Here is a 57,671-nt window from a genome sequence, read left to right as displayed (position 1 = left end):
TTATCTAATGACTTTATTCTAACATGAAAGTAAAAATTTTACACACCCAGCACTTGTAAGCGCTGACGGTGTTATTATTTTTCAGTTATGGTAAAATTAATGAGAGGTGTAATATATTGAAAGAATTGATTCATAATGATTGGCAGCAAGTTTTAGCGCCAGTGTTCGAATCGGAAAACTATGCCAAACTGCATAACTTTTTAAAATATGAATATGGTCATTACGCGATCCATCCAGATATGTACCACATCTTCGAGGCCTTTGAATGGACACCTTTTTCACAAGTCAAAGTGGTGATCTTAGGCCAAGATCCGTATCATGGCCCCGATCAAGCTCATGGTTTGAGTTTCTCAGTTTTACCTGGAGTCAAAGTCCCACCGTCACTGCAAAATATCTATAAAGAATTGCAAAGTGACTTAGGGATCGCACCGGTAAACCATGGTTATCTCGAAAAGTGGGCTAAGCAAGGTGTATTATTGCTCAATTCGGTCTTGACTGTCCGAGATGGGCAAGCATTTTCTCATCGTGGTCAAGGCTGGGAAGCTTTAACAGATCTAGCCATCCAGGAATTGTCCAAGCGACCTATGCCAGTTGTGTTTGTCTTGTGGGGAAAAGCAGCACAAAATAAGCTGGCTTTGATCGATCAGAGTAAAAATGTAGTCATCATGTCATCACATCCGAGTCCGTTATCGGCAAGTCGGGGATTTTTTGGTTCAAAACCATTTTCAAAAACGAATGCAGCCTTAGAGGCAATGGGGGAAACACCGATCGACTGGCAATTGCCACAGACCGTAAATGTGTCACAAAAAGGAGGATTTTAAATGGAGATCTTAGAAACATTAAAGCAAAAAGTAAGTAAGCAAACACTGACGTTGGTCTTCCCAGAAGGAAATGACAGTCGGGTCGTCAATGCAGCGGTTCGTCTAGCCAAAGAAGAATTATTGACGCCGATCGTGTTAGGCTCTAGAGAACAAGTTCAAGCGCATAGCCGTGAGCCTTTACCACAAAATTTACAAGCTTTAGATCCAGAAACTTATCCTAAAGAAGAATTTGATAAGTTAGTGGCTGCTTTTGTGGAGCGCCGGAAGGGCAAAAATACGCCCGAGCAAGCTGCCGAGATGTTAAAGGACGTAAACTATTTTGGGACGATGCTGGTTTATTTAGGTCAAGCCGATGGAATGGTCTCGGGGGCGATCCACTCAACTGGGGCCACAGTTCGACCAGCATTACAGATCATCAAGACAAAACCAAATGTCAGACGGACAAGTGGGGCTTTCTTGATGCTACGAGGCGATGAAAAATACATTTTTTCAGATTGTGCGATCAATATCGATCCCGATGCCCAAGATCTAGCTGAGATCGCGGTCGAAAGTGCTAAAACAGCACGCTTATTTGATATTGAACCCCGGATCGCTTTGATGAGTTTTTCGACTAAGGGTTCTGCTAAATCACCATTAGTTGAAAAAGTGATCGAAGCAACTAAGATCGCTCAAAAATTAGCACCCGAAGAAGAGATCGATGGTGAATTACAATTTGACGCTGCTTTTGTACCCGGAGTTGCTGCTAAAAAAACACCCGAATCACCGGTAGCTGGAAAAGCCAATGTCTTTGTCTTTCCGGAATTACAATCAGGTAATATCGGATATAAGATCGCCCAACGTTTAGGCGGCTTTGAAGCGGTCGGTCCGATCTTACAAGGCTTGAATCAACCAGTTTCAGACTTGTCACGGGGATGTGACGAAGAAGAAGTCTACAAAGTATCATTGATCACAGCCGCACAGGCAGCAGATGGGAAGTAACATGGAATTTCAAGTAAGTAATGCAGAAGAAACACAAGCGCTCGCTCAAAAATTGGCGTCATATTTAAAGCCCCAAGATCTTATCTTATTAGATGGTGATCTTGGAGCGGGAAAGACGACTTTTACAAAGGGCTTAGCTAAGGGACTTGGGATCAAAAAAAATGTTAAAAGTCCGACTTTTACTTTGATCCGTGAGTACCATGAAGGTCGTTTGCCTTTGTATCATATGGACGTTTATCGTTTAGAAGATACTGGTGGAGCTGATCTAGGGTTAGAAGAATATTTTAATGGTGAAGGTGTCAGTGTGGTCGAGTGGTCACAATTTGTTGCTGATGAACTTCCAGCGCAATATTTGGTCGTCAAGCTGTTAAAAGACGAAACAGACGATGACAAGCGGACACTAGTCTTTGAACCACATGGAGCTCACTATGAACAATTGATAGCCAACTTATAGCGGGTAAAATTCAATACAACAAGGGACCTAGTACGATGTAAATTCATGCTAGGTCCCTTGTTGTTTATACGGTATTGAACGTTTTTACTATTTATTGTATTGACGCACAAAAGGCTTTAACTTTGTTGTCCCAAATTCCTTAGCTTGGTGCAATAAGATCTCAGCACAAGCATGACTGTCAAAAAGCGCATTGTGGTGATGTTTTAAGTCGATACCTAGGCTATCACAGACGGTGTTTAGCTTATGGTTGGGGAGATCTTGATAAAATTTCTTGCTGGTTTTGACTGTATCTAGGACCATGAAGCTCGGGGTCGCTAGATCATAAGCTGCTAGGGTCCTGTTTAAGACGCTACAGTCAAATGGAGCATTATGGGCTACCACTAATTGATCGGGAGTAAAAAAGTCACTGATATGGGGCCAGAGCTCCACAAACGTTGGGGCATTGGCGACGTCTTTGGCGGTAATACCGTGGATCTTAGTGTTAAAACTCGAAAAATAAGTCTGGGGATCGATCAAAGAATAAAGCTCATCAACGATTTGACCATCGCGAACAACAGAAAGGGCTAATGAACAGGCACTACTGCGTTTAGCATTAGCAGTTTCGAAATCAAAAGCAATAAAATTCATTGATAACTTCCTTTCATAGTATGATAAATTTAATTTAGTTCATTGGTCTCTAGCATTACGGGGCAGTGATCAGAACCTAAGATCTCAGGTAGGATCTGACTGTCCTTTACTTGGGGGAGTAGAGCATTGGAGCAGATGAAATAATCGATCCGCCAACCAGCATTGCGTGCTCTAGCATTGAACCGGTAGCTCCACCACGAGTAAGCGCCAGTTTTATCAGGGTAAATGTGTCTGAAAGTGTCGGTGAAGCCCCGTGCTAATAAGGCGGTCATCGCTTGGCGTTCTTGGATACTAAACCCGGCATTTTTTTGATTTGGTTTAGGATTTTTGAGGTCGATCTCATTATGAGCCACATTTAGGTCGCCGCATAAGATAACGGGCTTTTTGGTTGCTAAGTTGGTTAGATGATCGCTAAAAGCTGCTTCCCATTGAAGGCGAAAATCCAAGCGCTTTAATTTATCTTGCGAATTAGGGGTATAACAATTTACGAGATAAAAATCTTCATATTCTAACGTTAAAACCCGACCTTCTTGATCGAATTCAGCAAGTCCGAGCCCTTTAGTTACAGCCAGTGGCTTTTTCTTGGTGAAGATAGCTGTTCCGGAATAGCCCTTTTTTTGCGCATAATTCCAATATTGATAGTAATCAGGTAGATCTAGGTCAACTTGACCTGCTTGGAGTTTAGTTTCTTGTAAGCAGAAGAAGTCAGCATCTAAGTCGGTAAAAACTTCTAAAAAATTTTTCTTTAAAACAGCTCGCAAGCCATTCACATTCCACGAAATAAATTTCATCAGCACGCCTCACTATTAAATAAACTTATTTACCTAAGGATAAGGTAAGGACTATCGCAAGTCAAAATAAAAAATGGTAAAATTAAGAAGATAAAAGAGATTTAAAGGTGTAAAACATGACAATGACAATAAATGAAAAAATCATAAATGAATTTCCAGAGATCAAGATCCGTTTAGCTGAACCGTTATCTTTGTACACCAACACAAAAACCGGTGGGCCAGCGGATATCGTAGCATTTCCCACAACGGGCAAACAAGCCCAAGCTTTAGTTGTATTTGCTAAGGAAAATGATCTGCCTTTGACCGTGATCGGCAATGCTAGCAATTTGATCGTCCAAGATGGTGGCATCCGTGGATTAGTGATGATCTTGACCGAATTAAATGAGATCTGGTGTGATGGAAACAAAGTTCACGCGACTGCTGGGGCTTCTTTGATCGAAACGACTGAAGTGGCATATCAACACGGTTTGACCGGTTTGGAATTTGCCGCGGGGATCCCCGGTTCGATCGGTGGCGCGGTCTTTATGAACGCTGGTGCTTACGGGGGCGAGATCAAGGATGTCTTAGCCCAAGTTACCGTGGTGACACCTCAAGGCGAGCTAAAAACTTACACTAACGAAGAATTAAGATTTGGTTATCGGATGAGCCGTTTACAAGCCGAAGACGATATCGTATTAGAAGCCGCCTTTGAATTGGCAACAGGTGATAAGCAACAGATCCGGCAACGGATGGATGAACTCAATTTCTTGCGGGCATCTAAACAACCACTGGAGTATCCGTCATGTGGGAGCGTCTTTAAGCGTCCAGTTGGCCATTTTACGGGGAAATTGATCCACGATGCAGGACTTCAAGGTTTTACGATCGGTGGGGCGCAAGTATCTAAAAAACATGCTGGCTTTATCGTGAATATCGGTGGAGCAACAGCGACAGATTATTTGGCTGTGATCAAGCATATTCAAGCTGTGATCTTAAAAGAATTCGATGTTCGATTGGAGACTGAGGTCCGGATCATCGGTGAAGAAAAATAAAATAAGAATGTAGTAAAAGACCCAGCATGATTTGTACCATACTGGGTCTTTTGCTAACCATTTATGTTAGAGAAGCTTATTTTGACTGTCATATTGGTTGATCAACTGGCGACCAATGGCGATCGCAGCCCAAATGATGAGTTGAATGATCGTCATAAAGATCACAAAGATCAACATGCGTGGGTTCCACATCGCAATGAGTTGCTTGATGACGGCATCAGGCTCGATAAAAAGATAAGCTGTGTGAAGGCGTAAGAAACGCCCCACATAGATCCCGATCGAAGCGGCTAAAGTCAAGATCAAAGCAAGCGATGTGCGCGGGATCCAGCCTCGTAATTTGAAACGGGCTTGCAGCGTCTGGGCAACATGCTCCAAACTCCACATCCCCATCAGTGCACAACCAAAGGCGCTGGCAACTAGATTGGTAAAGTTGAGCCACATATGAAGATCAAAGCTCATTAATCCGTTGGTGGGATTATACGGATCCATCCGCGCTAAGTGAAAAAGATCGGTGATCACATAAGGGGCATTGGGATAGAATAAAAGCCATAGTAAAAATAACCCCCAGTAGATCAGTTTAGGTTGTGTTTTGTGCATATGCATAGCGATCTCGATCGGAATATAGCCGAGGAATGTATTGAGCAAAAGAAAGCTGTAAAACGATCCTTGCCGATAAACGGTCAAGTAAACATAGAGTATATATAGCCAAAACGTGACCCTAACGATCCAAGTCAATTTTTTTGTCATAAAAATCACCTGCCATTATTGCCCTCTATTGTAGCAAAAATCAGGGACGATGAGTAATCTTTGACTCGATTTAGCGAAATCTTAAATTATTGGGTGAGTAAGTATTCCCTGCCCCAAAGTTTGTGATCCATGCTATAATACAAATTGTTGAAATGTAGCAGAGGGGGGAAATTATGTCTTTTGATTGGAGCAATCTATTTTCATGGCAGAATCTAGTTAGCTTACTAGATGTTCTGGTCGTTTGGTATGTGATCTACATGCTGATGATGCTCTTACGCGGAACCAAAGCGGTCCAACTTTTTCGTGGGATCGTAGTTATTATCTTGATCAAGTTGGTGAGTTGGTATATCGGACTTGAGACTGTTTCTTGGATCATGGACCAAGTGATCAATTGGGGGATCATCGCGATCATCGTGATCTTCCAGCCCGAGATCAGGCGCGGGTTAGAGCATCTAGGTCGTGGGTCGTTATTTGCTAACTATAATAAGAAAGAAAATGAAGCCGAGATAAAATTGGTCGATGCCCTTGATCAAGCGATCCAATATATGTCAAAAAGGCGGATCGGTGCCTTGATCACGGTTCAAATGAATACAGGGCTAGATGATTATATCGAAACCGGGATCCCACTGGATGCGGATGTCAGCGGGGCATTATTGATCAATATCTTTATCCCTAATACTCCGTTACACGATGGGGCTGTTATCATTAAAGATAATCGGATCGCCGTTGCTGCGGCTTACTTACCTTTATCTGAAAGTAATTTGATCCCAAAGGAATTAGGTACGCGCCACCGAGCAGCTGTTGGGATCAGCGAAGTGACTGATGCTTTGACGATCGTTGTATCCGAAGAGACTGGTGGTGTGACGATCACTAAAAATAATGAATTGATCCGTGATCTAACGCAACAAGATTATCGTAAACTCTTGTATAATGAATTAGTACCAACACAAGAAGAAAAGACGAATGCCGTTGCGCGCTTTTTTACTGAGATCTTTGGTAAGAGGGGGCAAAAACATTGAAATTTGACAAAATTTTAGGTACTAAAAATATGTATCGGTTACTCTCACTGTTTTTTGCACTGCTCTTATTTTTCTATGTTAGCTATCAAAGGCTAGGAACGACGCGGATCTCGGATAAAGAAGTTGCTAATTCGAAATTGACGACGACTAAGACGTTATCACTTAAAGTGCCGTTGACCTTAAATGTTGACAATAGTAAGTATTACGTTACGGGTTATCCTGAACAAGTCAAAGTTGATATTTCAGGACCTAGTGCGCTGGTCACGGCCTTGGACAATACCCGGAATTTTGAAGTCTATGCCGATCTATCAGATCTAAAGTCAGGTACACACACCGTTAAGTTAAAGACGAGCGGTTTCAATAAAGAATTGAGTGTAGCTTTATCGCCTGAAAAGATCAAAGTCAAGATCGCGCCTAAAAAGACGGTCAAGATGCCGATCCAGGTCAGATATGATACCAGCTTGATCCAAAATGGTTATGTGGCGGGCAGTCCGTCACTAAGTACCCAAACAGTCGATGTGACCGGGGCTAAAGTCGATATCAATAAGTTGGATAGTGTGGTAGCTAACCTCAATTTACCTGAAAATAGTCACGGCGATTATGGTCGGACCGTTTTATTGCAGGCGTTAGATAAAGAAGGGCATCCTTTGCCCGTCAGCTTATCGCCAGAAACGGTCAAGGTCAATTTACCGATCAGCCAAGCCACCGCAACTAAGGAAGTCAAATTAGAATTAGTGACCGAGAATAACGGCGTTCCTGGTAAAACGTATCAGCTTTCAACGGAAACTAAGTCGATCAAATTGCGAGGGACTAAGAGTGCTTTAAATAAGATAAATAGCTTGCGGGTCCCAGTCTCAGTTACTGGGGTCAATGAATCAACGACTAAGACGGTCAGCTTGAGTCCGACCCAAGCGGGAGTAGCCAGTGTTACGCCAGCTTCGGTCGTTGTGCAAATAACAGTTGGCGATGAGCAAGCTGATGCTCCGCTCGAACGCTCACTACCAACGAGTTCGAGTTCAAGTAAAGCGGCGGAAAGCACAAGTTCAAGTCAGCCAAGTTCAACGGATGAGTCAAAAAAAGATACGACTGAAACTTCCAGTGCAACAAGTAGTTCAGAAGTTTCAAGCGATCAAACTACTAATTGAAAATGAGTATATAAAGAAATGAGGATTTAAGATGAAATATTTTGGGACTGATGGTGTCAGAGGGATTGCAAATCAAACATTAACACCAGAATTAGCATTTAAGTTAGGACGCTGTGGGGGCTATGTTTTGACGCAACACGCTAAAAATAGCGAACAACCACCACGGGTCTTAGTCGCACGTGATACCCGGATCTCGGGCCAAATGTTAGAACAGGCGTTGATCGCAGGTCTACTTTCAGTCGGGATCGAAGTTTTTTCACTTGGTGTGATCACAACTCCAGGTGTTGCTTACTTAGTTCGTTTACAAGCCGCTGATGCAGGGGTCATGATCTCAGCTTCGCATAATCCAGTTCAAGATAATGGGATCAAGTTCTTTGGGGGCGATGGTTACAAATTATCCGACGATCAAGAAGAAGAGATCGAAGCATTACTTGAAAAAGATGAAGATATCTTACCGCGTCCAGCAGCTGAAGGCTTAGGAACTTTGAATAATTATCGTGAAGGTGCCTTAAAGTATACGCAATTCTTGGAACAAACGATCCCAGATGATCTCAGTGGAATGCGGATCGCAGTTGACGGGGCTAATGGTGCAACTAGTGCTTTAGTTTCACGGTTGTTTGCTGATCTGGGGGCTGAATTTGAAACAATGGCTACAAGTCCAGATGGTCTAAATATCAATGCTGGGGTAGGTTCTACTCATCCAGAAGCTTTGGCTAAGTTTGTTTTAGAAACTAAAGCTCAAGTTGGGGTAGCATTTGATGGTGATGGCGATCGCTGTATCGCAGTCGATGAATTAGGAAATATCATCGATGGTGACAAGATCATGTATATCTGTGGGAAATATATGAGTGAACGTGGCCGTTTGAAGAAGGATACGATCGTAACGACCGTCATGAGTAACATTGGTTTGTATAAGGCAATGGAACAACATGAACTAAATTCGATCAAGACAAAGGTCGGTGACCGCTATGTGGTCGAAGAAATGCGTAAGAGTGGCTATAATGTTGGTGGTGAACAATCAGGACACGTAGTCTTCTTGGATTTCAACACAACTGGTGATGGGATGTTAACAGCACTTCAATTATTGAATGTGATCAAACAAACTGGTAAGCCACTTTCAGAATTGGCTGCCGAAGTGACGACTTATCCACAAGAATTAGTCAACGTTCGTGTAACAGATAAGAAATTAGCCCTTGAAAATCAAGCAATCAAGGATGTTATCGCACAAGTTGAAGAACAAATGGGAAATGAAGGACGTGTGTTGGTTCGCCCTAGTGGTACCGAAGATCTTTTGCGTGTAATGGCAGAAGCACCAACTAAAGAATTGGTCCACGACTACGTGATGCAGATCGTAGATGTCGTTAAGGCTGAAATGGGTATCGAAGAATAGTATCAAAAAAAGCAGGTGTGTATACCTGCTTTTTTAATATTTCACTTTATCTAAATAAATTGATTATGTAATTTAAGACCCTGAATGCCAAGTAGATACAGCTAGTTACGATGAAAAAGTAAAGTAGGGCAAATAAGATCGGAACAAACCAAGCATTGGTATGAAACAAGACTAACATAGTCTGAAGTTCAGCCTTAGCGCCCTTTGTTTGATCTAAGAGTAAAAAAACTAGACGAATAAGCGAAATGAAGAATCCTAAGTAGAGGCTTGCTTTAAATTGAGTACGATTGATCATGAATAGTAGCCAGGCTATCTGCGTTAGTTTAAATAGCGAATCCTTTCTTTATCTATTACTAAAACGTTTAGACTAGTGAAGTCTAAAGTGTTAGAACTATAGATTTATTATAATATGGATAAGCTGACTTGAGTAGGGATTTTTTGAAGGACAATAAAAATTTAAAAGTTTGAGAGTTAAAGTTTGACATCGCTTTCAAAAAGGTATATCGTGAGAGTGTAAGGTATGATTAATTACCTTCTAATCAATTCTCTTTCTCTCTTATGCAACCGCTGTAGTCTTAGTAGTCTTACTAGAAGCTACAGCGGTTTTTGTGTATAATGAATGGGACTTTTGATAAAAGGGAGGACGCCATTAGATGAAAAGTAATGAAACTTTGAATTTGATCGAAGAGATCACGCGTAAAGATGGCACTAAATATTACGAGATCTCCAATATTCCGCAAAACGGTCGGGCTGAATTAGCGGCTGTACGGGGATTTATTGAGAGCGTTAGGATCTTACAACTGAATATCCCACGTTCAAGTAGTTTGATCAAGTACGAAAAATATATCAATGAAAATTTTGAAATGCCAGCTGAAGATTTTGATCATTTTGAGGAATGGGTCAAAACACCTGAAATGCAAGAAGTTGTAAATACGATCTTGCGGGAAAATCATATTGCCTAATTATATATAAAAACCAGAGTCAAGAGATGATATTCTCAAAACTCTGGTTTTTATTTTATCTTTAATATTTTATATATTAGTAAAATGTTAATTAAAGGCTCAATTAATTCTTAAAATTTAATTATACACCTTGTGAGAGTGAGTATCAAACAAAAAAACCTGTAAAAATACGGATATTTTTAAATATCTTAACAGAATGTTATATATTTTTTTGTTAAAAATACAGGGTATATTTTTAATGTTTTTTACATTGATATGTTATTATGTATACAGGATATGTGTTAATTATTTTGATAAGGAGGAAAGAGGAATGACCGCTGGTTTTGATTTGTCTCAGGAAATGGAAGCGTTTGCCCGAGGCAAAAATTTTCATGCGCAAACTTTTTTGGGGGCACATCTAGCTGCAGAAGCGGGATATGTCTTTCGCGTGTGGGCCCCAAAAGCTCAACAAATTTGGCTAGTTGGTGAGTTTAATGATTGGGAAGAAGATCTACCAATGAAGTTGGGAGATCATGGTATTTGGAGTGCGGTGGCTCCCAATGCCAAACGTGGCCAAATGTACAAATTTAAAGTCAAACAACATGATGGGCGTATCGTATATAAGATCGATCCATTTGCCTTTCGCTTTGAAGAACGTCCAAATGATGCTTCGATCATCTATGATATTCCAGAATATAAATGGCATGATGGACTATGGCGTGGACGTCATAAACGTTCGAATTACTTTGAACGTCCAATGAACATTTATGAGATCCATCCCGGTTCATGGAAGTCACATGCTGATGGTACCCCGTATACGATCGGTGATCTAACAAAAGAGTTGATCCCATACTTAAAGAAAATGAATTATACCCATGTTGAATTTATGCCTTTAATGGAACATCCCTTAGGTGCTTCTTGGGGGTATCAATTGATCGGGTATTTTGCGGTCAGTTCCGCTTATGGAACTCCTGAAGAATTCCAAGCATTCGTTGATGCATGTCATAAAGAAAATATCGGAGTGATTGTGGATTGGGTCCCAGGTCATTTTTGTATCAATGATGATACCTTGCCATATTACGATGGGACGCCGACTTTTGAATATGAAGATCCCGATCGCGCCAAAAATATCGGTTGGGGTTCGCAAAACTTTGACTTGGGCAAACCAGAAGTTCAATCCTTCTTGCTTTCAAGTGCCTTTTTCTGGATCGAAAAATTCCATCTAGATGGTTTACGGGTCGATGCGGTCTCCAATATGATCTATCTGGATTATGATGAAGGTCCTTGGAAACCAAACATTTATGGTGGAAACAGAAATTTAGAGGGTTGGCACTTTTTGCGCAAGTTGAACAAAGAAGTCAAGTTTGCGCATCCTAAGGTGATCTTGACCGCTGAAGAAAGTTCGGCTGGGACGAAAGTGACGGGCATGTTAGAAGAAGATTCATTAGGCTTTGATTACAAGTGGAATATGGGCTGGATGAATGATGTCTTGAACTTTTATCAAATGGATCCACTCTTTAGAGGAGATCACTTAGATATGTTGACCTTTTCTTGGATGTATCGCTTATCGGAAAATTATATTTTGCCATTATCTCATGATGAAGTCGTTCATGGTAAGAAGAGCCTGTTGCACAAAATGTGGGGTGGGGATCGCTACAAGCAATTTGCCCAACTTAGGAATTTACTCACTTATCAAATAACACACCCCGGAAAAAAATTACTCTTTATGGGGGGCGAATTTGGTCAATTTATCGAATGGCGCTACTACGAAGGGTTGACTTGGGATAGTTTAGATGACGAACTGAATAAGAAAATGCAACATTTCACAGCTAAACTCAATGAATTTTATCGTGAACACCGTGCGCTATGGGAGTTAGAGGATAAAGAAGAGAGTTTAGAAGTGATCGATGCTAATAACAAGACGGCGACCATCTTGAGTTTTATTCGCCATGGCAAGCGGAAGAAAGATTTCTTAGTGGTGGTCATGAATCTCACCACGATCGAGCAACAAAACTTCGAGATCGGCGTACCCTATCCAGGGAGTTATCGTGAAGTTTGGAACACGGAAATGGAAGAATTCGGTGGGACTTGGACTAAACATAACCCATTGGCTAAGACGAAAGAAAAAATCTTTAAGAACTATGATCAAGTGATCAGCTTAACGGTTCCGGCTCTAGGCGTCGTGATCTTAAAACCAGAAGATGTGAATTTGCGCTACATCAACAAGAAATATCTCGAACCTAAAGAACCAAAGAAAGTTAAAGCAAAAACAGTCGCTAAAAAGCAAAAACAACAAGCTAAGGGAGGTAAAGGACGTCAGGTGAAGCGTCCGAAAAAATAATGAAAAACGAAATGTTAGCAATGATCTTAGCTGGTGGTAAGGGTACCAGACTAGGGAAATTAACGCAAAATATCGCTAAACCCGCCGTACCGTTTGGGGGACGGTATCGTATCATCGATTTTACTTTGAGTAACTGTGTCAATTCAGGGATCAAAAATATTGGGGTCGTGACCCAATATCAACCGCTCGTTTTAAATAATCATATCGGTAATGGTGCTAGTTGGGGCTTGGATCGTTTGGATTCTGGGGTCACGATCTTGCAACCTTATTCAAATAATGAGGGTTCTAAGTGGTTTGAAGGTACCTCACATGCAATTTACCAAAATGTCGACTACATTGATTCAATGGACCCAGAGTATCTCTTAGTTCTCTCAGGTGATCATATCTACAAGATGGATTATGAAGATATGTTAGCTAAACACAAAAAGAGCAATGCAACTCTCAGTGTGGCCGTGATCGATGTTCCTTGGGATGAAGCTAGTCGTTTTGGAATCATGAATACCGACGAAAATGACCGGATCATTGAATTTGAAGAAAAACCCGAAAAGCCAAAGAGCAACCACGCTTCAATGGGGATCTATATCTTTACTTGGGCTCGTTTGCGCGATGTCTTGTTGAATAGTTTCAAAAAAGACGTTGATATGTATGATTTTGGTAAAAACGTTATTCCATTTTACATTAAAAGTGGCGATAATGTGCAGGCTTATCACTTCTCAGGTTACTGGAAAGATGTTGGGACGATCGATTCTTTATGGACGACCAACATGGAATTTATCGACAATGAAGGCGATCTAGATGTGCGCGACAAGACGTGGCCGATCTATTCGAAAAATCCGATCGCACCACCGCAATTCATCACTAACACTGCACGCGTTAAAAACTCGATGATCGTGGATGGTTGCTTTATCTCAGGTAGGATCGATCACAGTATTTTAGCAGCTAATGTACAAGTCAAAGAAGGCTCAGTCGTGAAGGATAGTGTTGTGATGACGGGCGCTTCGATCGGTAAAAATGTGATCATCAACCGTGCGATCATCGGTGAAAATGCAATTATTGGTGATGGTGCTGTGATCGACGGAACTGATGAGATCGCAGTCGTAGGCAATTCAGAAGTATTAGGGGTGACAATTAATGAAGGCTAATAAGATGTGTGCGATTTTAGGTAATGAGCATGAATATAACGGGTTATTGCCATTAACGGCAAATCGCCCACTCTCTACACTTTATTTTGATTGTAAATATCGGATCATGGACTTTGCACTATCAAGTGCTGTCAATGCCAATATCAGGACAGTTTACATGATCTTAAATGAAGGGCGCTTTAAGTCAGTTTTTGATCATTTAGGTGGTAGTCGTGAATGGGGCTTGGATAGCATCGGGAGTTACCAATATCTTGGCTTTTATCAAGATATCTTACGTAAAAAAGTTGAAGGTAAACCATATTTTAGTGATATGATCGGCTTTTTGAAGAAATCAAAATCAGAATATACGGTTTTCTTTGGCAATAAGATGTTATGTAATGTCGACTTGCGTTCGATCTTGGATGTTCATCAAGCTCACGATAGCAAGATCACGGTCGTCTTTAAACGGGTACCTAAAGAAAAGATAGCGCCCGATGATTGCATTTTGACGCTTGAAGACGATAATAGAGTTAAGCAAACAGATATTTTCAGCGAGCTTGATGAAGCTTCTGACCTTTACAACTTATCGATGAGCATCTTTTTAGTCAAAACTGATTGGTTGATCGATCTGTTACACAAGGGTCAAAATGCAGGTGCACCAGCAAGTGTGCAGGAATTATTGAACCGTGAGATGACACGGACCAACACACGTGCTTACGAATATACGGGTTACTTGAGCAATATTTATGACATCAAGAGCTACTATGATGCCAACATGGATATGCTTGATCCAGAGCATTTCAACACTTTGTTGTTCTCCAGTCAGCGTGTGATCACTCGGACTAAAAACGAAGTGGCGACCCACTTTTACGATTCTTCTGATGTCAACTCCAGTCAATTTGCGACTGGCTGTGTCATCAAAGGTAAAGTCGATCGCAGTTTGGTCTCACGACGGACTACGATCGAAGAGGGTGCGCGTGTCAAAGATTCTGTGATCATGAGTAATGCGCAGATCAAACGCGGAGCTAAGTTGCAATATGCGATCTTAGATAAAAACGTTGAAGTAGAAGCTGGCGTCACCATTCAAGGAACACCTGAAAATCCAGTTGTGATCACAAAAGATAGTCATATTGTGGCAGATATCTACGGGGGCGAAAACTAGTGAAGATCTTATTTACCGCAGCGGAATGCGCACCATTTTTTAAAACGGGGGGTCTCGGTGATGTGGCCGGGGCGTTACCTAAGAGCATGGCTAAAAAGGGCAATGAAGTTAAAGTCTTTTTACCTTTTTACACAAAAATGCCAGAAAAATATCAGTCACAGTTGACTGATCTCTTTAATTTTTATGTTGCTGTTGGTTGGCGCAATGAGTATTGTGGTGTCAAAGTTTTAGAATTAGACGGGGTCGAATATTATTTCTTAGATAACAAGTATTATTTTGATCGCCCTGATCTTTATGGCTATTACGATGATGGCGAACGTTTTGCTTTCTTCCAACAAGCCGTGATCGAATTGATGGGGCGGATCAATTATATTCCTGACATCTTACATGTCAATGACTATCATACTGCCTTTATTCCTTTCTTGTTACGGGAAAAATACGGTTGGATCGAAGCATTCAGCCACATTGCAACTGTGCTTACGATCCACAACCTTGAATTTCAAGGGCAGTATGGGCGTGAAGTTTTGCCTGAACTCTTTGGCATGTCGACTAAACGCTACGATGATGGAACGATCCAAATGGGCACAGCCGTAAACTTTATGAAAGCAGGTATTTTTTATTCTGATCGGGTCAATACGGTCAGTCCATCTTATGCCGCTGAGATCCAGACGCCTGAATTTGGATGTGGCTTAGATGAAGTTTTACGGATGGTCAATTACAAGCTCTCAGGTATCTTGAATGGGATCGATTATGATACTTTTGATCCTAAGACTGATAAGGCATTGCCGTATAAATTCGACTGTAAGAACTTAAAGGGTAAAGCTAAAAATAAGGCTGCTTTGCAAAAGAAATTTGGGTTGCCAGTCAGAAAAGATGTCCCATTGATCGGGGTCGTCAGTCGCTTGACTTATCAAAAGGGCTTTCAGTTGGTAGTCCAAGAGATGGCAAATTTGATGCAATTTGACGTCCAATTTGTCTTGTTGGGCACCGGATATGAGAATTTTGAGCATGACTTTACTTATTTTGCAGGACGTTATCCAGATAAATGCAGCGTCAGCATCGACTTTGATGTTAATTTAGCTCAGCAGATCTATGCTGGCTGTGACATGTTCTTGATGCCATCTGCTTTTGAACCATGTGGATTATCACAATTGATCTCAATGCGTTACGGTACTTTGCCGATCGTTCATCAGATCGGGGGGTTACGTGACAGTGTGTGGGCTTATAATCCAATTGAACAGGTCGGGACCGGCTTTGGTTTTGAGAAATTCTCTTCATTTTGGATGATGGAAGAGATCAAGTTGGCGCTTAGCGTTTACAATGATCAACAAAAGGTTTGGCAAAAGATGATGCGCATTGCAATGGAATCAGATTTTAGTTGGGATAGTGCAAGTCAAAATTATTTGGACTTGTATACACAGATTTTAAGATAGTCGCAAGGAGTTTGTCAGCTATCGGTTTATAAGGGAGGATACTTAATGAAAATCACACAGGAGCGTTTTGTACGCGAGTTTAAGAAGCAATTAGCCGAGAAGTTTGCTTTAGATGTCAAAGATGCTGCTCCGATCGAGTTATATCAGACTTTAGTTTCAGTGGTCAAATCCGGTTACTCCGAAATTTGGCGTAATACTTGGAAGAGTTATGTCAAAAATGACCAAAAGCAAGTTTATTATTTTTCGATCGAATTTTTACCAGGTCGTTTATTAAAGAGCAATCTTTTGAACATGGGTTGGTACGATGTGGTCGATAAAGGCTTAAAGCAAATGGGACTTAGTCTGGATAAGATCTCGGAGTCTGAAGTTGATATGGCACTTGGCAACGGGGGCTTAGGTCGTTTAGCTTCTTGCTTTATGGACGCTTTAGCTTCAGATGGCTTACCAGGTAATGGAAATGGTATCCGCTATAAATATGGCTTGTTCAAGCAAAAATTTGTTGATGGTTACCAGATCGAGTTACCAAATGAATGGCTGACTGACGGTAACAATTGGGCTGTAGCACGTGAAAGTAAAGCGGTCGACGTTTTGATGGGTGGTCAAGTCCACTTGATCGATAATGGTAAATATTTAGAAGCGATCTATGAAGGGGCCGATGTGATCAAGGCTGTCCCTTATGACACGGGGATCGTCGGTTATCGCAATGATCACGTTAATACGATGCGCCTTTGGGATGCTCAGATCCCAGCTTCTGAAGAAGTTAAATATCCAACGATCGAGGACCGTCGTCGGGTCGAGGATCTGACCTCAGTGCTTTATCCTGATGATTCGAACTACGAAGGACGTATTTTACGCTTGAAGCAAGAATATTTCTTTACCTCAGCTGGGATCCAAAGTATCATTCGGCACTATAAGAAATATGATCGTCCGTTAAATGAGATCAGTGAACATATTGCGATCCATATCAATGATACGCATCCAGCTATGTGTGTGGCTGAATTCATGCGGATCTTGCTCGATAAAGAACACATGGATTGGGATGAAGCTTGGCAACAAACAGTCAAGACGATGAGTTATACTAACCACACGATCATGGCTGAAGCTTTGGAAAAATGGCCTGTTGAAATGTTGGCCACAGTCCAACCACGTATCTTGCAGATCATCCAAGAGATCGATCGGCGCTATGCCTTGGAACTTGAAGGTAAAAAAGATCATGACTTTATCGAACGGACACGGATCATCAAAGACGGTATGGTCAAGATGGCTCACTTAGCAATTATTGGTTCACATAGCACTAATGGTGTAGCTAAATTACACACAGAGCTGTTAGAAAATGATGTTTTACGTGATTTCTACGAATTGTACCCTGAACGTTTCAATAATAAGACAAATGGGATCACAGTTCGGCGTTGGCTCCAAGTAGCTAACCCTGAATTGTCCAAGACGATCGATCAAGCTATCGGAACGGCTTGGCGCTTTGATGCTAAGAAATTACATGAGCTAGAAAAACATGTCGGCGATAAGAAGTTACTAGAAAAGATCGGTAGAGCTAAACTGGATAATAAGAAAAAGTTAGCAGCCTTTATCAAAGAAGATACCGGGATCGAAGTTTCACCGCATGCGATCTTTGATGTTCAGATCAAGCGACTTCACGCTTACAAACGACAATTGCTCAACTTGTTACACATCGTTAAATTGTATCTAGATCTTAAAGATGATCCAAACCGCGATGTTGAACCACGGGTATTTATTTTTGGGGCTAAAGCCGCACCAAGTTACCACTATGCAAAGACAATCATCAAGTGTATCAATGAAGTTGCCAATATGATCAATAACGATAAGACGATCAATGATAAGTTAAAAGTTGTCTTCTTGGAAAACTACGGTGTTTCATTGGCAGAAAAAATCATCCCAGCTGCTGATGTGGGTGAACAGATCTCGACTGCAACTAAGGAAGCTTCAGGGACTTCTAACATGAAGTTGATGTTAAACGGTGCTTTGACAGTGGCGACCTTAGATGGAGCTAACATTGAGATCAAAGATCATGTTGGTGAAGATAACATCTTTATCTTTGGTTTAACCAAAGATGAAGTTTTAGAATACGAGAAGAATCATCACTACTATGCTGCCGAATACTACAATAGCAATCCTGTCATCAAACGTGTCTTAGATGCTTTTGTTGATGGAACGATCCCAAATATTGAAGTTGAAGGGCATGAGATCTATGATTCCTTATTGCGGGTCAATGATGAATACTTTGTTTTACGTGATTTTGCTTCCTATGTCCAAGCGCAAGAGGCTGTCAGTGAGGCTTACAAAGATAAGCAAAACTGGAACAAGATGTGTTTGATAAATATTGCCAATGCAGGCTATTTCTCAGCTGATGATACGGTTGAAAAATATGCTAAAGAGATTTGGGATATCAAGCCAAACTCAACTGAAATGAGGGGAAAAGCAAAAGATGTATATCCACTTTGATTCGTGGCAAGAAAAGTATAAAAAACCATTTGGGGCTATCAAAGTCGATCGACCGGTAAAATTCATGCTTGAGGCCTATGACGTTGATGTTACCAGTGTTGAACTTTACGTCTATGCTGATGGAAAGTTGATCCCGGAGATCATCGGAATGGAAAATAAGAGTTCAGGGCGTTATTATACGACTTACATCCCAAGAAAAAGTGGATTATACTTCTATTATTTCAAACTGGTGATCCGGCAAAATGAACATGAACTTGTGCGCTATTACTGTGCTAATGGTGGTGGTCAGGGACAGTTAACTGAGAGTAGCGAAATATTGGAAAATAATTCTTACCAGCTGACCTGTTATGATAAAACGGTCAATGCACCTGAATGGTATCAAAATGGGATCTGTTATCAGATCTTTCCCGACCGTTTTTACAATGGAAATCTCGATGGTTACATCGAAGGTAAAAAGCGGGATACTTTTATCTATGCAACGATCCAAGATGATCCGATGTACATCAGAAATCACGACGGCAGTATTGCCCGCTGGGATTTCTATGGTGGAAATCTCAAAGGGATCATTAAAAAGATCCCGTATCTAAAGGAATTAGGTGTCTCGATCATTTATTTGAATCCGATCTTTGAAGCTGCAAGTAATCACCGTTATGATACGAGTGATTATTTCAAGATCGATCCGATGTTGGGCAATGAAAAAGTCTTTAAAGAATTAGTGACTAAGTTGCATAAAGCTGGGATCCACTTGATCTTGGATGGAGTCTTCTCGCATGTGGGGCGTAACAGTAAGTACTTTAACTTTAACGGCAACTACGGTGAACATGTTGGAGCTGCGCAGGATAAGAATAGCGAGTATTATCCGTGGTTTAGTTTTGAACGCTATCCCGACAAGTACCGTTGTTGGTGGGGCAATGCCGATCTCCCAGTTGTAGATAAGAACAACCCGCAATTTCAACAGTTTATCTACGGTGAAAAAGACAGTGTTTTAGCTAAATGGAATCAATTAGGTGTAGATGGTTGGCGGTTAGATGTCGCCGATGAGTTACCTGATCCTTTTATTGCTAAGATCCGTAAGAATTTAGACGGTTATCGTGACCGATTGTTGTTAGGTGAAGTTTGGGAAGATGCATCTAATAAAGTTGCTTACAGTCAACGTCGCCACTATGTCAAGGGTGATGAGTTAGATGGTGTTATGAACTATCCTTTACGCGAAGCGATCTTAGATCTATTGGAGCAAAAGCGTTCCGCTGAGACGATCGCTAAAGAGATGATGAAATTACGGGAAAATTATCCCCTGGACTTCTATCTAAATTCGCTCAATAATATCGGGACCCATGATACAAAGCGGGTCTTGACCGCTTTAGGTGGCGATATGACTAAAGTCAAGCGGGCTTTTGAACTACTTTTCATGTTCCCAGGAGTACCATGTATCTATTATGGTGATGAAGCTGGGGTGCCTGGTGGAACTGATCCAGATAATAGACGCTTTTATCCTTGGGATCGTGAAGATCACGCTCTTTTGGAACATGTACGTTCATTGACGGTTAAACGTCAAGCTGAACCCGCTTTGACCAAGGGAGAGTTGACGCTGCTAGCTGGTGAAGGTTTCTTTGGAGTCGGACGCTATCAAGCTGGACGTGAGATAGTCTATCTGTTGAATGCCAGTGAAAAACCAAGTATATTCTATGCCGATAAATTACAGCAATTCCATGATGAATGGAATCTACGGGCAATGACGACTAAGGCCAATGGTAAAGAATTTGGACCGTTTGAAAGCCTCACGCTAACATCTGATAATTGTTAAATAAAAATAGTGTTTAGGAGCGAGTTCTTCTAGACACTATTTTTTTTGTGATCGTGGTATTTTTTATAGTTCGTTCTGTGTGTTGAATACGCTTGTTTTTTTACATAATCTTTACATAACGACCCACATGTTTTTACAAAAAAGGCATAAAATTAAAGGTGTAATTAACTCTAATATTTTAGGAGAAATTAGGATGAAAAAAGCAATTGTTAGTTTCGTAATGCTCTTGACAGCAGTCCTCTTTCTTGCGGGCTGTGCGGGACAAAAGAGTGATAAACAAAATATTACGATCGTTGGATCAACTGCCTTACAACCAATGGTAGAAATGGCGGCTGAAGAATATCAACGCGATCACAGTGATGTAAGTATCACAGTCCAAGGTGGCGGTTCAGGTACAGGTTTGAGCCAAGTTCAGGCTGGGGCGGTCACGATCGGTAACTCAGATGTGTTTGCCCGAGAATTACCGGGGATCAAACCGAAAGAACTAGTCGATCATACCGTGGCAGTTTTAGGGCTAGCGCCAGTTGTCAATAAAGACAGTGGCGTAAAACAAGTAACAATGGCGCAATTACGTGGTATCTTTACTGGTAAGTACACTAACTGGAAGCAGTTGGGTGGTAAAGATCAAAAGATCATGGTCATCAATCGTGCCCAAGGTAGTGGGACACGTGTTGCTTTTGAAAATAACGTGATGCAGGGACAGAAAATGTTGAAAGCTCAAGAACAAGAATCAAATGGGACGGTGCAACGTATGGTCGTAAGTACGCCTGGTGCGATCAGCTATTTATCATTTTCATATATCAATAAGGATATGACGGCCCTAAAAGTGGATGGCGTCAAACCGACCGCTCAAAATATCAAAGATAATTCTTGGAAGATCTGGGCATATGAACATATGTATACTAAGGGCAAACCAGATAAAATGACAAAACAGTTTTTAGACTATATGTACTCAGATGTCGTGCAAAAGAATTTGGTGACAGCATTAGGTTACATTCCGATCAATGAGATGAAAGTGCAAAAAGATGCTAATAACCAAGTAACACCAATTATCACAGATGAGGTGAAACAAGATGGATCCAATTAGAGAAAAAATTTTAAAACCGTCTAAGGAGACGCGCCAAGACTTCATTGGTAAAACATTGAGTTATGCCAGTATTTTCTTGATCGTCGGAGTTGTGCTAGCGATCTTTTTATTTGTTGCGTCGAAGGGGATCGCGACTTTTACACAAAATAAAGCTAGCTTAGTGGAATTTTTGACAGGAAGTGAATGGAATCCAGGAGCTACTGGACCAAATGGCCGACCGCTAGTAGGAGCATTACCGATGATCTTAGGATCTTTTGGGGTGACTTTATTGGCTGCGCTGTTTGCGACCCCATTTGCGATCGGGACAGCACTTTACATGACAGAACTTTCGTCTAAACGAAGTCAAAAGTTTATGCAAAGTGTCATCGAATTATTAGTTGGTATCCCGTCGGTTGTTTACGGGTTTATCGGATTGACGGTCGTGGTACCTTTTGTGCGCGATCATTTTGGCGGTTCAGGTTATGGGATCTTGTCCGGGGCGTTTGTGCTCTTTGTGATGGTCTTACCAACGATCACTTCAATGACAGTCGATAGTTTACGCGCTGTACCAAAATATTACAAATCAGCTTCCCTAGCTTTAGGGGCGACTGAATGGCAAACGATCTACCGCGTCTTATTACGCGCGGCCTTGCCGGGGATCATGACTGCGATCGTTTTTGGGATGGCACGAGCTTTTGGTGAAGCTTTAGCTGTTCAAATGGTCATCGGGAATGCGACCCTGTTACCAGAAAGCTTATTGGCTCCTGCTTCGACCTTGACCAGTGTCTTGACGATGGGAATCGGTAATACGGTCATGGGCACTGTCTCAAACAACGCTTTATGGTCATTGGCGTTAGTCCTCTTGTTGATGTCACTTATCTTCAACATTGCAGTGCGCTTTATCAGTCGGAAAGGAAAGATGTAATCTATGAATACGAAAAAAGTAAATAAACTTGCTTTAGGTGTGATCAAATTGATCGCCGGGATCGTGGTCTTGATCTTAGCCTTTTTGATCGGTCGGATCTTATTGAACGGTTTACCACATGTTTCGTGGCATTTCTTGACGACACCTTCACGTTCCTTTACTGCTGGTGGCGGGATCGGGATCCAGTTGTTCAATTCCTTTTATCTCTTGGTCTTGACGCTGTTGATCTCATTTCCACTTTCTTTAGGCGCTGGGATCTATCTAGCCGAATATGCACCTAAAAATCGTGTGACCGAAACTGTGCGAATGGCGATCGAAGTTTTGAGTTCTTTACCGTCAGTGGTTGTCGGCTTGTTTGGCTTCTTGCTCTTTGTTGTTCAATTCAAGATGGGCTTTTCGATCATTTCGGGTGCGATCGCTTTGACATTTTTCAACTTACCATTATTGACGCGTAATGTTGAAGATTCATTGAATAACGTTCCTAAATTGCAACGTGAAGCGGGCTTAGCTTTAGGTTTATCTAAATGGCACACGGTCACAAAGATCATTTTACCTGAGGCCTTACCGGGGATCATTACCGGGATCGTCCTTTGTGCCGGCCGTGTTTTTGGTGAAGCAGCAGCCTTGATCTATACTGCTGGTCAAAGTGCAACTAATATCGATTTTATGAATTGGAATCCTTTTAGTGAATCCAGTCCGCTCAACCTTTTCCGACCAGCGGAAACTTTGGCGGTGCATATCTGGAAGATCAACTCGGAAGGGATCATGCCGGATGCTGAACAGATCTCAGCTGGTGCGTCAGCAGTTTTGATCGTAGCCGTTTTGATTTTTAATTTATCGGCGCGTTATTTGGGTAATCGCTTGTATAAACGTTTAACTGCAAGTAAATAGATGAGGAAGATGACAATGAATGTAGGTAAATATGATTTAAATGAGACATCGATCTTAAAATTTGATCCAAAAGTTCAAGAAGTTGCGCTCTCGACCCATGATCTGCAAGTTTATTATGGTAACAAACACGCTTTTTTTGATGGGAACCTTCAATTTGAGCGCTATAAGATCACCGCTCTAGTTGGGGCATCGGGATCTGGAAAATCAACTTTCTTACGTTCTTTGAACCGGATGAATGACGATGTAGCAACAGTGACGGGTGAGATCATGTATCGCGGGATCGATATCAATTCTAAGAAGATCAACCTCTATGAGATGCGTAAACAGATCGGGATGGTTTTCCAACGACCTAATCCATTTTCTAAATCGATCAAAGAAAACATCACGTTTGCACTCAAGGAAAATGGGATCAAAGATAAGCAAAAATTAGATGAGATCGTCGAAAAGAGTTTGCGCGGGGCTGCACTTTGGGATGAAGTCAAAGATGACCTAAATAAGAGTGCTTTGGCCTTATCTGGGGGACAGCAACAACGACTTTGCATTGCGCGGGCGATCGCAATGGGACCTGATATCTTATTGATGGATGAACCTTGTAGTGCGCTTGATCCGATCTCAACTTTAAAAGTTGAAGAAACGATGCTTGAATTAAAGAAAAAATATACGATCATCATTGTGACCCATAATATGCAACAAGCTTCGCGGGCCAGTGACTATACAGCCTTTTTCCACATGGGGCATGTGATCGAATACGATAAGACAAAAAATATCTTTACCAATCCACGGATACAAGCAACTGAAGATTATATCTCAGGGAATTTTGGTTAGGACGAGGTTTATCATGGAAAAAGAAAAAATTATTACTAGTCAAAATGTCCATTTGTACTATGGGCAAAAAGAAGCTTTAAAAGGGATCGATCTAGATTTTCCTAAATCTGGTATCCATGCGCTGATCGGGCCTTCAGGTTGTGGGAAGTCGACTTATCTGAGATGTTTGAATCGGATGAATGATTTGATTGATAATGTTAAAATTACAGGAGCGATCAAATTAGACGGGCAAGATATCTATAGTCCTAAGACAGATACGGTCGAATTGCGCAAAAAAGTTGGTATGGTCTTTCAACAGCCCAATCCTTTCCCGTTTTCGATCTATGAAAATGTTGTCTATGGTCTACGGATCGCTGGGGTCAAAGATAAACAACTGTTGGATGAGCGGGTCGAAACGAGTTTGAAGCAAGCAGCCGTATGGGATGATGTTAAAGATGACTTGCATAAGAGTGCTTTATCCTTATCAGGTGGGCAGCAACAACGGGTCTGCATTGCCCGGGTGCTTGCGGTCAAACCAGAAGTTATCTTATTAGATGAACCGACGAGTGCGCTTGACCCAGTTTCAAGTAATAAAGTCGAAGAGATGCTTTTAACGCTAAAAGATGATTATACTTGTATTATCGTGACCCATAATATGCAACAAGCTTCCCGGATCTCAGATACGACTTCATTTTTCTTGAATGGAAATCTGATTGAAACGGGACTGACGAAACAGATTTTTGTTAATCCGAATAAAAAAGAGACCGATGACTATTTAAGCGGTCGCTTTGGTTAATTGAACAAGGAGGAATTTTATGCAACGCCACATTGATACTCAGATCCAAGCTTTACGTCAGGAATTTATCACAATGGGCCTTGAAGTTAAGGCGTCACTTGAAAAAGCGATCATCTCACTTAAAGAAGATGACAAACAAGCTGCCAAAGAGATCATCGAACACGATGAAGTGATCAACAATCACGAGACACATTTAGAGAAAAAGACAGCTCAGATCATTGCCTTGCAAAGTCCAGTAGCAGGCGATCTGCGTGAGATCATTTCGATCTTAAAAGCTAGTTCTGATCTTGAACGTTTAGCCGATCACGCTGTAAGTATCGCTAAAAATGTGTTATTACTCAAAGAAGAACGCCGTGACGATGAGATCGATATGATGATCGTTAAGATGGGTGATAATGTTTTAGAGATGCTAGCAAGTATTTTGAAAGCCTACACTGAGATGGATGAAAAATTAGCGATCAAGATCGCCGAAATGGATGCCGGTAATGATGGGATCTTTTTGGATATCAGAAAGCGTGCGATGGATTTGATCAAAACAAATCCTAAATTTGCCAGTGAGGGGATCGATTACTTGCAGATCGCTAATCACTTAGAGCGCTCAGGCGACTATATCACTAATATCGCGGAATGGATCGTATATACCAAAAAAGGTAAGATCACTGAATTAGGGCGCAACGATTTCTAAGGATTTTTACGCTAGCTTGATGAAGTTTAATTAAAATCTTGGGAAAATAGTACGTTTTCTTAAGCAAGTGTGTTAAAATGTATGTGTACTCGAAAGTGAGTAATTTACTGTAAAATCTTTAGGAGGCTGTTTTATGTCATTCGTAAACGGTAGTGAAATTTTTTCTGCAGCTCGCAAGGGCCATTATGCAGTAGGTGCTTTTAACACAAATAACTTGGAATGGACACGTGCTATTCTTAAAGGCGCTCAAGAAAAGAACGTACCTGTATTGATCCAAGTATCAATGGGTGCTGCTAAGTACATGGGCGGTTACAAATTAGTTCGTGACTTAGTTGCAAGCGAAATGGAATCAATGAACATCACTGTTCCAGTTGTTATGCACTTAGACCATGGTAACTACGAAGCTGCTAAGGAATGTATCGAAGCAGGTTTCTCATCAGTTATGTTTGATGGCCATGACTTACCATTCGAGGAAAACTTGGCTAAGACAAAAGAAATCGTTGAATTAGCACATGCTAAAGGCATTTCTGTTGAAGCTGAAGTTGGTTCTATCGGTGGTGAAGAAGACGGTGTTGTTGGTGCTGGTGAATTAGCTGACGTTGAAGAAGCAAAACAAATTGCTGCACTTGGCGTTGACTACTTAGCATGCGGTATCGGTAACATCCACGGTCAATACCCAGCAAACTGGCAAGGTCTTAACTTTGACCGCTTGAAGGAATTAGCAGACGCTATGCCAGATATGCCATTAGTATTGCACGGTGGTTCTGGTATCCCTCAAGAACAAGTTGTTAAAGCTATCTCAATGGGTGTTTCCAAGCTTAACATCAACACAGAATGCCAAATCGCATTTGCTGAAGCAACACGTAAGTACATCGAAGAAGGCAAGGATAAAGAAGGTAAAGGTTACGACCCTCGTAAACTTCTTGCACCTGGTACACAAGCTATCACAGATACAGTTGAAGAAATCATCGACTGGATCGGTACACCAGAAGCTAAATAATCTAAAGATTGCCAAAAAGGCCCTAGGAAATTTCCTAGGGCCTTTTTTTAGATATGATCATGTTTACTCTTGTATTGCAATAGCTGTTCGCCGACCATTTTGTAGATCACAGCATTGATGATCACGTGTTTTGTTAGTTTGCTCAGTGATAGACCGGTGGGTAGTGGCTTGGTATAACCGCCATTTTGCAGTGCTTGATTGAAGATCTGCGCAAAACTATCATAGGATTCCTTGATCGAAAATTCATGTAACAATTGCTCATTATAATTTTTGATCGTTTCTAAAGGATAGACCGATTTTAAGAGACTGATCACCAATAGTTCGGCTAAGTGAGTTGCATTGTACTTTTTCTTAAGGGGACGTGACATGAGGCCTTTTTTGACATAACTGTTGATCATTGAAGGCGTCAAAGGTGCTCCTAAAAAGCCAGTCAAATAGCGATTGCCAAGATTGACCAATTGATCCATATATAGTTCGAAATCAGGGAAATCTTCCCAATAGGGCAATCGTTTATTCGTGAAACGATCTAATTGCTTTTGGATGTTTAACTTCTCCATCGCGCTCGTCCTTTTATCTAGTTTAAGTGTATTATAACACATTATTTTAAGAACTATTGATTTTTAAAAACTTTTAAACTAGACTTTAAATCTATATATAATTGACTTATATATACAATAGGTGTAGACTGAAACTAGATTTTAGAAGGTGGTGTCAAATATGGATCGACGTGAACAGATCACAAATGAAGTTTGGAGTGCGATCACACACGGTATCGGAGTAGGACTAAGTATTTGGTTACTAGTTTTATTGATCTTAAAGGGGATCGCAACACAAAATATTGTCAGTTTTATAGCATATTTGGTCTACGGTTTGTGTTTGTTGAGCTTGTATTTAGCTTCGACTTTATTTCATTGTCTATATTTCACCAAAGCTAGGCGGTTATTTCAAGCATTCGACCACTCCAGTATTTATTTACTGATAGCCGGTACCTATATGCCATATTGCCTGATCGGGATCGGCGGCAAGTTTGGTTGGGGATTATGGATCGCGGTAGCTCTTTTGATGCTCTTTGGGATCTTGTATCATGCTTTAGCTGACCCTAGGCGCCAGATCGTTGAGACCGTGATCTGTGTTTTAGCGGGATGGCTGTGTGTCTTAAGTTTTAAACCACTATTTCAGGTCTTAGGTTTTCCCGGGTTATTATTGCTGTTAGCAGGCGGCGTTGCTTTTACTTTAGGCGCGGTCGTTTATAGCTTAAAACTGAAGTATGTCCATATTTATTGGCATTTGCTGGTGATCTTAGGCTCAGCTTTGATGTTTTGTTCGATCTATTTTTATCTATAAAATAAAAATATTTTATTTTTAGGTGGAAGCGTTTGCGACGAGTGCTATTTAATGTTATCCTTATCTTAGAGGATAGTGTCTCAAGAAAGGAGAGTGGTACTCATGCCAACGATACAGTTGACGACAGAACAGCGCAGAGCGTTAAAAGGATTTGCTAACGAATTTGAAACTGTAAATGCATTAGCTGATCGCAATCGGCAAAAGATAATTCTTTTATTATGTGAACGACTCCATGAAGGAATGACTGTTACTGAAATCACCAAAATGATGGCCATTACCCAACCGGCAGTTTCACATCATCTAAAAATCTTGCGCGAAGCTGGTCTAGTTTCATTTAAAAAAGAGGGATTGCAAAGCTTTTACCATGTAACACTTGAAGCACCTTTAAAAAGCTTGGAAGATGCGATCCATCAAGTTCGTTTGACAGTGGATACAACAACTAAATAGTAAGATAGTTGTTTCAGCTTGCACTAGGCTTTTAAGCAGGCCGGGTGCGACCGTTGGGACAATTTTTTTTATTACGAGAATATAAAAAGAGACGCTAGAAATTTTCTAGCGCCTCTTTTGTTTTAATTAGCAAAGTAAGTCAGGATCTGTTCTTCAGTTAGATTCTCTTTGTCACGGGTATCTAAGACGATCTGACCATCATTCAAGACGATAATACGATTGCCGTAACGTAAAGCATCTTGAAGACGATGGGTGATCATTAGACAGGTCAGATCCTTTTCGGTGATCACTTCATCGGTCAGCTTTAATAGTTCAGCACTCGTGTTAGGGTCAAGTGCAGCTGTATGTTCATCTAAGAGTAAGATATCTGGGCGTGCGATCGTTGCCATCAAAAAGCTCAATGTTTGCCGTTGCCCCCCGGAGAGATCACCGGTGAAAGTTTGTAATCGCTCGGATAGATTGTTAGGGAGTTTAGCTGTCAATTCTTTGAATTGGGGGAGATGAGCTTGTAAGCGTCGGGGACGCAAAGTGCGTTTTTGCCCACGTTTTAAAGCGAGTAAAAGATTTTCAGCGACTGTCATTCGAGGAGCGGTGCCCATCTTAGGATCTTGAAAGACTTGCGCGATATAGGAAGCACGTTTGACTTCTGAGAGTGGGGTCAGATCAAGTCCGTCTAAAAGAAGCTGTCCGGTATCTGGTTTGAGCGAACCGTTGATCACATTTAAAAGGGTCGATTTTCCAGCACCGTTTGTACCTAGAAGTGTGATAAAATCACCGGCTTCGATCGTAAGTGAAAGGTCTTTTAAGATCTTTTTTTCTTCACTTGTTCCGGGGTTGACCACAGTCGTAATATTTTTTAATTCGAGTGTCATGGCTTTTGGACTCCTTTCTTCAATGTCTTGCTGAAATTAAATTTCTTCTCTAAGACCGGTAACATTAGGCATAATGCTAAGATCAAAGATGAAAGCAATTTGAAATCATTAGTACTAAATCCAAGTTTTAAAACGATAAGTAAAACGAAACGGTAGAAGATGCTACCTAGGATGACCGCGACTAACCGAGCAGTCAAACTGAGTTCACCAAAGGCAACTTCACCGATAATGATCGCAGCTAAGCCGATAACGATCGTACCGACCCCCATATTGACATCGGCATAACCGTCATTTTGGGCGATCAAGCCACCGCAAAGACCGATCAAGCCGTTAGAGATCATCAAGCCTAAGATCTCCATGTTATCCGTATTGATCCCTAATGAACGAGCCATCAGTTTGTTATCACCCGTCGCGATAAATGCTTGTCCTAGATCAGTATTTAAAAATAAAGCTAGCAGTAAGATCAAAAGGGTAAGCAAGATCAAGCCCAGAGTTACTGAAGGAAAACTGTTAGGTAGTTCGCGTAACATCCCAGTGTTGAGTAAAGTATTTTGGTTGAGTAAGCCAACGGTCGCTTTTCCTAGGACACGGAGGTTGATCGAGTAGATCCCTGTCATGACTAAGATCCCAGCCAATAGCACAGGAATCTTTCCTTTGGTGTATAAGATCCCTGTCAAAAAACCGGTCAAAAGTCCTGCCCCAAAGGAAGCTAAAGTTGCGATAAAAGGTGATGTTCCTTGGGTGATCAGGGAAACACAGACACAGGCGCCAAAGGGAAAGGTCCCTTCAACTGTCATATCGGGGAATTTTAAGATCCTAAAGGTCAAGTAAAGTCCGAGACCAAGGATGCCCCAGAGCAAACCTTGTCCGATTGCTGATACGATTAGATTCATTTGATAACAACTCCTTTTTTACTGATCTGTGTAATTAATTCATTAGGGAGAGTGATCCCTAGTTGTTGGGCCTGCTTTTGGTTGAGGTAGGTAGTCCCTTCGGTCGGGTATTCGATCGCCATGTCGGCTGGATCTTTTCCTTTCAAGATCGCAGCGGTCATCTTCCCTGTCATTTTACCAAGTTCGTATTGGCTAACACTGACAGTGGCTAGTCCACCTTGACGTGTCATTTCAGAAGTTGAAGGAAATATCGGGATCTTATTTTGGTTGGCATTTTTGAGGACCGTTTGAAAGCCTGAGGCCACAGTGTTGTCATTTGGAATATAGATCGCTTGAACGTTGCTTGCCATTGTAGCGGAAACTTGTTGGATGTCATTAGTCGAAGTGATCGTGTATTCTTTGACTTGGATCCCCGATTTTTGAGCTAGTTTTGAGAACTCTTTGACTTCAGCTGCCGATGAATCATCGCTTGAAGTGTGTAAGACGCCAACGGTTTTTAGATCAGGCATGAGCGCTTTGATCAATTGAAGTTGGCGGGCGATCGGTTCTCGGTGCTGAACTCCCGTGATATTACCACCGGGATGCTTGAGATCTTTAACTAGGCCAGCTCCGATCGGATCACTGATCGCCCCCATAACGATAGGGGTCGTCTTAGTTGTATTAGCTAATGATTGGGCGGCTGGGGTCGCGATCCCAATCATGACCGCGGCATCTTCATTTTCAAAGCGTTGACTCATGGATTTGAGGTTGCTTTGATCGTTTTGGGCATTTTGAAAATCGATCTTGATGTTTTTACCCGCGACAAAGCCTTCTTCCTTTAAGGCGGCAACGATCCCGCGATGGATCTCATCTAAAGCGGGATGTGATGTTAATTGTAAGATCCCAACAGTTGGGGTCTGATTTTTTTTTGCTTGATCAGTTGAGCGGAAAAATGCAAAGATCAAAAATAAAAATAAAACTGCAATTGTGCTAATTAAGCGTTTCATAAGTAAATTCCTCCTTTTGATTTTTTACGTTCGTATCTATTGCGATAAGAAAAAAAGCACTTCCCACTGAGCGCGGGAAGTGCTTTTAACAAGACCCGCATGGTAGTTGATCCATGCGGGTCGATCTAAGAGAACCAGCACAGATACGAACGATACGTTACGTACGGTCGCATCTGTGCACACAGAAGCAACCTAGTGCTGGCTTTGCCAACGAATATTTGTAAGTTGCATAACTGTCTTGTTCATAGTTCTCTTCCTTTCCGAATTGATTATGAGTGAATTGTACTATACTAAAAATTAGTTGTCAATTAAAAAAATCACTTTTTTGCTTTTCTAAAAAAGGTGTGCTACAATAACTCAGTAGTCAACTTGGGGATGTTTAGGATTCGACAGGTATAGGTCGGGCTTGAGTTGCGCTTAGTAGGTTGCGGCTACTATAAAACGCTCAGTTTAAATTATAACTGCAAAAAATAATAACAACTCTTACGCTTTAGCTGCCTAGTCAGCACTGCGTAGATCCGTCTGATATCGTCTGTGTGTCAGTTGCGGGTCCTATATTAGCAGACTACGCTCAGTGTTTTAGCCTGAAATACTGAGAAGAGACTTTTAGGCTAGTCGTTGATGTTGGCCCTGTCATCCGGCGTGATCAACGATGAAATTCAAATAGTATGACTATGAGCGTAGAGACTTGAGTTACGATATGCTTGGACGCGGGTTCGACTCCCGCCATCTCCATAAGTAAAGCCCTTATCGATAAGATTTTCGATAAGGGCTTTTTGTTATTGTGTATCCTCTAAAGTCGATTCAACGGTAGGGGCTTGTTCGTTAGTATTTTCGCCACTATCACTTTGTTTGAGCTCTGGAGCATCGGAGTGATATTTATCAGCCGTCGTGTGATCGTTATTTTTAGACCATAGACTAGTTGAACGTCCCTTGAGCGCGGCTTGGATCTTATCCAATTGCTCAACTTGGTTTTTATAGTTGAAATCTTTGGGATCGACCGGCGTAAAACCAGTTGGCACATAGAAGCGCAAGAGGTTCTTATTGTTGAGCGAATCTGAAAGTGAAAGCGCCGAGTTAACATATTCTTGTGCTGCTTTTAGTTGAGCTTGTACTTTTTTAGACGGATGCGTCACCACATTGCCAGTGCTGTTTTCGTAGGTCGTGCTACCAACAACGGTATATTTTGGTGTGATGAAATTCTCATTTCTAAAAGCGACAGTTTGATCGTGATCTTTTGAGAAGAGATCTGAACCAAACAAAAGATATTTTTTCGAATCGATCCCGGCTAGATGAAGTAACGTCGGCATGACGTCGATCTCACCACCGTATTGTTCGAAGATCCCACCATTTTCTTGACCTGGGATGTGGACCATAAATGGAACACGTTGCATTTGAACATTATCAAAGTCACTCCAAGTCGAGGAAGATTTGCCTAAAAGAGAAGCTAATTTTAAATTCCGTGAGTTAGAGATCCCGTAATGATCGCCATAAAGTACGATCACCGAATCATCATAAAGTCCAGACGCTTTGAGATAATCAAAGAATTCTTTAACGGCTTGGTCCAAATAGTGGGCCGTAACAAAGTAATTATCGACTGAACTGTCGCCCGTATTAGCTGCTTCAAAGCTCTTGTTTTGGTCGTCTAAACTGAATGGAAAGTGATTAGAGACCGTGATGAATTTAGCATAAAACGGTTGTTGTAACTTTTCTAAGTATTTAACTGAATCATGGAACAACAACTTATCTTTAAGGCCGTATTCACTTAGGTTGTTAGCGTCTTGGTTATAGTAGCTTGCATCAAAGAAGTATTGGTAACCAAAGTTCTTATACACCTTGTCGCGATTCCAAAATGAACCGGAATTGCCGTGAAAAACGGCTGAAGAATAGTTTTGACTCTGATTCAAGATCGCGGGCATAGCCTCAAAGGTGTTATCTGTGCCTAAAGTTGAAAACATCGAACCTTGAGGCAAACCATATGCGCCAGTCTCAAGCATCGTTTCAGCATCGGAAGTCTTGCCTTGTCCGACTTGATTAAAGAAATTAGCAAACGAGAACGTCTCTTTACCGTGATAAAGACTGTTTAAAAACGGTGTGACTTCTTGGCCGTTTAATTTATAGTCGATCAAGAATTGTTGGAAACTTTCAAGATGGATGACGATGATATTTTTATTTTTAGCGATCCCAAACATCTTTGGATCGGGAGCAGCATAGTTAGCTTGGGTAAAATCAATGATCTTGTTTAGATCAGCCCCAGTAGCTTTAGACCGTGTTTGGCTCGTCTTAGCTGTTTTTAGCCCATCATATACGGTAAAGGCATCGATCCCTAGGTATTTGACTAAATAGTTGCGGTCAAAGGTCCGTGTCAGTAATTGCGGACGATCGATCTCACCTAATGTGATATTTAATAGTAGAAACATTAAGGAAAAAGATGTCATGGCGACAGCCTGATTTTTGGGGATGAAGCGTTTATCGAGCTTGATCTGCCGTGTTAATAGCAGCAGTAAGACAACTACTACATCGATAATGATCACAAGGTCTTGGGGCTTTAAGAGTGAGAAGGAACTGCCACTTAGCCCTTGAGAGACCGAAGAATACCCAAAGATCACGTTCATAGTCATAAAATCAGTAAATTCGCGGTAATAAATAACGCTGATCAATAAAAATGCCGTATTAGCTATGTAAAGTAATAATAGACATAAATAGGCAGGGATCGTTTTTCGGATGTAAAGTGCGATGCTAAAGAGCAAGAGTGTCGTCGCGATCGGGTTTATCAATAGGATGAAATACTGATAGATCCCGTGAACACCAAGGTGAAAATCGATCAAATAAACTAGGATCGTTTTTAACCAAAACAGGCACGAGACAAGTGCAAAAAAGCCCCACCGTGTATTGATAAAATTTCGTAATTTTGTCCAGTTCACAGGTGCAAACCGTCCTTTCAAAGTAATTGACATATCACCTAATTCTAAACCAGTTAGCGGTCAAGCGTCAATTTTTCAAGGGAATTTTAGCAAATATTAAAGATATCGTTGGGTAAGTTTGAAGTTATGAAAACAGAAAAATCGTTTTCAATTATTATGGATTTCTTAAAAAATATATATTTTATTCACATAAAAAAAATTACTACTGTGGCAAAGCCTAGTGGTGATAAAGATGGGAATTTGTGAAAAAAAGTATGTGAAAAAAGTTTTCATATAAAATAAAATGAAAGAATTAACCTAAAATTCTTCTTGTAATGGTTTGCATAAAACTGCTAAAATATTATCTTGCATGAGAATTATTGAGAAAAGAATTAAAGAGAAACGAGGGAATTAATTATGTGGATAGCCTTGATCCCCGCTTTAGCATGGGGAAGTATTGGATTGATCAGTGGTAAGTTGGGTGGTAATGCTAATCAACAAACCTTAGGGATGACTTGGGGGGCTTTGCTCTTTGCGATCGTAATGACCGTGGTTGCTCCAGGAAACTTTTTAGCAAATAACAATTGGCAACTTTGGGTAGCCGGTATCTTATCTGGTTTGTTCTGGAGTTTAGGTCAAAATCAACAGTTCCACGCAATGAAAGCAGTTGGGATCTCCAAGACTGTGCCGATCTCAACGGGGGCGCAGTTGGTGACTAACGCCTTAGCGGGGATCTTCTTGTTCCATGAGTGGACAACAACGCGCCAATTATCATTAGGTTCACTAGCTTTAGTCATTTTAGTCGTAGGTGCTGTTTTAACGGCTTTACGTGATAAGAGTGCTAATAGTAGCGAACAAAATGAAGACTGGAAAAAAGGAACGACTGCCTTAGTGCTATCAACAGCTGGTTACTTAGGCTATACGGTCGTTGTCAACTTATTAAAAGTTGATGCCCAAGCGATGGTCTTACCTCAAGCTTTAGGGATGGTCGCTGGCGCTTCGATGTTTGCTTTAGGTAAAGATGCATTCAAGAAGGAAAGCTTCAAAAATATCATTACAGGTCTAGTTTGGGGCACAGGTAACTTATGTATGTTCCAAGCAACTGCAATGATCGGGTTAGCAGTAAGTTTTTCACTTTCACAAACCGGGATCGTTATCTCGACATTTGGTTCGATCTTACTCTTAGGCGAACACAAAACGAAAAAAGAAATGGTCTATGTTACAGTTGGTTCATTGATGGTCATCATCGGTGGCGTAATGTTAGGTCTTTTAAAATAATGATCTATATGCCATGGCGCACGAGCGGCATGGCTTTTTATATATGGAGAACGGTGGCGTTTACATTTATGGTGATCGTCTAATTGTAAAATTAAGGGTTTTTAAGCGTAAATCTTAATTTATATTTGATTTTGACTTTAAAATTCTGTATTTTATAGTATAATTAAACCCGTAATAAAATTGTAAAGGGAGAGCGAATTATAACATGGCACATATTAAATTTGATAGTTCAAACTTAACAAAGTTTGTTCACGACAATGAATTAAACGAAATGCAAGCAATGGTCAATGCCGCTGACGAACAACTTCGTCAAGGTACTGGTGCAGGCGCAGATTTTCGCGGTTGGTTAGATCTACCAGTTGACTACGATAAAGAAGAATTTGCCCGTATCAAAGAAGCAGCTAAAAAGATCCAAAACGATTCAGAAGTTTTAGTTGTGATCGGTATCGGTGGTTCTTACTTAGGTGCACGTGCTGCAATTGATTTCTTGCAAAACACATTCTACAACTTGTTACCACAAGAAAAACGCAATGCACCACAAATTTTCTTTGCAGGTAACTCGATCTCTGGTTCATATGTTCATGACTTGGTCGAACTCATCGGGGACAAAGATTTCTCTGTCAACGTGATCTCAAAATCAGGTACAACAACTGAACCATCGATCGCTTTCCGTGTCTTTAAAGAAAAATTGATCGAAAAATATGGTGAAGAAGGCGCTAAGAAGCGGATCTATGCTACAACAGACCGCGCACGTGGCGCATTGAAGACCGAAGCTGATGCAGAAGGTTACGAAACATTCGTGATTCCTGATGATGTTGGTGGTCGTTTCTCAGTCTTGACACCAGTTGGTTTATTACCGATCGCGGTTTCAGGTGCTGATATCGATGCTTTGATGCAAGGGGCTGCTGATGCTCGTAGTGAATATACTGATGCAGATCTTGCTAAAAACGAAGCTTACCAATATGCTGCTTTGCGTAACATCTTGTATCGCAAGGGTTACACAACTGAGATCTTGGAAAACTACGAACCTACCTTACAATACTTCGCTGAATGGTGGAAGCAATTGATGGGTGAATCTGAAGGTAAAGATCAAAAGGGTATCTACCCATCTTCAGCTAACTTTACAACTGACTTGCACTCCTTGGGTCAATACATCCAAGAAGGCCGTCGTAACTTGATGGAAACAGTTATCCACGTTGGAACACCAACACATGATACTGAAATTCCTAAGGAAGAAGAAAACTTGGACGGTTTAGCTTATCTTGAAGGTAAGACAATGAACTATGTCAACGATCGTGCAATGGAAGGTGTTGTGTTGGCTCATACTGATGGTGATGTGCCTAACATGATCGTTAACATCCCAGATCAAACAGCTTATACTTTAGGTTACTTGATCTACTTCTTCGAGATCGCAGTTGGTATTTCAGGCTACTTGAATGGTATCAACCCATTCAACCAACCAGGTGTTGAAGCTTACAAGAAGAACATGTTTGCTTTACTCGGTCGCCCAGGTTACGAAGAATTAACTAAAGAATTGAATGCTCGTTTAGATAAATAGGCATTAATAAAAAAGATCCGCAAACTGATCTCAGTTTGCGGATCTTTTTATTTGGTAAATAATGCTGAAAAGAGCATGAATAGTGCGGGCAAAATATTATTTAGGAAGTGGATCATAATGCTGACCAAGAGTTTACCTGTCTTTTTGTAATAATATGCTAAGACCCAGCCCAAAGTACAATATAAAAGGAGCGTCCAAAAAATATCACCGAGATGGAAATGAAGCATGCCAAAGACTAGTCCACTAAAAAAGATCGCTAAAACGGTATTTTTAGGGAAGAAGTAACGCATAAAAATCCCCCGAAAGAGCAATTCTTCACATAGCGGAGCAAAGATCGCTGTCATCAGAAACATCATGAGTGCGGCATTAGTCGAAAGTTTAAACATTTGTTGTAAAGCTTGATCATTTTGGGTCTGTCCAAATTGATTCATGAACATTCCGTAGATGATCTTAATGATAAACAAAGTGATAAAACCTGTGATAATGGCATTGATATCCTGATTAGATAATTTTTGGAAGATCTTATCAGTATTAGGCTGATCTTTTTTGAATTGCCAGTTAAAAATAACGATCACGAGTGCATATCCCAGTAAAAGTAAGCCCCATGTCAAAATATTTGTCGCTAACGGACTGAAGTTTTGGGGGAGAATATGAGGTAAGGAAAAAACTTGTTGCGGCAAGATCAAGCACAAGCCTAATAAAATGAATTTGATAGTGCGCCAGGCATAACTTCCTAGTGTTTTTAAGTTCATAGTAAAGTCCTTTCTGTAAAAAGTGTAATAAAAAAAGGCTGACGTTATGACGTCAAGCCTTAACATAGGTATTATAACCCAAAAATAGCTTTATATAAAAGGGTCGCGCAAGCACCGGCTGCAAATGGTGCGACAACTGGGATCCACGCATAACGCCATTGGGATGATCCCTTGTGCTTAAGTGGGAACAACGCATGGACGATACGAGGACCCAAGTCACGTGCTGGGTTCAAAGCAGGACCAGTTGGACCACCAAAGGAAGTTACGATAACCATAACTAAGAGACCAATACCGATAAAGCCGGCACCTTGGTTACCATGGTTGAAGATCGGTGAATGTGTGATCGCTAAAGCACTGAAAACTAAGGTGAATGTACCAAAGAATTCATTGACAAAACCATTGAAACGACTTTCAGTCGCATCGATCGTTGAGAAGGTAGCCAAAACAGCTTCTGGATCTTCGGTGATATCGTAGTGTGGCTTGAAACAAGCTAATACGACCAATTGTCCGGCAATTGCACCTAAGAATTGCATACTTATGTAAGGTAAGACTTCATGCCATGGGAAATCGCCTGCGATAGCTAAACCTAAAGTAAATGCGGGGTTGATGTGGTTACCTGAGATCTTACCAAACATCAAAGCTGGGATCATTACGGCAAAACCGTAACCGATCGAGATAACGATCCAACCACTGTGGTAACCCTTAGTTCCTTTCAATTCAACGTTGGCCACAGAACCGTTACCCAACATGATCATGAGGGCTGTTCCGAAAAATTCGGCCATTAATCTTGAGTTTAATGCGAACTCCATATTTTCCTCCTAATAAATAACAATGAAATAATACACTCATATAACTATAATGATTGCAATGGCGGGTGTCAATAGGCTTTCAGAAATATTTTTTTACTAAAAAAGTAGCGTTTTAGTGAGCTAAACAGGGGGTAAGGGTTGTGTTTTTCACTAAAACGCATACAATTATAGGAGTAGTATCAATATTTGGATGAAAGGATAGTTTTAAATAAAAGTTATATGATATCAAAAGCAGTTGCACAATTGCTAAATCAGCGTAAAGAAAAATTTTTGATCCCAGCTGAGATCGTAGCTAATGTCCAAGAAAATAATAGTCTTGAACATGCATTTTTAGTTTTAAGTAAGGTCAAATACGCTAAGATCCCCGTCTTAGACCAAGATCAACATTTCAAGGGACTATTGTCGTTGGCGATGATCACAGAGACGATGTTAGGCTTGACCGGGATCGATCCGACTCGTTTGGGCCGGATCCAGGTCAAAGATGTCATGCAGACAGATGTTCCAACGATCTGTCCGCCATATGAAATGGAAGAGATCTTGCATCTTTTAGTCGATCAGACCTTTTTGGCAGTCGTCGATGAAGAAGGAGTCTTTACCGGGATCTTGACCCGCCGCGAAGTGATGAAAGCTGTCAATTATTTAGCGCATGATTTAGAAAAAGAATATACAGTCGAAAAAAAATAACCAAAAAAATGCTCAAACTACAGATCTGCAGTTTGAGCATTGATTTTATGCAGTAGCACCTAAATTCAACGGTGAAGTCGGGATATTGAAGCCTGCATCTTTTAGGGCCCGTAAGTAGTTATCCAGTAAAATGCGCTGGACTGTAGCTTGAGCACCATTTTTAGTATATGCAGTGACCCGGAAAACTAATTCGCCATTTGTAAGGGGCACCACGCCTAAGATCGTTGGGCCTGTGACGATCTCGGGTAAATTAGGGACGACTTTTTGATTTACTTGGGTGATGATTTTTTTCATTTCACTAGCATCTTTTTTAGGATCTAAGCGAATATCGATCACAGCTTGCATATTGTTACGTGACATGTTGCTAACGACGGTGATACTGCGGTTAGGGATAAAGTTTAATGTTCCGTCATCACTGATTACTTGCGTTGTGCGTAGACCAATAGCGTGGATCTTGCCCGTGATCGCATTTATTTTAACGACATCGCCGACAGAAAATTGTTGTTCGAGTAGAATGAAAAAACCAGTCACAATATCAGTGACAAAGCCTTGAGCCCCTAAACCAAGCGCCACACTGACGATCCCAGCTGAAGCCAACAAGGTACTGACAGGGATGCCTAAGATCGAAAGGATGGCGTAAAAGTAGAAGAACAAAACACAGTAATGAAAGATGTTTTGGGTCAGCGTATAGATCGTTCCTAAACGCCCGATCGAGTAATTAGAATTCTTTTTCTTAGCGGTAGAAAAACTGCGAGTGATGATCTTTTTCCCGATAGAATGAATAATCAAGAAAAGTAGGGAGATCAAAACAAGTGAGATAGTCACCATGATGATCTTAGTGATAATGTTGTCCCAATTGATGTTTTTTATGTAATTGTCCAAGACGCCCGTTTGTTTGACCACTTGTTTTGAAACGTCGGATGAGAGCGTCTTATCGGTTGCAACTAATAGATACAAGTATGATCCGTCCTTTATGTTCAGAATTTATGTACTAATGATAGCAAATTTTTTTGAAAAGTGCGAAAGAAGTTTTTTTATTTTGAACAATATTTTTTGCGTAATAATTGCAGTTTTTGTAATTGAATGATATTCTAAAGACAATGAAGACTTAATGGAGGGTATAAAATGACAATAACGTTTGGACAGATTGCTGGGTTAATTGCAGCGTTAGCATTTTTGATCTTAGTTGTTTTCATTTGTACAGTGCTAAAGCATTTAGTGACGACTGTTAAAGAGATGAATAACAGCATTCAGATCTTGACCAAGGACGCTAACAGTATTGCTGGCAATGTGGATGAGCTTTTGGTAAAGACGAATGTTTTGATGGAAGATGTCAACCATAAAGTAAGCGAATTAGATCCTTTGTTTAAAACGGCGGCTGAGCTAAGTGAAAGTGTATCTGATTTGAACGTAGCAAGTCGTTCAATGGCTGATAAGGTAGTACGTTCAACTGAAAGTGCAGCTAAGACAAGTGCTGCATTGCGCGTCGGTAAAATGGCACTTGGCTTTTACCAACGACACAAACAAAAGCAAAGTAAGTAAACTTTAAGGAGTGGAGTATTATGAGTAAGAAATTGTTAGTTGGTCTAGGAATGCTTGCAGCTGGTGCAGGTGCAGCTTTGGTCGCTTCAAAGAAGTTGACTGCTGACCAAAAAGATAAGTTAGCGATGAAAGTCGATGAGACCGTCTTGAACGGACGCGAAAAGGCATTGAAATATAATCAATACTTGCAACAATTCTTGGAAGAAAATGGCGTAGATGACTTAAAAGAAAAAGTTATTAGCCGAGCTGACGAATTCAAGAATGAACAAGCTGTTCAAGATGCTTTGGCTTCATTGAAACAAGCAACTTCTGACTTAAAAGAACGGTTGGAGAATACTAAAGATAAGTTCGATGATCTAGCTGAAGATGAAGCTTCTGAAGATTGGAACGACGATATCGTGATCGATGGCCGTTCTGCTTTTGGTGAAGCTAAGGATAAAAAAGATCAACCTTACGAAAAACCAACTGAAACATTTTATCCACACAACGATTAGAGTACAAAAATAGCGCCCCATCATTGGAGCGCTATTTTTGTACTCTAATTTTCTAATCTAAAGGGATGATCTGAAGTTCTTTGGTCGTATGTGTGAATGGTTCATTACCATCTTTAGTCAAGTAAACACAGTCTTCGATCCGGACACCAGCAACTCCAGGAACATAGATCCCAGGTTCGATCGAGAAGCACATGCCAGGTTCAAGGACCAATTCATTTCCTTCCATGATAGATGGAAATTCATGATCGCTTTGACCGATACCATGTCCTAAGCGATGGATGAAGTATTCACCGTAGCCGGCTTTAGTGATGATGTCACGTGCGATCTTATCTAATTCAAAAGCACGCATCCCAGGCTTAGCTGCAGCTTGAGCGGCTAATTGTGCTTCTAAGCAGACTTGGTAGATCTCCTTAGCTTTATCGCTGACTTTACCAAAAGCAACCGTTCGGGAAGCATCAGACATATAGCCTTTGTAATCAACACCTAGATCAAACAAGCAAAGTTCATTTGGTTTGATAAGATCAGCTTTGGGAGCTCCATGAGGATCAGCAGCATTAGCACCACTCTGGACGATCGTATCGAAACTCATATGCATAATACCGTTTTTCTTCATCGTGTATTCGATCTCGGCCACAACATCTTGTTCAGTCCGTTTGGTCGAAAGCGCCTTAAAGCCAGCTTCAAAGGCAATATCAGCCCATTTACCAGCTGTTTTTAGCAATTCGATCTCTTCTGGTGTCTTAAAGAGCTTTTCACGTTCGATCACAGGCGAGAGATTGCCGGAAAATTCAGCTTGGGGGAAATATTTGCGGAGAGCTTCAAAGCGAACTACCGTCAAGTTATCTTTTTCCAAAGCCCAATGCTTAGGCGATGCTAACTCGGTGATATGTTCTTTGATCAAAGCATAAGGATCTTCATGGTCTAAGTAGCCATAGACAGGATATTTCCAGCCGGCTTTTTTGATCGCTTCGACTTCAAGTGCAGGTGCGAAGATGAAAGGATCTTTATCCGGGAAGATAAAGAGTGCTAGTGTCCGTTCAAACGGATCGCTACCAAAGCCGGTAAAATATTGGATGTTTTTCCAATCACTGATATAAGCAATATCCAAGTTGTTGTCAGCCAACCATGTTTGGATAGTATTAAGATGTGACATAAAAGCACTTCCTTTAATTGTTTTCAAAGCGACTACATTATAACACACTTTAGCAATAAGTGATGGCTAGATATCTTTGAAAATGAAAATACATGAAAAGAAGCTTACAAATTCTTGAAACGCTTGCAATTGGCTAAAAACTTTGATAAATTAAATAGGGTCGCAATGAAAACGATTTTGAAAATAAAATTAGTGAGAGGATAAAACCATGGAAAAACAAACAATTACAATCTACGATGTTGCACGTGAAGCTGCTGTCTCAATGGCTACGGTCTCACGGGTCGTTAATGGCAACCCAAATGTTAAACCGGCAACACGTAAAAAAGTGCTTGAAGTTATCGATCGTTTGGATTACCGTCCAAATGCGGTCGCTCGTGGCTTGGCAAGTAAAAAGACTACCACAGTCGGGGTCATTATCCCTGATGTGACAAACGTCTATTTTTCTTCTTTAGCTCGTGGGATCGACGACGTAGCTTCAATGTACAAATATAACATTATTTTAGCTAACTCCGATGGCAATCCTCAAAAGGAAGCACAAGTTTTAAATACTTTATTGGCTAAACAAGTTGATGGGATCATCTTTATGGGCAACAATTTGACAGACGAGTTACGCGCACAATTTACCCGCTCTAAGACACCGATCGTCTTAGCGGGTTCAGTTGATGCTAAAAATGAAGTTGAAAGTGTCCATGTTGACTACGTGGCTGCGGTCGAAGAAGCCGTAGCTGATCTGATCAACCACGGTAACAAGCGAGTAGCTTTCATCACCGGACCAATGAGTGATCCGATCAACGGTGAATACCGTTTGAAGGGTTACAAGAACGTTTTGGCTAAGCATGGTATCGAATATGATCCAGATCTTGTATTTGAAACAGACTATAGCTATCGTGCAGGTGAAGTTTTATGGCCTGCGTTGGCATCGGCTAAAGCAACAGCTGCTTTTGTCGGGGATGACGAATTAGCCTGTGGTGTTTTGAACGGGGCTAAGGATGCAGGGGTCAAAGTACCAGCTGAGTTTGAGATCATTACCAGCAACAATTCTAAGTTGACTGAGATCGTTCGACCACAGCTTTCTTCGATCACACAACCACTGTATGATATCGGTGCGGTCTCAATGCGCTTCTTGACTAAGATGATGAATAAAGAAGATATGTCTTCAGATGAAAAGACGATCGAATTACCATACGGCTATATCAAGCGCGCTTCAACTAAATAAGTCACCTAACGAGCAGGGAAAGCCCTTGCTCGTTTTTGGTCATAAAGATAAAAAATGAAAACAAACAAATTATTTAATTGGCAAAATTTATGTTTATTTGGGGCTGGGCTCATTATACTCGTATTGTTTATCAGTTCATCAATGCCCTACACTAAACAAACTTCAGTCCCATTTTTAGAACAGCATCTAGCCCAAAAGCCACTCGAAAATTGGTTAAGTCAAATTTCATTCAGATATGCTGGGAAAGAGATCAGTATCGCAAATATTGGCTATTATAAATTTGTGGAATTTTTTATCCGCAAAGGGGCCCATTTTGGGACATATTTTCTACTAGGAGGGCTTACCGCTTTAGGACTCGCCCGCTATTGGTCTAAGTTAGGACACGTAGCGTTTGTTAGTTGGGCGTTAGCAACGCTTTATGCCGAGACTGATGAACTTCACCAAATGTTTACTGGTGACCGGACACCACTGATCCAAGATGTGATCTTAGATTCCTGTGGAGCGTTATTAGGGGTCATGTTGGCAGTATTGTTTTTATATAGGTTGCAAAAACGGCGAAATCGTTGAGAATCTTGCAACGGATAATATTTTTTGTTAAAATATACACGGCTTATTGCTAAATTTTACTTTTCGGAAAGAGGTATTAGAAATGTCAGGACATTCAAAATGGCATAACATCCAAGGGCGTAAAAACGCTCAAGATGCAAAACGTGGAAAAATTTTCCAAAAAATCTCGCGAGATCTATACATGGCTGCAAAGAGTGGCGGTCCTGACCCAGACGCCAACCCACAATTGCGCCTTGTAATGGAAAAAGCACGTGCTGCTAACATGCCAAAAGATAACATCAAACGTGCCCTTGATAAAGCTACTGGTGCAAATGGTGCTAACTACGAAGAGATCACTTATGAAGGTTATGGCCCAGCTGGGGTAGCGATCTTAGTTCACGCTTTGACAGATAACCGTAACCGGACTGCTTCGGCTGTGCGGACTGATTTCAACCGTAATGGCGGTAACTTAGGTGAAACAGGTTCCGTTAGTTTCATGTTTGATCGTAAAGGTTACATTGCGATCGTGCGTGAAGACCTAGATGTGGATGAAGATCAAATGTTTGAAGATGTGATTGAAGCAGGTGCTGAAGATCTGCAAACATCTGATGAAGTCTTTGAGATCTATACAGAACCAAAGATCTTCGAAGATGTACGTGATGCTTTACAAGCTAAGTATGACTTATATTCAGCTGAGATCACGATGGTACCACAAAATACGGTCCCAGTTCCAGAAGACAAGGTCGAACAATTACAACGTTTGATCGATCGCCTTGAAGACGAAGATGATGTGTCTGAAGTATTTACTTCAGCTGAATTTCCAGATGAAGACTAATTAAACATAGGGTTGCAATTTTTGCAGCCCTTTTATTTTACATAAAAATCCAGGAATGCCAAGTATTTTAACGCTATTTATGCTATAATATGGACTGTGACTAAAGATTTGGATTTTCAAATTACGTTAAAAGATATGCTAGTAATAAAACTTATGGAGGGAACTATGGTCAATAGAGTAACAGTTTTAGGCAGCTTGAACGTCGATAATATCATGCAAGTCAAGCGTCTGCCGTTGCCCGGTGAAACAATGACGATGTCAGCTAAAAAAATTGCAGGAGGAGGCAAGGGTGCTAACCAAGCGATCGCTGCTGCTCGCTCTGGGGCCCAAACCGCTTTTATCGGTAAAGTAGGAGCTGACGAACAGGGACGTTTGATGAAGGGTTACCTCGAAGATGCAAAGATCGATGCAACTAGTGTGACGTTGGCAACTGAAGAAACTGGCCAAGCATTTATTTTATTACAAGAAAACGGTGAAAATAGTATTCTCGTCTTAGGCGGTGCTAATCAAGCGATCACTGATGACGATATCGAAGCTGCCAAGGAAAAGATCACAACAGCAGATTTCTTGATCACTCAGTTTGAAACACCGATCGAAGCTTCGATCACGGCTTTTAAATATGCTAAAGAAAATGATGTGGTAACGATCTTAAATCCTGCACCGGCCAAACGTGTGCCAGAAGCATTGCTTAAAAATGTTGATCTGATCGTATTAAATGAGACCGAAACAGAATTGTTGACTGAGATCAAGATCGATGAAGAAGAATCTTGGCATCAAGCTGCAGCTAAGTTAGCTAAAATGGGTGTGAAAAATACGATCATCACTTTAGGAAGTAAGGGTGCTTACTATAAGACGACAACTGCTGAAGGCTTTATCAAGGCTTTTAAAGTTGCTACTTTGGATACGACAGCAGCAGGTGACACTTTCCTAGGTGCGCTTAGTTCGCAATTACACAAAGATCTCTCTAATATTGAAGAAGCGATCGTTTTTGCTAGCATGGCTTCGGCTTTGGCTGTACAAAAATTGGGGGCGATCCCATCGATCCCACAATTAAGTGAAGTCAATGACGCTTTAGGTGAAGCGAATTTTTAATAATATAACGACATTTGATGACTGTTGCGGCAGTCATTTTTTTTATCCCAAAATTCAAAAAATATTTTTCCCTGCTTTGCGTATTTATAAAGTGAAGGAGGGATGAAAGATGGAATTAGCAACGAAACTATTGACGGATGCGGTAGCTGTATCGGCCTTAGATATTTTACTTTTGCCGACCAAAACGTGTTATCAAGTTAAATACTTTATCCGTGATCGTTATCTTGTCCAAAGTGAATTAACTTTTGAACAAGCCCAAAAGTTGCTGGCCTTTTTTAAGTTCAAAGCGGATATGATGCTAAGTGAACATCGGAGGCCACAATTAGGTGCGTGGCAACAAAAGATCGGCAAGCAGCAGCTGTACCTGCGTTTTTCGACAGTTGGTGATTTTTTAGGTCGAGAATCAATGGTCATTCGATTGATATATCCACTAAAAAGCGTCAAATATCAATATTTAGTACCTGAGCAATGGACGCTCTTAGAACAAGCGTGTCAAAAACGGGGACTGGTTATTTTTGCTGGTCCGATGGGTTCGGGAAAGACCACAGCAATGTATCAACTGGCTAAAAATCAAAAGCAACAGCAGGTAATGTGTATTGAAGATCCGATCGAGATCAGAGAAGATAGTTTTTTGCAAGTCCAAGTAAATCCAAAGGCTCAAATGGATTATTCGACTTTGCTCAAAGCCGCGTTAAGACATCATCCAGATATCTTTATCGTCGGTGAGATCCGTGATCGGCAAACTGCTCGTGCTGTGTTGACAGCTGCTTTAAGTGGGCATTTAGTTTTGAGTACGTTGCATGCAACCAGTGCTTATGGTGTTATCGAGCGTTTAGCCGACCTAGGGATCACGTGGTCAGAATTGGAAAGTGTTTTGCAATTGGTCTCATATCAACGTTTGCTACCATTAAAGTCAAAAAGCCAAGCGGTTTTGTTTGACATCATTCAGCAAGATGAGCTTTTTAGCGCAAATGTAGAGCGAGCAAATAGTGGGATGTCAGCAGATTGGGGGCGCTATCTTGAACAAAATGCGACTAAGGGAAAAATTACCGTTGCGACAGCGAAAAAATTTGTATATGGCTAAGTGGACTTTGCGACAACAAGCGAATTTTTTTGATCTCTTAGCTGATCTCTTAACGGCAGGCTTTTCACTCAAACAAGCCTTACAGAGTTTAAAGATGTTTTTGCCCAAAAATGGGTTGGCGACGGTGATCGCAGAGTTAGAAAACGGTCAAAGCTTCAGTCAGGCCTTAAGATCTAAGGTGACAACTAATATTTACTGTCAGCTTGTGATTGCTGAAAAACATGGTAGTGTAGATCAAAGTGTTTTGCAGTTAGGAAAGTACCTAAAAAAGCGTGTGCAACAACGTGAGAAGTTACAGTCATTGTTGTTATACCCAGCGATCATTTTAGGATTATTATTTTTTTTGATGATCGCTTTGAAGATATGGTTGGCGCCTGAGATCGCACAATTTTCAGTCTCAACGACTGGTAAAGATCCATTTTCCTATCTGAACTTTGTTAAATTGGGTGGTCTGGTCTTGTTGAGTTTATTAAGCTTAGGGGGACTCTACTTTTTTTACTGGTGGAAAAAGCAGTCGATCTTGGGGCGGCACAGTTGGTATAGCAGCTTACCGATCGTTGGTAGCCTATATCGTCAATATAATTGTTATTATTTGACCTTTAATTTGGGATTACTGATCGAAAGTGGTTTGGAGTTTCAACAAATTTGTAGATTGCTAGAACAGTTTGAGGAAAAAAGTCTACTTTATCACTTGGGTCATGCCTTTTCACGGCGGTTAGCCCGTGGAGAAAATTTGGCACAGATCTTGGGGTACTATCCATTTATTTCACCTGAATTGGCGCTTTTTTTTCAAAAAGGTCGTTCGAAAGAAGAGATCGGTAAAGATCTATTGGCTTATTCCAAACTCGCCTATCAAAAATTATTAGAGAAAACGAATCAGTTGTTAGCTTGGATCCAACCGTTATTGTTTATGGTGATCGCAATAGTGATCATTTGCACATACTTAGCGTTATTATTACCGCTATATTCAAGTTTAGGGGGACTATATAAATGAAAAAAACTAAGATGAAAGCCTTCACTTTGGTGGAAATGGCGATCGTGATCTTTATCATCAGTTTGTTGATCTTGATCATCATTCCTAACGTCGCTAAACAGCGTTCCAATGCTGAAAATGTCAACACTCAAGCCTTACAAGCCGAGTTGGATACCCAAGCTCAACTATATGCCGATGAAAAAGGAACGGCGATGGAAAATGTTGCTCCAACAGATCTCGAAAAAGCTGGATATTTGACAGCTAAGCAAGTCGCTGCCATCGAAAAACATCATCTTAAAGTCGAAAAGAAAGATCAATGACCATGAAAGTTCAAGGCTTTACGCTGGTTGAAGTGACCTTAACGCTTTTTATTGCAACTTGTATATTTTTATTTGGGATCGGTCCAGGGACGCATACATTAGCTAGTTTACAAGAAAAGCTGTTCTTTAATGAATTGCGTCAAACCTGGTTTGCAGCGATCTATCAAGGAGAACAACAAAAGCAATATACTTGGATCCAATTTGAACCAAAACAGGTCAAGTTTAGTGTTGGCCAAAAGACCTTAAAAATTCTGATATACCCAAAATCATTGACGCCGACGACCGATCACCAAGAGTTATCGGTGAGTGGTCTAGGTTCACTTAGTCCTACGACGGAAACTTTTACTTCAACTTTAGGTAAAGAGTATCAAGTGCATTTTCAATTAGGGTATGGCACACAATATCGGATCGAAGAACATGTTAAAAGGTAGGTGATAGTGTGCACGTACGGGCTTTTTTGTTGGCTGATGCACTCAGTGGGATGAGTGTGTTATTAGTCATCAGTACGTTATTGTATCTGACAGATCTGCGTTTGCATCAAGCGACAACACAAGCTTATTTACAAGTTCAAGTAGCTCAAAAGTTACTAGTGCAGAGTCAAGCACAAACGACAAAAGCTAAAGGGGGAAAAATTGAAGTTCAGATCACAGATCGAGCCGGGCATCCAGTTACACTTGAATTGCACAAAGATTAGGGGCTTTACTTTGATCGAGGCCACGGTTGTGCTAGTAGTGACAGCTATGGGTCTAGCGTTATTAGCGGGTATCGGCTCGAATATGCAAAAACAAATGGTAGCAAAACAGGAAATTGATCAGTTTGAGTGGGAACGTTTTGTGAGTTTGCTACAAAATGAGCGCCAACATTTTGCCTTAGTAAAAAAGCCAGGTGAAAATGTGGAAAATATCTATTTGTATAGTCGAAAAGCTAAAAAAGATTATATCGTTCATTATGAAAGTGAACGTGATAAAGTGATCATGGAGACGGCATCTGGTGGTTATATGCCGTTATTATATCGAGTATCTAGTTTTCGTGCTATCAAGCAAGATAAGACGATAAAAATAACCGTCCAGATCGATCAAAGGACTTATCAGACGACCTTTAGTTTACCACTACAGAAAGAAAGTGGACTATGAAACTAAAAGGAACATTGCTGAGTTCAGCACTATTGATGTTAGTTTTGGTGACTGCTGTTTTTTATGCGCAATTGTTAGGACACCAGCTCCAGCAATTGACATATCAACGGCAAAGCATGTATTATCGTGCGCGTACCTTAGCTGTGTTAGCCCAAAAACTTGATTTAAAGCCTGGGCAAAAGGCGAGTTCAGCTCAAGGACAAGTGGAAATGTTAAAAGATCAAGTCAGAGTGCTTCTTCCCAATGGCCAAAAATATACCCTGGATCAAATCGACTAGATACCACGACTTGAAATTCTAGTAGGATGTGCGATAATAAGACATTAGTAAAAAAGTTGATTAGGGTGTGAAAAATGGCATTAGCAAAAGTAGAAGAAAAATTTCAATTATTGAATGAAGCGATCGAGCTCTTGCAAAAAAATGTGGAATGTTCAGCATTAGATGCTTTGATCGAGACATTCGAGAATTTGTTAGATGATGGTCGAGTTCATGTTGAAGATGGAACACCAGATGAAGCAACAGTCGCTAAGCTAAAAGATCTCTACCAAAAGATCGATTTAGCTTCTCTATCTAAAGAAGAACAACGCTCAGTATTGCAATTGTGCCTTTTACAAGCTTATAAGCGTGAAAAAGTCCAAGTAAATCACCAAATGACACCCGATACGATCGGATTTTTATTAGCATATCTGATCGAAAAAGTTGGGAAATATACGGCTGGCCTAAAATTGTTGGATCTAACAGTTGGGACAGGAAATTTGTTATCAGCGATCCTGAGCACCTTAGAGAAGAGTGGCTGGAAAGAGCTTGACGTCTATGGGGTCGACAACGATGATACGATGTTAGCTTTAGCCAATATCTCGGCTGAATTGATGCAAAGTAAAACGCAATTAATCCATCAAGATGCATTGGCTGAGTTGCAAGTACCACCAGCTGATATTGTCGTAGCTGATCTGCCGGTCGGTTATTATCCACTTGATAGTCGGGCAAAAGAGTATCAGACAGCATTCGCTGAAGGGCATTCTTACGTGCATTATCTATTGATCGAACAAGCGCTTGAGCAATTAGTAGCTGGCGGTTGGGGCGTTTTTGTCGTTCCACGTGGGATGTTTGAAGCGCCTGAAGCTAAACGATTACTGCAATTGATCCAAGAAAAAGGCTATTTGCAAGGACTACTCAATTTACCACAGCAACTATTTATCAATGAAAATTCACAAAAATCGATCTTGCTCCTGCAAAAGAAGGGAGCACAAGCTAAGCAAGCTGAACCTATCTTGCTAGGAGAATTTCCACTGATGAAAAATCAATCGGAGTTTGTTGAATTTATGAAAGAGATCGATAACTGGCAAGCCCAAAACTTTGCTTAAAAGATAAAGAGTTACTTTCCCTAAAAGGGGGAGTAACTCTTTATTTGTTCCTGTGGTTGAATTTTATTCATCTAAAAATGAAATAGTTGAATTTTACTTAACTAAAAGATTAAGCTAAACTTAATTATATGAAATATTAAAGGAGTTTTTTGATGGAAAATGAAGAGCAATATGCCCGTGGCTTAAAGAGCCGGCATGTCCAGCTGATCGCATTAGGCGGAACGATCGGGACCGGGCTATTTTTAGGTTCAGGAAAATCGATCCAGTTAGCAGGACCTTCGATCGTCTTAGCCTATCTTATAACAGGTGCGATCTGTTTCTTGTTGATGCGTGCGATGGGGGAATTGCTACTTTCAGATTTAAAGAGCCATTCGTTTATTGATTTTATTGAACGCTATTTAGGCAAAGATATTGGTTTTATCACCGGCTGGACGTATTGGGTCTGTTGGATCACGATCGCGATGGCTGATGTGACGGCAAGTGGGATGTACATCCATTATTGGTTCCCACATATTCCCGAGTGGATCCCTGGTTTTGTCATCTTAGCGATCTTGCTGGCCCTGAATTTGATCACCGTTGCTTTGTTTGGTGAAACTGAATTCTGGTTTGCGTTGATCAAGGTCATTGCGATCATTGCATTGATCGTGATCGGGATCGTTTTGGTCGTGATCGGTTATGAAACACCTAGTGGACATGCTTCTGTGATGAATTTAGTTGATTATGGTGGCCTTTTCCCTAAAGGTTTAGGTGGATTTTTGATGTCATTTCAAATGGTAACATTTGGTTTTATCGGGATCGAAATGATCGGTGTCACTGCTTCTGAGACACAAGATCCTAAAACCGTGATCCCTAAGGCGATCAATGAGATCCCACTTCGGATAATTATTTTTTATGTGGGCTCATTACTAGCCTTGATGTGTATCTATCCTTGGCGATCGATCACACCAGATCAAAGTCCATTTGTTCAAGTTTTTGAAAATATTGGTATTCCTGCTGCGGCTGGAATTATTAATTTTGTTGTTTTAACAGCAGCTGCTTCAGCATGTAATAGTTCAATCTTTAATACTGGTCGAATGGTCTTTTCTTTGACATATAAAGAAAAAGGTCGCTTTGCTAAAAAGATGAGCAAACTTTCACGGCATCAAGTTCCAGCTAATGCGATCCGCTTTTCAACAGCAGTGATCGCTTTAACAGTCGTAGCCAACTTGGTGATCCCAAACACATCTCTCTTTACTTTTATCTCGAGTGTAGCAACAACATGTTTCCTCTTTATTTGGGGTGCGATCGTGGTCGCTCACTTGAAATATCGTAAAGAGTTGAAAGCTAAGGGACAAAAAAATGAATCTAATTTCAAGATGCCACTTTATCCAGCATCAGACTATGCTGTCTTGATCTTTTTAGCTTTTGTTTGTGTGATCATGTGCTTTGAACAAGCCACTTTGATCGCGTTGCTAGCTTCATTAGTTTGGTTTGCAGCACTCTTTATGTTGAATAAATTGCGTAAGAAGCATTTATCTGAAAATCAATAGAATGTCGTATGAATAACGAGGGTCCTACTATGATGCGTATTTTTTGCATCGTGGTGGGACCCTTGGCGCATTTTTTGAGCGCCACTATTTTTGCTTTGGTCTAAGCAGTTACCTTTTACGTGATTTTCAGCTATACTATATTAGAGATATATCAATCATGATAGTATATGTGATTCACCCGAAAGACAAATGTGGTGTGAATGAGACAAAAAAATCTAAGAAAGGAGAGGCTATATTTCTTTCGCAAGCAATATGCTTGACTACATTTTATATAGCAGGAATTTTTTTGAATAGTGAAAAAAAGGAACGCAGAGAAGCACAGCTAGCTAAGAAAGCTGAGACGATCAAAGCTTTTGCGAGTGAAGTTATCTTGCAAAGTCCTACCCAGATGTTGATCGATGGGCGCCCATATATTTTAGAGAAGAATTATCGCAATGGATTTGAGGTCGAAAAGTTAGAGGAACGTTTTAGCAATATTTTGACCAAGTATGATTACATTGTAGGTGATTGGGGTTATGATCAATTGCGGCTGCGAGGCTTTTATGCTGCCGGTAGCAATAAAGGAACACCGACGCAAAGCATTGAACGCTTACAGGATTATCTTTACGAATACTGTAATTTTGGCTGTGCTTATTTTGTCTTGCGCAACTTAGACGTTCAGACTCCAACACCATCGCATAACAGTGGTAAAAATAAAAAGACCAGCCATAAGCGGCGGACACAAAATAGAAAAGAAAAGTCGCAAAAGCCATATACAGCACAACGTGTATATGATATAAATAAAAAGCAACCTCGGTCGAAAAAATATACGACAGACCAGGTCAAAAAACGCAAACGGCGCTTTACGATCCGCCAAAAAAATAAATAAGGGGTAGTTTACCAAAATGAAAAAATATGCAGGCTATATGATCGATCTTGATGGCACGATCTACCGTGGTAAGGAAAAGATCCCAGCTGCGAAACGTTTTATCGAAAATTTACAGGCTAAAAATATTCCATTTCTCTTTGTGACTAATAATAGTACACAAGCACCGGAAAAAGTCGTTGCTAATTTAGCGAAGAACTTTGATATTCATGTTACAGTCAATAATGTTTTTACTTCGGCCTTAGCGACAGCAGACTATATTGCTGATCTGGATAGTGAAAAAAGAACAGCTTATGTGATCGGTGAATTAGGGCTAAAACAAGCTATTTTAGATCGAGGCTTTAAATTTGAGGAGACAACACCTGATTATGTAGTTGTAGGGTTGGATTATGATGTAACGTATCATAAATTTGAATTAGCAACATTAGCGATCAAGCGTGGGGCTACTTTTATTGGAACGAATGCAGATACAAATTTACCTAATGAGCGTGGCTTAGTTCCTGGGGCAGGCTCAGTGATCGCCTTAGTTGAATGTGCAACACAGCAAAAAGCGCAATATGTTGGTAAGCCAGAAACGATAATCATGGAAAAAGCTTTGAAGCGCTTAGGTCTAGCTAAAGATCAAGTAGCAATGGTCGGTGACAACTACATGACGGATATTCAAGCTGGGATCAATTTTGGGATCGATACGATCTTAGTTTATACAGGCGTCTCAACGAAGGAACAAGTGGCTGATAAAGCTATCAAACCGACAGTTGAGCTCGATTCTTTAGACCAATGGAAAGTCTAAGCGTTCGATATCTAAAAGAGGCCGGGCTCCAGCTTTTGGTGCTGTTATTTTTAGTGACGTTTTGCATAACGCTAACGATCAATTTCCATCCACTTTACTGGTGGTTCATGCACCATTACAAACTGTATCAAGAGGTCGGTCTGACAAAACAAGGGCTACGGGATAACTATTTGTCATTGCTGGCATATCTCAATTATCCGTGGGTCACAGAGCTCAAATTATCTTTACCGATCTCCTATAATGGCATGCGGCATTTTGAAGATGTCAAACGGCTATTTTTCTTGAATTATAGTGTTTTAGCCCTGACTGCTTGGCCAGCGCTACGTTATTTATATGATCTGACACTAAAAAAACGGCTTTGGCTCTTACAAGGAAAGATCTATGGTCTAAGTTTGATCGTAGCCGGATTTATTTGTTTTATAGTGGTCGATTTTGAAGATTTTTTTATCTTCTTTCATGAAGTGTTATTTAGAAATGATGACTGGATATTTGATCCGAATTTAGATCCGATCATCAATGCTTTGCCAAGTGAGTATTTTTTAGCGTGTTTCGTCATATTTGTGGGAACATTTACTTTGAGTTTGCTTGGCATCTATCTTATTGGAAAATGGCAATTAAAAAACGTGGTCGCTTAAATTGACCACGTTTTTTTGTGTTGATATTATTTTTTTGAAGTTTTTGATTTGATTGCCCCAATGATCGCTGGAATCAAAGAAACAGCGATGATCCCGATGATGATCAAGGAGAAATGTTCTTTAACGATCGGGAAATTACCAAAGAAATAACCTGCACCACAGCAAAGTGTTACCCAAGCCGTTGCACCGATCAAACAGTAACGGATAAAGGTCTTGAAATTACCACCACTACCGCCGTAAACAAAGGGTGCCAATGTACGGATGATCGGCATGAAACGGGCTAATGAGATCGCGATCCCACCGTGCTTGTCGAAGAAATCTTCGGTTCGTTTTAAATCAGACTCTTTGATGATTCGACTGAAAAATTTAGTCTTAGTCAATTTTTTACCTAGATAATGCCCGATAAAGAAGTTAAGTGAGTCACCTAAAACAGCAGCGAACCAGAAGAGGGCAACAAAGATCCAAATATCTAGGCTATATTTAGGATTTGCCGACATTGCACTGGCGGCAAATAAAAGCGAATCTCCGGGTAAAAACGGCATAATAACAGCACCGGTCTCGATAAAGATGATCGAAAATAAGATCAGGTAAGTCCAATCACCGAAGAGATTAACGATCGTAACTAAGTGGACATCGATGTGTAAGATAAAATCAATTAGTTGTGACATTGCTATAGGCGTTCATTGTCGGCTGTAAAAACATGAACATATTCCTTTCGTAATTGTAGTTGTTGATTTTTGACAACTATAGGAGAGTGCCGACAGTAGCGTTTACTCTCTTATATAAATATACTACACTTTTAGCTTAATGTACTTAATTATCTTGAGCAGCTTCAAATTTTTTAATTAGCTGCGTACTATGAGCAGGTTGGCGTTTTTCCGGATAGATCCGCAGTAGTGCGCTATTGATGACGCTAGGAGCTTCGCCAAAACCGGTGGCCATCAAATTTAATTTATCAGCTTGGGCGGCGATATCCCCGATCGCGTAAACGCCAGGGATCGAGGTCTCATTTTTAGCATTGACCGCGATATTATGATGGTCAAGTTCGAGTGCCCAACTTTCGAGTAACTTGGAACTTGAGGCAAACCCGTAATTGACTAGAAGGTGATCGACAGTCAATTCTTTTTTCTCAGCACTTCGAGGTTTTTCCAGGCTGATGCAAAGTTTATCTTGGATAGAAGAAAGATCAGTGATCAAATATGGGGTGTGTAGGATCGTGTCGGTTTCTTTCAGCGCCGAAACACTAGATTCTAAAGCTCTGAATTTATCCCGTCGGTGGATCAAGTGAACAGCTTTAGCGATCGGTGCTAATTCTAAAGCCCAATCAACTGCTGAGTCACCACCACCTGCGATCGCCACTTCTTTATCACTAAAGTCCTTGAGATCTTTGACAAAATAGTGGAGTTGTTTGCCTTCGAATCTTTCTGCTGCTGCTACCTTTAATTTACGTGGTTCAAAAGCCCCAGCTCCAGTAGCGATAATGATCGTTTTTGAATAAGTTGTTCGCTTGGAAGTTTTGATCTCAAAGCCACCATCGATTTGGGTGAAGCTTTCCACGCGTTCATTTAAAAAGATATCAGGATCGAATTTTTCGACTTGTTGTTTTAGATGATCGATCAATTCTGTTCCGGTGATCTCGGGAAAAGCAGGGATGTCGTAGATCCTTTTCGCAGGGAATAAGGCGCTGACTTGCCCCCCTAACTGTCCTAAACTTTCGATGATCTGGGTTTTGGCCAAGCGCATCCGAGCATAGGTCGCCGCAAACATGCCAACTGGACCACCACCGATGATCGTAATATCATAAAATTCTTTAGCTACCATAAAGAGGTTGCTCCCTTCATAATTCTTGTCGGTTAAAGTTACAATATCATATTAAAGGTGTAAAATAAAATTGGCAATAACTTGTGAGTTAAAGTATCATATCTAAATGAAAGATATATTTATAGAGATAAGGAAGAAATAATAGATGGAGTTTTTACAATTAGACACTGGTAAATTGATCCCAAGTGCGGTCATCAAAACAAATTTGGGCGAGATAACCTTGGCACTTTTCCCTGAGCAAGCCCCTAAAACGGTCGAAAATTTTGTGACTTTGGCCAAAAACGGCTACTACGATGGCGTTATCTTTCATCGTGTGATCTCAGATTTTATGATCCAGACCGGCGACCCTACTGGAACTGGAATGGGGGGCGAAAGTATCTGGGGTGAAGCCTTTGAAGATGAGTTTTCCGAGGAGCTTTATAATTTACGGGGCGCTGTTTCAATGGCCAATGCTGGCCCTAATACGAATGGAAGTCAATTCTTTATCGTTCAAAATAAAAATATGCCTAAGCGTATTATCAAGCAATTAACGACCTATCCTAAAGAAATAGTTCAAGCATATCGTCAAGGCGGGACCCCTTGGTTAGATGGACGCCATACTGTTTTTGGTCAGGTCATTTCTGGTATGGAAGTAGTTGATAAAATTGCTAAAGCTAAGACTGGTTGGGGCGATAAACCTAAAAAAGAAATTGTAATTAAAAATATCGAAATACTATAGAGGTAGTTGATCATGGAAATAACTTATCGTATCGGAATGGTACTGGAAGGATATGTGACCGGGATCCAACCTTATGGTGCTTTTGTCGCGCTTGACGAGGAGACACAGGGATTGATCCATATTTCCGAGTGCCATCATGGTTTTGTAGATGATATCCAAAATTATTTAAAAGTCGGACAAAGAGTGCGAGTGATGATCATCGATATCGATGAGTATACTCAAAAGATCTCGCTTTCGGTCAGATGTTTGGAGAAGACTTTTGATTTTAACCAACCACGGCATACGCGTTATCAGCATAAGAAATATTGGACTAATCGACATGTATATGAAGGTTTTACCCCAATAGCCAAACGTTTGGATCGTTGGGTCGATGAAGCTTTGGCCGACATTGCAGCCGGAAAATAAAGTATTTGGAGCAGAAATAAAAAATTTCTGCTTTTTTTTATAAAAAAATATTGACGTTCTTTCACTGATGTTGGTATACTATAAAAGTTGCTGATGCAGAGCAGTTACTTAAAAATATAATATAAAAAAGATGTTGACATCATCTTGAAAATCATGATATTATATTTAAGCTGATTTGTTACAG

Annotated in this window: 60 protein-coding genes and 1 other RNA gene; 47 read left to right on the top strand and 14 right to left on the bottom strand. The window is 40.7% G+C overall.

Annotation, left to right across the window (positions count from 1 at the left end):
- The first annotated feature begins 116 nt into the window (after positions 1–116).
- Genes ABT996_RS07975 through tsaE form a run of 3 tightly spaced genes read left to right on the top strand, consistent with a single transcriptional unit; the run spans position 117 to position 2,253 of the window.
- On the top strand, positions 117–821 hold the full coding sequence (locus tag ABT996_RS07975) for a uracil-DNA glycosylase (protein ID WP_010688087.1): 705 nt from the start codon (positions 117–119) through the stop codon (positions 819–821).
- Positions 822–1,799, top strand: coding sequence for a phosphate acetyltransferase (pta, locus tag ABT996_RS07970; protein WP_010688086.1), 978 nt, complete (start codon positions 822–824; stop codon positions 1,797–1,799). It begins immediately after the preceding gene.
- A 1-nt stretch (position 1,800) separates the two neighbouring features.
- A complete protein-coding gene (gene tsaE / locus ABT996_RS07965) occupies positions 1,801–2,253 on the top strand; it encodes a tRNA (adenosine(37)-N6)-threonylcarbamoyltransferase complex ATPase subunit type 1 TsaE (protein WP_010688085.1) in 453 nt (150 codons plus the stop codon).
- 87 nt (positions 2,254–2,340) lie between these two features.
- Here the strand turns inward: tsaE and ABT996_RS07960 are convergent, their stop codons facing one another.
- Complete coding sequence (locus tag ABT996_RS07960) at positions 2,341–2,880, bottom strand: 3'-5' exonuclease (protein WP_010688084.1); 540 nt, start codon at positions 2,878–2,880, stop codon at positions 2,341–2,343.
- A gap of 29 nt (positions 2,881–2,909) precedes the next feature.
- The gene (locus ABT996_RS07955; RefSeq protein WP_035449217.1) at positions 2,910–3,671 is read right to left on the bottom strand and encodes an exodeoxyribonuclease III; all 762 of its coding nucleotides are present in this window, start codon (positions 3,669–3,671) and stop codon (positions 2,910–2,912) included.
- Between the two features lie 122 nt (positions 3,672–3,793).
- Here ABT996_RS07955 and murB point away from each other — a divergent pair, with 122 nt between their 5' ends.
- Positions 3,794–4,699, top strand: coding sequence for a UDP-N-acetylmuramate dehydrogenase (gene murB / locus ABT996_RS07950; RefSeq protein ID WP_035449232.1), 906 nt, complete (start codon positions 3,794–3,796; stop codon positions 4,697–4,699).
- Between the two features lie 66 nt (positions 4,700–4,765).
- Here murB and ABT996_RS07945 read toward each other — a convergent pair whose 3' ends face one another.
- Positions 4,766–5,446 carry a DUF1361 domain-containing protein gene (locus ABT996_RS07945; RefSeq protein ID WP_035449214.1) on the bottom strand — a complete coding sequence of 227 codons (681 nt, stop codon included), beginning with the start codon at positions 5,444–5,446 and terminating at the stop codon, positions 4,766–4,768.
- A gap of 173 nt (positions 5,447–5,619) precedes the next feature.
- Between ABT996_RS07945 and cdaA the strand changes: the two genes are divergently transcribed.
- The 17 genes from cdaA to ABT996_RS07860 all read left to right on the top strand — a co-directional run bounded on the left by cdaA (position 5,620) and on the right by ABT996_RS07860 (position 26,447).
- Positions 5,620–6,465 (top strand): diadenylate cyclase CdaA, encoded by an 846-nt coding sequence (gene cdaA, locus ABT996_RS07940; RefSeq protein ID WP_035449211.1) that lies wholly within the window; start codon positions 5,620–5,622, stop codon positions 6,463–6,465.
- Complete coding sequence (locus ABT996_RS07935) at positions 6,462–7,610, top strand: CdaR family protein (RefSeq protein ID WP_035449206.1); 1,149 nt, start codon at positions 6,462–6,464, stop codon at positions 7,608–7,610. The genes cdaA and ABT996_RS07935 overlap by 4 nt, the downstream gene beginning before the upstream one ends.
- Before the next feature lie 31 nt (positions 7,611–7,641).
- Positions 7,642–9,000, top strand: a complete 1,359-nt coding sequence (gene glmM / locus ABT996_RS07930) for a phosphoglucosamine mutase (RefSeq protein ID WP_035449203.1) — start codon at positions 7,642–7,644, stop codon at positions 8,998–9,000.
- 653 nt (positions 9,001–9,653) lie between these two features.
- A complete protein-coding gene (locus ABT996_RS07925; RefSeq protein WP_004051641.1) occupies positions 9,654–9,962 on the top strand; it encodes a hypothetical protein in 309 nt (102 codons plus the stop codon).
- A gap of 310 nt (positions 9,963–10,272) precedes the next feature.
- The gene (gene glgB, locus ABT996_RS07920; protein ID WP_035449202.1) at positions 10,273–12,282 is read left to right on the top strand and encodes a 1,4-alpha-glucan branching protein GlgB; all 2,010 of its coding nucleotides are present in this window, start codon (positions 10,273–10,275) and stop codon (positions 12,280–12,282) included.
- Positions 12,282–13,424 (top strand): glucose-1-phosphate adenylyltransferase, encoded by a 1,143-nt coding sequence (locus ABT996_RS07915; protein ID WP_035449199.1) that lies wholly within the window; start codon positions 12,282–12,284, stop codon positions 13,422–13,424. The genes glgB and ABT996_RS07915 overlap by 1 nt, the downstream gene beginning before the upstream one ends.
- Complete coding sequence (gene glgD / locus ABT996_RS07910) at positions 13,414–14,565, top strand: glucose-1-phosphate adenylyltransferase subunit GlgD (RefSeq protein ID WP_035449196.1); 1,152 nt, start codon at positions 13,414–13,416, stop codon at positions 14,563–14,565. Before ABT996_RS07915 ends, glgD begins: the two co-directional genes overlap by 11 nt.
- Entirely contained in the window at positions 14,565–15,998 is a 1,434-nt protein-coding gene (glgA, locus tag ABT996_RS07905) for a glycogen synthase GlgA (RefSeq protein ID WP_035449189.1), read from the top strand. The genes glgD and glgA overlap by 1 nt, the downstream gene beginning before the upstream one ends.
- Before the next feature lie 45 nt (positions 15,999–16,043).
- Positions 16,044–18,476 (top strand): glycogen/starch/alpha-glucan phosphorylase, encoded by a 2,433-nt coding sequence (locus ABT996_RS07900; RefSeq protein WP_035449185.1) that lies wholly within the window; start codon positions 16,044–16,046, stop codon positions 18,474–18,476.
- The gene (locus ABT996_RS07895; RefSeq protein ID WP_035449182.1) at positions 18,460–20,280 is read left to right on the top strand and encodes a glycoside hydrolase family 13 protein; all 1,821 of its coding nucleotides are present in this window, start codon (positions 18,460–18,462) and stop codon (positions 20,278–20,280) included. The genes ABT996_RS07900 and ABT996_RS07895 overlap by 17 nt, the downstream gene beginning before the upstream one ends.
- Before the next feature lie 193 nt (positions 20,281–20,473).
- On the top strand, positions 20,474–21,367 hold the full coding sequence (locus tag ABT996_RS07890; RefSeq protein ID WP_010688072.1) for a phosphate ABC transporter substrate-binding protein PstS family protein: 894 nt from the start codon (positions 20,474–20,476) through the stop codon (positions 21,365–21,367).
- Positions 21,354–22,271, top strand: a complete 918-nt coding sequence (gene pstC / locus ABT996_RS07885) for a phosphate ABC transporter permease subunit PstC (RefSeq protein WP_010688071.1) — start codon at positions 21,354–21,356, stop codon at positions 22,269–22,271. The genes ABT996_RS07890 and pstC overlap by 14 nt, the downstream gene beginning before the upstream one ends.
- Positions 22,272–22,274: 3 nt before the next feature.
- The gene (gene pstA / locus ABT996_RS07880; RefSeq protein ID WP_004051651.1) at positions 22,275–23,162 is read left to right on the top strand and encodes a phosphate ABC transporter permease PstA; all 888 of its coding nucleotides are present in this window, start codon (positions 22,275–22,277) and stop codon (positions 23,160–23,162) included.
- A gap of 15 nt (positions 23,163–23,177) precedes the next feature.
- Positions 23,178–23,987 carry a phosphate ABC transporter ATP-binding protein PstB gene (pstB, locus tag ABT996_RS07875; protein WP_004051652.1) on the top strand — a complete coding sequence of 270 codons (810 nt, stop codon included), beginning with the start codon at positions 23,178–23,180 and terminating at the stop codon, positions 23,985–23,987.
- Positions 23,988–24,000: 13 nt separating this feature from the next.
- Positions 24,001–24,762: a phosphate ABC transporter ATP-binding protein PstB gene (gene pstB / locus ABT996_RS07870; RefSeq protein WP_035449178.1), complete on the top strand. Its 762-nt coding sequence runs from the start codon at positions 24,001–24,003 to the stop codon at positions 24,760–24,762.
- A gap of 19 nt (positions 24,763–24,781) precedes the next feature.
- Positions 24,782–25,447 carry a phosphate signaling complex protein PhoU gene (phoU, locus tag ABT996_RS07865; protein WP_035449175.1) on the top strand — a complete coding sequence of 222 codons (666 nt, stop codon included), beginning with the start codon at positions 24,782–24,784 and terminating at the stop codon, positions 25,445–25,447.
- 133 nt (positions 25,448–25,580) lie between these two features.
- Entirely contained in the window at positions 25,581–26,447 is an 867-nt protein-coding gene (locus ABT996_RS07860; protein WP_010688067.1) for a class II fructose-bisphosphate aldolase, read from the top strand.
- Positions 26,448–26,494: 47 nt separating this feature from the next.
- On the opposite strand, the gene ABT996_RS07855 is transcribed toward ABT996_RS07860, so the two are convergent.
- On the bottom strand, positions 26,495–27,004 hold the full coding sequence (locus ABT996_RS07855; RefSeq protein ID WP_010688066.1) for a DUF1836 domain-containing protein: 510 nt from the start codon (positions 27,002–27,004) through the stop codon (positions 26,495–26,497).
- A gap of 160 nt (positions 27,005–27,164) precedes the next feature.
- Here ABT996_RS07855 and trhA point away from each other — a divergent pair, with 160 nt between their 5' ends.
- Together trhA and ABT996_RS07845 are read left to right on the top strand one after the other, a co-directional pair.
- Complete coding sequence (trhA, locus tag ABT996_RS07850; RefSeq protein WP_035449172.1) at positions 27,165–27,791, top strand: PAQR family membrane homeostasis protein TrhA; 627 nt, start codon at positions 27,165–27,167, stop codon at positions 27,789–27,791.
- 102 nt (positions 27,792–27,893) lie between these two features.
- Entirely contained in the window at positions 27,894–28,238 is a 345-nt protein-coding gene (locus ABT996_RS07845; protein ID WP_010688064.1) for an ArsR/SmtB family transcription factor, read from the top strand.
- Positions 28,239–28,360: 122 nt separating this feature from the next.
- On the opposite strand, the gene ABT996_RS07840 is transcribed toward ABT996_RS07845, so the two are convergent.
- From ABT996_RS07840 to trpX, 3 genes are read right to left on the bottom strand one after another with little or no spacing between them, the layout of a single operon-like run.
- Positions 28,361–29,110, bottom strand: coding sequence for an ABC transporter ATP-binding protein (locus ABT996_RS07840; protein WP_035449169.1), 750 nt, complete (start codon positions 29,108–29,110; stop codon positions 28,361–28,363).
- Entirely contained in the window at positions 29,107–30,003 is an 897-nt protein-coding gene (locus ABT996_RS07835) for an ABC transporter permease (RefSeq protein ID WP_004051661.1), read from the bottom strand. The genes ABT996_RS07840 and ABT996_RS07835 overlap by 4 nt, the downstream gene beginning before the upstream one ends.
- Positions 30,000–30,989 carry a tryptophan ABC transporter substrate-binding protein gene (gene trpX, locus ABT996_RS07830; RefSeq protein WP_035449166.1) on the bottom strand — a complete coding sequence of 330 codons (990 nt, stop codon included), beginning with the start codon at positions 30,987–30,989 and terminating at the stop codon, positions 30,000–30,002. Before trpX ends, ABT996_RS07835 begins: the two co-directional genes overlap by 4 nt.
- Positions 30,990–31,360: 371 nt before the next feature.
- Between trpX and ssrA the strand changes: the two genes are divergently transcribed.
- Positions 31,361–31,727, top strand: a transfer-messenger RNA (tmRNA) gene (gene ssrA / locus ABT996_RS07825).
- 41 nt (positions 31,728–31,768) lie between these two features.
- On the opposite strand, the gene ABT996_RS07820 is transcribed toward ssrA, so the two are convergent.
- Positions 31,769–33,913 (bottom strand): LTA synthase family protein, encoded by a 2,145-nt coding sequence (locus ABT996_RS07820; protein ID WP_035449164.1) that lies wholly within the window; start codon positions 33,911–33,913, stop codon positions 31,769–31,771.
- A gap of 396 nt (positions 33,914–34,309) precedes the next feature.
- Between ABT996_RS07820 and ABT996_RS07815 the strand changes: the two genes are divergently transcribed.
- Positions 34,310–35,170 carry a GRP family sugar transporter gene (locus ABT996_RS07815; RefSeq protein WP_010688058.1) on the top strand — a complete coding sequence of 287 codons (861 nt, stop codon included), beginning with the start codon at positions 34,310–34,312 and terminating at the stop codon, positions 35,168–35,170.
- A gap of 205 nt (positions 35,171–35,375) precedes the next feature.
- The gene (locus ABT996_RS07810) at positions 35,376–36,728 is read left to right on the top strand and encodes a glucose-6-phosphate isomerase (RefSeq protein WP_010688057.1); all 1,353 of its coding nucleotides are present in this window, start codon (positions 35,376–35,378) and stop codon (positions 36,726–36,728) included.
- A 47-nt stretch (positions 36,729–36,775) separates the two neighbouring features.
- Here ABT996_RS07810 and ABT996_RS07805 read toward each other — a convergent pair whose 3' ends face one another.
- Together ABT996_RS07805 and ABT996_RS07800 are read right to left on the bottom strand one after the other, a co-directional pair.
- A complete protein-coding gene (locus ABT996_RS07805; RefSeq protein ID WP_035449161.1) occupies positions 36,776–37,480 on the bottom strand; it encodes a CPBP family intramembrane glutamic endopeptidase in 705 nt (234 codons plus the stop codon).
- 71 nt (positions 37,481–37,551) lie between these two features.
- Positions 37,552–38,289: an MIP/aquaporin family protein gene (locus ABT996_RS07800; RefSeq protein ID WP_010688055.1), complete on the bottom strand. Its 738-nt coding sequence runs from the start codon at positions 38,287–38,289 to the stop codon at positions 37,552–37,554.
- Between the two features lie 219 nt (positions 38,290–38,508).
- Here ABT996_RS07800 and cbpB point away from each other — a divergent pair, with 219 nt between their 5' ends.
- Positions 38,509–38,973 (top strand): cyclic-di-AMP-binding protein CbpB, encoded by a 465-nt coding sequence (cbpB, locus tag ABT996_RS07795; RefSeq protein ID WP_035449159.1) that lies wholly within the window; start codon positions 38,509–38,511, stop codon positions 38,971–38,973.
- Positions 38,974–39,018: 45 nt separating this feature from the next.
- On the opposite strand, the gene ABT996_RS07790 is transcribed toward cbpB, so the two are convergent.
- Complete coding sequence (locus ABT996_RS07790) at positions 39,019–39,930, bottom strand: mechanosensitive ion channel family protein (RefSeq protein WP_035449158.1); 912 nt, start codon at positions 39,928–39,930, stop codon at positions 39,019–39,021.
- Positions 39,931–40,098: 168 nt separating this feature from the next.
- Here ABT996_RS07790 and ABT996_RS07785 point away from each other — a divergent pair, with 168 nt between their 5' ends.
- On the top strand, positions 40,099–40,515 hold the full coding sequence (locus ABT996_RS07785; protein ID WP_010688052.1) for a DUF948 domain-containing protein: 417 nt from the start codon (positions 40,099–40,101) through the stop codon (positions 40,513–40,515).
- Positions 40,516–40,535: 20 nt separating this feature from the next.
- Positions 40,536–41,009, top strand: a complete 474-nt coding sequence (locus tag ABT996_RS07780) for a hypothetical protein (RefSeq protein ID WP_010688051.1) — start codon at positions 40,536–40,538, stop codon at positions 41,007–41,009.
- Between the two features lie 52 nt (positions 41,010–41,061).
- Here the strand turns inward: ABT996_RS07780 and ABT996_RS07775 are convergent, their stop codons facing one another.
- Positions 41,062–42,162: a M24 family metallopeptidase gene (locus tag ABT996_RS07775; protein WP_035449155.1), complete on the bottom strand. Its 1,101-nt coding sequence runs from the start codon at positions 42,160–42,162 to the stop codon at positions 41,062–41,064.
- Between the two features lie 208 nt (positions 42,163–42,370).
- Here ABT996_RS07775 and ccpA point away from each other — a divergent pair, with 208 nt between their 5' ends.
- The 16 genes from ccpA to ABT996_RS07695 all read left to right on the top strand — a co-directional run bounded on the left by ccpA (position 42,371) and on the right by ABT996_RS07695 (position 54,543).
- Complete coding sequence (ccpA, locus tag ABT996_RS07770) at positions 42,371–43,378, top strand: catabolite control protein A (RefSeq protein ID WP_010688049.1); 1,008 nt, start codon at positions 42,371–42,373, stop codon at positions 43,376–43,378.
- A 54-nt stretch (positions 43,379–43,432) separates the two neighbouring features.
- Positions 43,433–43,945, top strand: coding sequence for a VanZ family protein (locus tag ABT996_RS07765; protein ID WP_010688048.1), 513 nt, complete (start codon positions 43,433–43,435; stop codon positions 43,943–43,945).
- A gap of 82 nt (positions 43,946–44,027) precedes the next feature.
- Positions 44,028–44,759, top strand: coding sequence for a YebC/PmpR family DNA-binding transcriptional regulator (locus ABT996_RS07760; protein WP_035449154.1), 732 nt, complete (start codon positions 44,028–44,030; stop codon positions 44,757–44,759).
- A gap of 165 nt (positions 44,760–44,924) precedes the next feature.
- The gene (rbsK, locus tag ABT996_RS07755) at positions 44,925–45,851 is read left to right on the top strand and encodes a ribokinase (RefSeq protein ID WP_010688047.1); all 927 of its coding nucleotides are present in this window, start codon (positions 44,925–44,927) and stop codon (positions 45,849–45,851) included.
- 109 nt (positions 45,852–45,960) lie between these two features.
- Positions 45,961–46,935: a competence type IV pilus ATPase ComGA gene (comGA, locus tag ABT996_RS07750; RefSeq protein ID WP_035449151.1), complete on the top strand. Its 975-nt coding sequence runs from the start codon at positions 45,961–45,963 to the stop codon at positions 46,933–46,935.
- Complete coding sequence (gene comGB / locus ABT996_RS07745) at positions 46,880–47,929, top strand: competence type IV pilus assembly protein ComGB (protein WP_081797098.1); 1,050 nt, start codon at positions 46,880–46,882, stop codon at positions 47,927–47,929. Before comGA ends, comGB begins: the two co-directional genes overlap by 56 nt.
- Positions 47,926–48,228, top strand: a complete 303-nt coding sequence (locus ABT996_RS07740; protein ID WP_010688045.1) for a prepilin-type N-terminal cleavage/methylation domain-containing protein — start codon at positions 47,926–47,928, stop codon at positions 48,226–48,228. Before comGB ends, ABT996_RS07740 begins: the two co-directional genes overlap by 4 nt.
- Entirely contained in the window at positions 48,225–48,659 is a 435-nt protein-coding gene (locus ABT996_RS07735) for a comG operon protein 4 (comGD) (RefSeq protein WP_225361430.1), read from the top strand. Before ABT996_RS07740 ends, ABT996_RS07735 begins: the two co-directional genes overlap by 4 nt.
- Before the next feature lie 8 nt (positions 48,660–48,667).
- Positions 48,668–48,922 (top strand): hypothetical protein, encoded by a 255-nt coding sequence (locus ABT996_RS07730; protein ID WP_010688043.1) that lies wholly within the window; start codon positions 48,668–48,670, stop codon positions 48,920–48,922.
- Entirely contained in the window at positions 48,861–49,361 is a 501-nt protein-coding gene (locus ABT996_RS07725) for a competence type IV pilus minor pilin ComGF (RefSeq protein ID WP_146024647.1), read from the top strand. The genes ABT996_RS07730 and ABT996_RS07725 overlap by 62 nt, the downstream gene beginning before the upstream one ends.
- Entirely contained in the window at positions 49,358–49,639 is a 282-nt protein-coding gene (locus ABT996_RS07720) for a hypothetical protein (RefSeq protein ID WP_010688041.1), read from the top strand. The genes ABT996_RS07725 and ABT996_RS07720 overlap by 4 nt, the downstream gene beginning before the upstream one ends.
- 74 nt (positions 49,640–49,713) lie before the next feature.
- A complete protein-coding gene (locus ABT996_RS07715) occupies positions 49,714–50,724 on the top strand; it encodes a class I SAM-dependent methyltransferase (protein WP_035449142.1) in 1,011 nt (336 codons plus the stop codon).
- 152 nt (positions 50,725–50,876) lie between these two features.
- Positions 50,877–52,253 carry an amino acid permease gene (locus ABT996_RS07710; protein WP_035449140.1) on the top strand — a complete coding sequence of 459 codons (1,377 nt, stop codon included), beginning with the start codon at positions 50,877–50,879 and terminating at the stop codon, positions 52,251–52,253.
- 286 nt (positions 52,254–52,539) lie between these two features.
- Complete coding sequence (locus ABT996_RS07705; RefSeq protein WP_035449137.1) at positions 52,540–53,121, top strand: YutD family protein; 582 nt, start codon at positions 52,540–52,542, stop codon at positions 53,119–53,121.
- 16 nt (positions 53,122–53,137) lie between these two features.
- Complete coding sequence (locus ABT996_RS07700; protein WP_010688036.1) at positions 53,138–53,908, top strand: TIGR01457 family HAD-type hydrolase; 771 nt, start codon at positions 53,138–53,140, stop codon at positions 53,906–53,908.
- A complete protein-coding gene (locus ABT996_RS07695; RefSeq protein WP_035449135.1) occupies positions 53,896–54,543 on the top strand; it encodes a TIGR01906 family membrane protein in 648 nt (215 codons plus the stop codon). Before ABT996_RS07700 ends, ABT996_RS07695 begins: the two co-directional genes overlap by 13 nt.
- A gap of 26 nt (positions 54,544–54,569) precedes the next feature.
- Here the strand turns inward: ABT996_RS07695 and ABT996_RS07690 are convergent, their stop codons facing one another.
- Both ABT996_RS07690 and ABT996_RS07685 read right to left on the bottom strand, forming a co-directional pair.
- Positions 54,570–55,211, bottom strand: a complete 642-nt coding sequence (locus ABT996_RS07690) for a VTT domain-containing protein (protein WP_035449133.1) — start codon at positions 55,209–55,211, stop codon at positions 54,570–54,572.
- Between the two features lie 145 nt (positions 55,212–55,356).
- The gene (locus tag ABT996_RS07685) at positions 55,357–56,364 is read right to left on the bottom strand and encodes an NAD(P)/FAD-dependent oxidoreductase (RefSeq protein ID WP_035449131.1); all 1,008 of its coding nucleotides are present in this window, start codon (positions 56,362–56,364) and stop codon (positions 55,357–55,359) included.
- A 145-nt stretch (positions 56,365–56,509) separates the two neighbouring features.
- On the opposite strand from ABT996_RS07685, the gene ABT996_RS07680 reads away from it, so the two are divergent.
- Positions 56,510–57,082, top strand: a complete 573-nt coding sequence (locus ABT996_RS07680) for a peptidylprolyl isomerase (protein WP_035449125.1) — start codon at positions 56,510–56,512, stop codon at positions 57,080–57,082.
- 12 nt (positions 57,083–57,094) lie between these two features.
- On the top strand, positions 57,095–57,487 hold the full coding sequence (locus tag ABT996_RS07675; protein ID WP_010688031.1) for a CvfD/Ygs/GSP13 family RNA-binding post-transcriptional regulator: 393 nt from the start codon (positions 57,095–57,097) through the stop codon (positions 57,485–57,487).
- The last annotated feature ends 184 nt before the right edge of the window (positions 57,488–57,671 follow it).

Source organism: Ligilactobacillus sp. RTP31139st1_D10_RTP31139_211217 (genome assembly GCF_040226755.1).
Classification (GTDB): Bacteria; Bacillota; Bacilli; order Lactobacillales; family Lactobacillaceae; genus Ligilactobacillus; species Ligilactobacillus animalis.
The sequence above is the reverse complement of the archived record's forward strand: the minus strand, read 5'-3'. Positions and strand labels throughout refer to the sequence as shown.

Bases quoted from the DNA above. Each gene is read 5' to 3' on its own strand.
- pta (WP_010688086.1), top strand. From the start codon at position 822: ATGGAGATCTTAGAAACATTAAAGCAAAAAGTAAGTAAGCAAACACTG.
- tsaE (WP_010688085.1), top strand. From the start codon at position 1,801: ATGGAATTTCAAGTAAGTAATGCAGAAGAAACACAAGCGCTCGCTCAA.
- ABT996_RS07960 (WP_010688084.1), bottom strand. From the start codon at position 2,880: ATGAATTTTATTGCTTTTGATTTCGAAACTGCTAATGCTAAACGCAGT.
- ABT996_RS07955 (WP_035449217.1), bottom strand. From the start codon at position 3,671: ATGAAATTTATTTCGTGGAATGTGAATGGCTTGCGAGCTGTTTTAAAG.
- murB (WP_035449232.1), top strand. From the start codon at position 3,794: ATGACAATAAATGAAAAAATCATAAATGAATTTCCAGAGATCAAGATC.
- ABT996_RS07945 (WP_035449214.1), bottom strand. From the start codon at position 5,446: ATGACAAAAAAATTGACTTGGATCGTTAGGGTCACGTTTTGGCTATAT.
- cdaA (WP_035449211.1), top strand. From the start codon at position 5,620: ATGTCTTTTGATTGGAGCAATCTATTTTCATGGCAGAATCTAGTTAGC.
- glmM (WP_035449203.1), top strand. From the start codon at position 7,642: ATGAAATATTTTGGGACTGATGGTGTCAGAGGGATTGCAAATCAAACA.
- ABT996_RS07925 (WP_004051641.1), top strand. From the start codon at position 9,654: ATGAAAAGTAATGAAACTTTGAATTTGATCGAAGAGATCACGCGTAAA.
- glgB (WP_035449202.1), top strand. From the start codon at position 10,273: ATGACCGCTGGTTTTGATTTGTCTCAGGAAATGGAAGCGTTTGCCCGA.
- ABT996_RS07915 (WP_035449199.1), top strand. From the start codon at position 12,282: ATGAAAAACGAAATGTTAGCAATGATCTTAGCTGGTGGTAAGGGTACC.
- glgD (WP_035449196.1), top strand. From the start codon at position 13,414: ATGAAGGCTAATAAGATGTGTGCGATTTTAGGTAATGAGCATGAATAT.
- ABT996_RS07900 (WP_035449185.1), top strand. From the start codon at position 16,044: ATGAAAATCACACAGGAGCGTTTTGTACGCGAGTTTAAGAAGCAATTA.
- ABT996_RS07895 (WP_035449182.1), top strand. From the start codon at position 18,460: ATGTATATCCACTTTGATTCGTGGCAAGAAAAGTATAAAAAACCATTT.
- ABT996_RS07890 (WP_010688072.1), top strand. From the start codon at position 20,474: ATGAAAAAAGCAATTGTTAGTTTCGTAATGCTCTTGACAGCAGTCCTC.
- pstC (WP_010688071.1), top strand. From the start codon at position 21,354: ATGGATCCAATTAGAGAAAAAATTTTAAAACCGTCTAAGGAGACGCGC.
- pstA (WP_004051651.1), top strand. From the start codon at position 22,275: ATGAATACGAAAAAAGTAAATAAACTTGCTTTAGGTGTGATCAAATTG.
- pstB (WP_004051652.1), top strand. From the start codon at position 23,178: ATGAATGTAGGTAAATATGATTTAAATGAGACATCGATCTTAAAATTT.
- pstB (WP_035449178.1), top strand. From the start codon at position 24,001: ATGGAAAAAGAAAAAATTATTACTAGTCAAAATGTCCATTTGTACTAT.
- phoU (WP_035449175.1), top strand. From the start codon at position 24,782: ATGCAACGCCACATTGATACTCAGATCCAAGCTTTACGTCAGGAATTT.
- ABT996_RS07860 (WP_010688067.1), top strand. From the start codon at position 25,581: ATGTCATTCGTAAACGGTAGTGAAATTTTTTCTGCAGCTCGCAAGGGC.
- ABT996_RS07855 (WP_010688066.1), bottom strand. From the start codon at position 27,004: ATGGAGAAGTTAAACATCCAAAAGCAATTAGATCGTTTCACGAATAAA.
- trhA (WP_035449172.1), top strand. From the start codon at position 27,165: ATGGATCGACGTGAACAGATCACAAATGAAGTTTGGAGTGCGATCACA.
- ABT996_RS07845 (WP_010688064.1), top strand. From the start codon at position 27,894: ATGCCAACGATACAGTTGACGACAGAACAGCGCAGAGCGTTAAAAGGA.
- ABT996_RS07840 (WP_035449169.1), bottom strand. From the start codon at position 29,110: ATGACACTCGAATTAAAAAATATTACGACTGTGGTCAACCCCGGAACA.
- ABT996_RS07835 (WP_004051661.1), bottom strand. From the start codon at position 30,003: ATGAATCTAATCGTATCAGCAATCGGACAAGGTTTGCTCTGGGGCATC.
- trpX (WP_035449166.1), bottom strand. From the start codon at position 30,989: ATGAAACGCTTAATTAGCACAATTGCAGTTTTATTTTTATTTTTGATC.
- ABT996_RS07815 (WP_010688058.1), top strand. From the start codon at position 34,310: ATGTGGATAGCCTTGATCCCCGCTTTAGCATGGGGAAGTATTGGATTG.
- ABT996_RS07810 (WP_010688057.1), top strand. From the start codon at position 35,376: ATGGCACATATTAAATTTGATAGTTCAAACTTAACAAAGTTTGTTCAC.
- ABT996_RS07805 (WP_035449161.1), bottom strand. From the start codon at position 37,480: ATGAACTTAAAAACACTAGGAAGTTATGCCTGGCGCACTATCAAATTC.
- ABT996_RS07800 (WP_010688055.1), bottom strand. From the start codon at position 38,289: ATGGAGTTCGCATTAAACTCAAGATTAATGGCCGAATTTTTCGGAACA.
- cbpB (WP_035449159.1), top strand. From the start codon at position 38,509: ATGATATCAAAAGCAGTTGCACAATTGCTAAATCAGCGTAAAGAAAAA.
- ABT996_RS07785 (WP_010688052.1), top strand. From the start codon at position 40,099: ATGACAATAACGTTTGGACAGATTGCTGGGTTAATTGCAGCGTTAGCA.
- ABT996_RS07780 (WP_010688051.1), top strand. From the start codon at position 40,536: ATGAGTAAGAAATTGTTAGTTGGTCTAGGAATGCTTGCAGCTGGTGCA.
- ABT996_RS07775 (WP_035449155.1), bottom strand. From the start codon at position 42,162: ATGTCACATCTTAATACTATCCAAACATGGTTGGCTGACAACAACTTG.
- ccpA (WP_010688049.1), top strand. From the start codon at position 42,371: ATGGAAAAACAAACAATTACAATCTACGATGTTGCACGTGAAGCTGCT.
- ABT996_RS07765 (WP_010688048.1), top strand. From the start codon at position 43,433: ATGAAAACAAACAAATTATTTAATTGGCAAAATTTATGTTTATTTGGG.
- ABT996_RS07760 (WP_035449154.1), top strand. From the start codon at position 44,028: ATGTCAGGACATTCAAAATGGCATAACATCCAAGGGCGTAAAAACGCT.
- rbsK (WP_010688047.1), top strand. From the start codon at position 44,925: ATGGTCAATAGAGTAACAGTTTTAGGCAGCTTGAACGTCGATAATATC.
- comGA (WP_035449151.1), top strand. From the start codon at position 45,961: ATGGAATTAGCAACGAAACTATTGACGGATGCGGTAGCTGTATCGGCC.
- comGB (WP_081797098.1), top strand. From the start codon at position 46,880: ATGCGACTAAGGGAAAAATTACCGTTGCGACAGCGAAAAAATTTGTAT.
- ABT996_RS07740 (WP_010688045.1), top strand. From the start codon at position 47,926: ATGAAAAAAACTAAGATGAAAGCCTTCACTTTGGTGGAAATGGCGATC.
- ABT996_RS07735 (WP_225361430.1), top strand. From the start codon at position 48,225: ATGACCATGAAAGTTCAAGGCTTTACGCTGGTTGAAGTGACCTTAACG.
- ABT996_RS07720 (WP_010688041.1), top strand. From the start codon at position 49,358: ATGAAACTAAAAGGAACATTGCTGAGTTCAGCACTATTGATGTTAGTT.
- ABT996_RS07715 (WP_035449142.1), top strand. From the start codon at position 49,714: ATGGCATTAGCAAAAGTAGAAGAAAAATTTCAATTATTGAATGAAGCG.
- ABT996_RS07710 (WP_035449140.1), top strand. From the start codon at position 50,877: ATGGAAAATGAAGAGCAATATGCCCGTGGCTTAAAGAGCCGGCATGTC.
- ABT996_RS07700 (WP_010688036.1), top strand. From the start codon at position 53,138: ATGAAAAAATATGCAGGCTATATGATCGATCTTGATGGCACGATCTAC.
- ABT996_RS07695 (WP_035449135.1), top strand. From the start codon at position 53,896: ATGGAAAGTCTAAGCGTTCGATATCTAAAAGAGGCCGGGCTCCAGCTT.
- ABT996_RS07690 (WP_035449133.1), bottom strand. From the start codon at position 55,211: ATGTCACAACTAATTGATTTTATCTTACACATCGATGTCCACTTAGTT.
- ABT996_RS07685 (WP_035449131.1), bottom strand. From the start codon at position 56,364: ATGGTAGCTAAAGAATTTTATGATATTACGATCATCGGTGGTGGTCCA.
- ABT996_RS07680 (WP_035449125.1), top strand. From the start codon at position 56,510: ATGGAGTTTTTACAATTAGACACTGGTAAATTGATCCCAAGTGCGGTC.
- ABT996_RS07675 (WP_010688031.1), top strand. From the start codon at position 57,095: ATGGAAATAACTTATCGTATCGGAATGGTACTGGAAGGATATGTGACC.